The organism is Enterobacter sp. V89_11 (assembly GCF_029967775.1).
In the GTDB taxonomy this organism is placed as follows: domain Bacteria; phylum Pseudomonadota; class Gammaproteobacteria; order Enterobacterales; family Enterobacteriaceae; genus Enterobacter; species Enterobacter ludwigii.
The window spans coordinates 1-55,732 of sequence record NZ_JASCAN010000020.1 but is presented as its reverse complement, the minus strand read 5'-3'; the positions used below and the strand labels follow the sequence as shown (position 1 = coordinate 55,732).

Here is a 55,732-nt window from a genome sequence, read left to right as displayed (position 1 = left end):
GGCTGGTGAGTTTCGACCGCCGAAAAATTCGCATTCGTTTTGTTTTACAGCTGATTGTCATTGAAATAGCCCTGGCGTTCTTTTTCCTGCATGCCGAAAGCGGGCTGTTCATTATTAAATATGTCTCGGGATTCTTTGAGTCACTGCTGAAATTCGCGGCTGAAGGCACCAATTTCGTCTTTGGCGGGATGGGTGAAAAAGGACTGGCGTTCATTTTCCTCGGCGTACTCTGCCCGATTATTTTTATCTCCGCACTGATTGGTATTCTTCAGCACTGGCGAATTCTGCCGATTTTTATTCGGGTGATCGGGACACTGCTGTCAAAACTGAATGGCATGGGTAAGCTGGAATCGTTCAACGCGGTGAGCTCGCTGATCCTCGGACAGTCTGAAAACTTTATTGCCTACAAGGGTGTACTGGGCGACCTCTCCTCTCGTCGTCTCTTCACCATGGCGGCCACGGCCATGTCGACGGTATCTCTGTCGATTGTCGGTGCCTATATGACCATGCTCGACGCCAAATTTGTCGTTGCCGCACTCATCCTGAACATGTTCAGCACCTTTATTATTCTCTCCATTATCAACCCGGCGCGCCCGGAAGCAGAGCCGGACATCAAGCTTGAAAAGCTGCACGAGTCCCAGAGCTTCTTCGAAATGCTTGGCGAGTATATTCTGGCCGGTTTTAAAGTGGCGATGATTATTCTGGCGATGCTGATTGGCTTTATTGCCCTTATTAGCGCCGTTAACGCCCTCTTCTCCAGCGTATTTGGTATGAGCTTCCAGCAGATCCTGGGCTATGTATTTTACCCGCTGGCATGGCTGGTTGGTATTCCGCTGAGCGACGCGTTGTATGCCGGCAGTATTATGGCAACCAAGCTGGTCGCAAATGAATTTGTGGCAATGATTGAGCTGCAAAAAATTGCGCATCAGATGTCACCACGCGGACTGGGCATTTTGTCCGTTTTCCTGGTGTCGTTCGCTAACTTTGCCTCTATCGGCATTGTGGCCGGGGCGATCAAAGGCCTGAACGAGCAACAGGGGAACGTGGTATCGCGTTTTGGCTTACGTCTGGTATATGGCGCGACGCTGGTCAGTTTGCTGTCCGCCAGCTTTGCAGGACTGGTGCTGTAAGCGATAACGGCGGGTTCTCCCGCCGTTTTTCATTAAAACTGCACGCACACCGGCTGATCGACTCGCATCACCGACTCCTGCGCGAAGCGTGATTTATAAATACCGCGCAACGCTTCAATATTCTTCTCGCTCTGCGCATCTTTACCGTGGATCAGCATAAGCGCCTTGCTCGGTTCACGCGCCACTTTCCCGTCGTTACCCAGCCACTGCCCACGCGCATCAAAGACCGTCAGGCCATCGCGAAAACGCGGCGTCACGTCCTGGTCAACGAACTGCTGCCACTCGCCGGTGGTGATTTGCGCCCCTGCGGGACGGTTTAGCCCGAAATAGAGCGTGGTTTGCTGCATCTGGTTATCCGCTTTGCAGGTCTCCATCGCCGCGTGTTGCGACGGCACACTGCAGCCCGCCAGCATCAATAATGCCGCTGCCATTACCCCTGTTTTGATTGTCATGCTTCGCTATCCTCATTGTTATAAGCACAGCGATATCATCGTAAATTGCGGATTTTGGCAAGAAAAAAGCCGGGTAGCGCTCACGCTTACCCGGCCTGACTATCAGCGAAAAAGATTACTCAGCCTGCAGCTTAGACGGCGGTGCAGTGTGATAGTGTGCGTCTGCTTCAGCAAAACGTTTCTGCATTGAGGCAGAAGGCGCTTTACCCAGCAGGCTGAACACCACAATGCCGATACTGCCGAAGATGAAGCCCGGGATAATTTCGTACAGACCGAGCCAGGCGAACTGCTTCCAGACGATAACGGTAAGCGCACCGATAATCATCCCCGCCAGCGCGCCGTTGCGGGTCATGCGCGACCACAGCACCGAGAAGAGCACCACCGGACCAAACGCCGCACCAAAGCCCGCCCACGCGTAGCTTACCAGGCCCAGCACGCGGTTCTCAGGATTTGCCGCCAGCGCAATGGCAATTAAGGCCACCACCAGCACCATGAAACGCCCCACCCATACCAGCTCTTTCTGGCTCGCATCTTTACGCAGGAACGCTTTGTAGAGGTCTTCGGTGATTGCACTTGAGCAGACCAGCAGCTGGCAGCTCAGGGTGGACATCACGGCCGCCAGGATCGCGGAGAGCAGAATACCGGCAATCCACGGGTTGAACAGAATGCCCGCCAGTTCGATGAACACACGCTCGGCGTTCTGGTTTACTGCACCTGCCTGCGCCGGGTTATTGTTGAAGTAAGCGATGCCGAAGAAACCAACCGCACAGGCACCCGCCAGACAGAGGATCATCCACGTCATACTGATACGACGGGCATGAACAATCGTGTGGTGAGAGTCAGCGGCCATGAAGCGCGCCAGAATGTGCGGCTGACCGAAGTAGCCCAGACCCCAGCCCATCAGAGAAACGATGGCGACAAAGTTCAGCCCTTTCAGCATGTCGACGTTTTCAATGCTCTTCTGCTTAATCACTTCCAGCGAATCAGCAAAGCCGCCGACGGTGAAGATGACAATGACTGGCGTCAGGATCAGAGCGAAGATCATCAGGCTCGCCTGCACGGTGTCAGTCCAGCTTACGGCCAGGAAACCGCCCACGAAGGTATAGAGAATGGTTGCCGCAGCACCGGCCCACAGCGCCGTTTCATAGCTCATGCCGAAGGTGCTTTCGAACAGGCGCGCACCGGCCACAATGCCAGAGGCACAATAGATGGTGAAGAACACGAGGATAACCAGCGCAGAGATAATGCGCAGCACACGGCTGTTATCTTCAAAGCGTCCGGTGAAGTAATCCGGCAGGGTCAACGCATTGTTGTTGGCTTCGGTATGCACGCGCAGACGGCCTGCCACCAGCTTCCAGTTGATCCATGCCCCGACGGTCAGGCCAATGGCGATCCAGCTTTCAGAAATACCGGAGATGAAAATCGCCCCCGGCAGCCCCATCAGCAGCCAGCCGCTCATGTCGGACGCGCCCGCAGAGAGTGCGGTAACCATCGGCCCTAAGCTACGCCCGCCCAGAATGTAGTCGTCAAAGTTCTTTGTTGAACGCCATGCCAAAAACCCTATCAGGATCATGCCAAATATATAAACGAGAAATGTCACCAGCATCGGTGTGCTAATTGCCATTTAAATTCTCCAAAATGTCGAGCGACAACCGTCCGGGTTGCCTTGTTATGTCATCACCGGAACGTAGTGATGTGTGTATGTGTTTCTGTTGGCCGCGCGTATCCTGCCGTAAGCAGTGCTCGCACACAAACGATTTAACACTGCATTTACATCAAATTCATCCCTGGTTTTATACGTCTTTCGTATAGGTTGCACTCGCTCACGCTTTTACGGGTTGCACCTTTTAAAAGTGTTAAGTCCCGCATAAAAACAGGCCTCTCATCCAGAAGCCAGCACTTTTTTCCAGCTAACCATCTCTTAACAATCCATTCATTTCCTGGGTTGCAAACCAGGTCACATTTAACACGGTTGCACAAAGTTGCAACATGGTGGATATTTCACGCTATCGATAGCACACGACGACAGAACAACAGGAGCTTTGGCATGGGTATGACCACCATGGGGGTTAAGCTGGATGACGCAACCCGCGAACGGATTAAGACCGCAGCAACCCGCATTGACCGCACGCCGCACTGGCTAATCAAGCAGGCGATTTTTAACTACCTCGAAAGACTCGAAAGCGATGAGGGGCTGCCAGAGCTGCCCGCGCTGCTGGCGGGTGCAGCCAATGAAAGTGATGAGGTTTCCGCCGCTGCTGACGAAAACCATCAGCCGTTCCTTGAATTCGCCGAGCAGATCCTGCCTCAGTCGGTCAGCCGCGCCGCCATTACCGGTGCTTACCGTCGTGCCGAAACCGACGCCGTACCGATGCTGCTGGAGCAGGCCCGTCTGCCAGAAGCCATTGCCTCTCAGGCGCACAGCCTGGCGTATCAGCTTGCCGACAAACTGCGTAACCAGAAAAATGCCACCGGCCGCGCCGGAATGGTACAGGGTCTGCTGCAGGAGTTTTCCCTCTCCTCTCAGGAGGGCGTAGCGCTGATGTGTCTGGCGGAAGCGCTGTTGCGTATTCCTGACAAAGCCACCCGTGACGCACTGATCCGCGACAAAATCAGCAACGGTAACTGGCAGTCACACATTGGCCGCAGCCCGTCGCTGTTCGTCAACGCGGCGACCTGGGGCCTGCTGTTTACCGGCCGACTGGTCTCGACCCATAACGAAGCCAACCTCTCCCGCTCCCTGAACCGCATCATCGGCAAGAGCGGTGAACCGCTGATCCGCAAAGGCGTGGATATGGCGATGCGCCTGATGGGCGAGCAGTTTGTTACCGGCGAAACCATCGCGGAAGCGCTGGCCAACGCCCGTAAGCTCGAAGATAAAGGTTTCCGCTACTCTTACGACATGCTGGGTGAAGCGGCGCTGACCGCCGCCGACGCGCAGGCTTATATGGTCTCTTACCAGCAGGCGATTCACGCCATTGGTAAAGCGTCAAACGGTCGCGGTATTTATGAAGGCCCGGGGATCTCCATCAAGCTCTCGGCCCTGCATCCGCGCTACAGCCGTGCGCAGTACGACCGGGTGATGGAAGAGCTCTATCCGCGCCTGAAATCCCTGACCCTGCTGGCGCGCCAGTACGACATCGGTATCAACATCGATGCCGAAGAGGCCGACCGCCTGGAGATCTCCCTCGATCTGCTGGAAAAACTGTGCTTCGAGCCGGAGCTGGCAGGCTGGAACGGAATTGGTTTCGTTATCCAGGCGTATCAGAAACGTTGTCCGTTCGTGATTGATTACCTGATTGACCTGGCAAGCCGCAGCCGCCGTCGCCTGATGATCCGCCTGGTGAAAGGCGCCTACTGGGACAGCGAGATTAAACGCGCCCAGATGGAAGGTCTGGAAGGCTATCCGGTCTATACCCGCAAGGTTTACACCGATGTCTCATACCTTGCCTGCGCGAAAAAACTGCTCGGCGTGCCGAACCTGATTTACCCGCAGTTTGCCACCCATAACGCCCACACCCTGGCGGCCATCTACAGCCTGGCCGGACAGAACTACTATCCGGGTCAGTATGAGTTCCAGTGCCTGCACGGCATGGGTGAACCGCTGTACGAGCAGGTCACCGGTAAAGTGGCGGATGGCAAACTGAACCGTCCGTGCCGTATTTATGCCCCGGTGGGCACCCATGAAACCCTGCTGGCGTACCTGGTGCGTCGTCTGCTGGAGAACGGGGCGAACACCTCCTTCGTTAACCGTATCGCCGATACCACCCTGCCGCTTGACGAGCTGGTTGCCGATCCGGTGCAGGCGGTTGAGAAGATGGCGGCCCAGGAAGGTCAGATTGGCCTGCCGCATCCGAAGATCCCGCTGCCGCGTGAACTGTACGGCAAAGGTCGCGTGAACTCCGCGGGCCTGGACCTGGCGAACGAACACCGTCTGGCCTCCCTCTCCTCCGCCCTGCTCAACAGCGCGCTGCAGAAATGGCAGGCCAAACCGATTCTGGAGCAGTCCGTCGCTGATGGCGAAATGCAGCCCGTGATTAACCCGGCGGAGCCAAAAGATATCGTCGGCTACGTGCGGGAAGCAACCGAAGCAGAAGTGGATCAGGCGCTGGACAGCGCGGTGAATAACGCGCCAATCTGGTTCGCGACACCGCCGCAAGAGCGTGGCGCCATTCTGGAACGTGCTGCGGTGCTGATGGAAGACCAGATGCAGTCGCTCATCGGGATCCTGGTGCGCGAAGCAGGTAAAACCTTCAGCAACGCCATTGCCGAAGTTCGTGAAGCGGTCGACTTCCTGCACTACTACGCAGGCCAGGTTCGTGATGATTTCGATAACGAAACCCACCGTCCTCTCGGTCCGGTGGTGTGTATCAGTCCGTGGAACTTCCCGCTGGCGATCTTCACCGGCCAGATTGCCGCCGCACTTGCCGCAGGCAACAGCGTGCTGGCAAAACCGGCGGAGCAGACCCCGCTGATTGCCGCTCAGGGTATTAACATTCTGCTGGAAGCGGGCGTGCCTGCGGGTGTCATACAGCTGTTGCCGGGCCGCGGTGAAACGGTCGGGGCGAAACTGACCGCCGATAACCGTGTGCGCGGCGTGATGTTTACCGGCTCAACTGAAGTGGCCTCCCTGCTGCAGCGCAACATCGCCACCCGTCTTGATGCACAGGGGCGTCCAACGCCGCTCATCGCTGAAACCGGCGGCATGAACGCCATGATCGTCGACTCCTCCGCGCTCACCGAGCAGGTGGTGGTCGATGTTCTCGCCTCCGCCTTCGACAGCGCGGGCCAGCGCTGTTCCGCCCTGCGCGTGCTGTGTCTGCAGGATGACGTGGCAGACCACACGCTGAAGATGCTGCGCGGCGCGATGGGCGAATGCCGTATGGGTAACCCGGGCCGTCTCACGACCGATATCGGGCCGGTTATCGACGCGGAAGCCAAAGCAAATATCGAAAACCACATTCAGACCATGCGCGCCAAAGGCCGTCCGGTCTTCCAGGCCGTGCGTGAAAACAACGAGGATGCCCGCGAGTGGCAGACCGGCACCTTTGTGCCGCCAACGCTGATTGAACTGGCCAGCTTCGACGAGCTGAAAAAAGAGGTCTTTGGCCCGGTATTGCACGTGGTGCGCTACAACCGTAACAACCTCAACGAGCTGATTGAACAGATTAACGCCTCCGGCTATGGCCTGACCCTCGGCGTGCATACCCGCATCGATGAGACCATCGCTCAGGTGACCGGCAGCGCTAAAGTAGGCAACCTGTACGTCAACCGTAACATGGTCGGCGCGGTAGTGGGCGTACAGCCGTTCGGCGGAGAAGGTCTGTCAGGTACCGGTCCAAAAGCCGGTGGTCCACTCTACCTGTACCGTCTGCTGGCAAACCGTCCGGACAATGCGCTCGGCGTGACGCTGGCACGTCAGGATGCCGAACGTCCGGTGGACGCGCAGCTGAAGGCCGTGCTGACACAGCCGCTGGAGGCGCTCATCACGTGGGCAGAAACACGCCCGGAACTGCGCGCTGTCGCACAGCAGTATGGCGAACTGGCGCAGGCGGGAACGCAGCGCCTGCTGCCGGGGCCAACCGGTGAGCGCAACACCTGGACGCTGATGCCGCGCGAGCGTGTGCTGTGCGTGGCGGACAACGAGCAGGATGCGCTGGTTCAGCTGGCCGCTGCTGCTGCAACCGGTTGTGAAGTGCTGTGGCCGGAAGATGCACTGCATCGTGACCTGGCGAAACAGCTGCCGAAAGCGGTCTCTGCCCGCATTCATTTTGCGAAGCCCGATGCCCTGCTGACTCAGCCGTTTGATGCCGTTATCTATCACGGTGATTCCGACCAGTTGCGCGAACTGTGCGAGCAGGTGGCGGCCCGCAGCGGTGCGATTGTTTCGGTACAGGGCTTTGCCCGCGGCGAAACCAACCTGCTGCTGGAACGTCTGTACGTGGAGCGCTCGCTCAGCGTGAACACCGCGGCGGCGGGCGGTAACGCGAGCCTGATGACAATCGGTTAATCGTGTAAAATATCCCCGGTGGCACTACGCTTACCGGGGTGACAAAATAACCCAGGGCCGGATAAGCACAGCGCATCCGGCTTTTTTACATGGAGGGGATGATGAAAAGATATCTGATCGCGGGGGCTGCATTGCTGCTGAGCGCGAACGCGCTGGCAGAAGAATGCGCAAATGCGACCACCCAGCTTGAAATGAACACCTGTACGGCGCAGCAGTACCAGGCAGCCGATAAAAAACTGAATCAGACGTATCAGGCTGCCATCAAACGCGCAGAAGCCCCACAGCGTGAGCTTCTGAAAAAGGCACAGCAGGCGTGGATTGCCCTGCGCGATGCCGACTGCAACTTTATCGGGTCGGGTACTGAGGGAGGCAGCGTTCAGCCGATGATCATCAGCCAGTGCCTGAACGAAAAAACCGTTGAGCGTGAAGCGTTTCTTGCCTCACTGATGCAGTGTGAAGAGGGCGATTTAAGCTGCCCTCTTCCGCCGGGAAACTAACGCACGCGGATCCCTTCAATGATCATCTGCTGAACGTTTTCCAGCGTGCTGTGGAAAAACGCCTCATCCTGGAGCGTTTTACCGGTCACCGCTTCAACCTGGGCCGCAAAGTCAGCGTAATGCTGAGTGGAGGCCCAAATCATAAAGATCAGATGATGCGGGTCAACTGGAGCCAGCTTCCCGCCCGCCACCCATCCGGCAATAATGGCCGATTTCTCGTCAACCAGCTGTTTTAAATCCCCGGTCAGTTCCGCCTGCAACAGCGGTGCGCCCTGCAGCATCTCCAGGCAGAACAGCCGTGACGCCTGCGGATAATCACGCGACACCTCCAGCTTCAGGCGAATGTACTCCCTGATCGCCACCAGCGGGGCAAGCTCTTCGCGAAACGCCTTAAGCGGCGCCAGCCAGATATCGAGGATCTGCTGCATCACCGCAATGTAAAGCGCCTCTTTCGACGGGTAGTAGTAGAGCAGATTCGTTTTCGACACCCCGGCCTGTTCCGCCACCTGCTCCAGGCGCGTGCCATGAATACCAAACTGCGAAAAGGTCTCCAGCGCCGCACTCAGGATGGCCTGCTTCTTCGCACTGACCGCCTGCGAACGTTTACCGGGTGTTTTCACTGCACCTTGTGTCATTCCCGCTCTCCATATTTTGCGTTGCCATCAGCATAGCAAAACCCCTCACCGACCACGACACTCTGCACTCCGATCGCGCATGAATGCCTGTTTTCTGTGCAATGTTTTTGACCATTTAGTCCACATTTGCATATCTCAATTAACCAACCATTGATTAACACATTAATAACAAAGCCATTTTCAAAACTGGCATTGCCTTTGCAAAACCCTCTTTACCTGCAACGTCGTAAAGAGAGGTTCGTGATGAAAATTGGCGTATTTGTACCTATCGGCAACAACGGCTGGCTAATCTCGACCACCGCCCCGCAATACATGCCTACTTTTGAGCTGAATAAAGCTATCGTGCAGAAGGCGGAGCACTACCATTTCGATTTTGCGCTTTCGATGATCAAACTGCGGGGTTTCGGCGGCAAAACCGAATTCTGGGATCACAACCTGGAGTCCTTCACCCTGATGGCCGGGCTGGCAGCCGTCACCTCGCGCATTCAGATCTACGCGACGGCCGCCACCCTCACCCTGCCGCCGGCGATCGTTGCCAGAATGGCCTCCACCATCGACTCCATCTCCGGTGGTCGCTTTGGCGTTAACCTGGTTACGGGCTGGCAAAAACCTGAATATGAGCAGATGGGGATCTGGCCGGGCGACGAGTATTTCTCCCGCCGCTACGACTACCTGACCGAGTATGTGCAGGTGCTGCGCGACCTCTGGGGCACCGGCAAAAGCGACTTCAAAGGTGACTACTTCACCATGAACGACTGCCGCGTCAGCCCGCAGCCTTCCGCCCCGATGAAAGTGATCTGCGCCGGGCAGAGCGACGCAGGAATGGAATTCTCCGCTAAATACGCCGACTTCAACTTCTGCTTTGGCAAAGGCGTGAATACCCCAGCCGCCTTCGCCCCGACCGCGGCACGCATGAAAGAGGCGGCGGACAAAACCGGTCGCGATGTGGGTTCCTATGTCCTGTTTATGGTCATTGCCGACGAAACCGACGACGCCGCCCGCGCGAAATGGGAACGGTATAAGGCGGGCGCGGACGATGAAGCGCTGAGCTGGCTCACCGAACAGAGCCAGAAAGATACCCGTTCCGGCTCGGACACCAACGTCCGTCAGATGGCCGACCCGACCTCAGCGGTCAACATCAACATGGGCACGCTGGTCGGTTCCTATGCCAGCGTCGCCAGAATGCTCGATGAAGTGGCCGCCGTGCCCGGAGCGGAAGGCGTGCTGCTGACCTTCGATGAGTTCCTGACCGGTGTGGAAACATTCGGCGAGCGCATTCAGCCGCTGATGCAGTGCCGCGCCCACATTCCTGCCATCACAAAGGAGGTCGCGTAATGACCACGCTTGCAGCACGTCCGGAAGCCATCACCTTTGCGCCGCACCAAAGCGCCCTGATTGTGGTGGATATGCAAAACGCCTATGCCAGCCAGGGCGGCTATCTGGATCTGGCGGGATTTGACGTCTCCGCCACCCGACCGGTGATTGAGAACATTAAAACCGCAGTCAACGCAGCCCGCGCGGCTGGCATGCTGATCGTCTGGTTCCAGAACGGCTGGGACGATCAATATGTGGAGGCCGGTGGCCCGGGCTCTCCCAATTTCCATAAATCGAACGCCCTGAAAACCATGCGCAAACGGCCCGAACTGCAGGGCACACTGCTGGCGAAAGGCAGCTGGGATTACCAGCTGGTGGATGAGCTGGTGCCAGAGGCAGGCGATATCGTGCTGCCCAAACCGCGCTACAGCGGCTTTTTCAACACCCCGCTCGACAGCCTGCTGCGCAGCCGGGGGATCCGTCATCTGGTCTTTACCGGCATCGCTACCAACGTCTGCGTGGAATCCACCCTGCGCGACGGCTTCTTCCTGGAATATTTTGGCGTGGTGCTGGAAGACGCCACCCATCAGGCCGGGCCGGCGTTTGCGCAGCAAGCGGCCCTGTTCAACATCGAAACCTTTTTTGGCTGGGTCAGCAACGTCGCGGATTTTTGCGACGCCCTGAATCCACCGTTAGCCCGTATTGCCTGAGGAACAAGACCATGCCGAAATCCGTGATTATTCCGCCAGGAACCAGTACCCCGATTGCCCCGTTCGTGCCCGGCACGCTGGCCGATGGTGTGGTGTATGTATCCGGCACGCTGCCGTTTGATCAGCACAATAACGTGGTCTACCCCAACGACCCAAAGGCGCAAACCCGCCACGTGCTGGAGACGATCAAAAAAGTGATCGAAACAGCGGGTGGCACAATGGAGGATGTGACGTTCAACAGTATCTTTATCACCGACTGGAAAAACTACGCCGCGATTAACGACATTTACGCCGAATTCTTTCCCGGTGATAAACCGGCCCGGTTCTGCATTCAGTGTGGGCTGGTGAAGCCAGATGCGCTGGTTGAAATCGCGACCGTTGCACACATCGCAAAGTGAGGCGGCCATGAAGCTCTCTGTCTCACCTCCCCCTTACGACGGCGCGCCCACGGTTGTCCTGATTGCCGGGCTTGGCGGGGGCGGCAGCTACTGGCTACCGCAGCTTGCCGTCCTGGAGCAAGAGTACCAGGTGGTGTGCTACGACCAGCGCGGGACGGGCAATAATCCCGACGTGCTGCCGGAAGCCTACAGCCTGGCGATGATGGCCGACGAGCTGGCCCGGGCGCTGAATGCCGCCGGGATCGTTCGTTACTGCGTCGTGGGTCATGCGCTGGGAGCGCTGATCGGCCTACAGCTGGCGCTCGACCACCCCGATGCCCTCAGCGCGCTGGTGTGCGTGAACGGCTGGCTCACTCTGAATGCTCATACCCGACGCTGTTTCCAGATCCGCGAACGCCTGCTTCATGCAGGCGGCGCACAGGCGTGGGTAGAGGCACAGCCGCTGTTTCTTTACCCGGCCGACTGGATGGCCGCCCGCGCGCCGCGCCTGGAGGCCGAAGAGGCCCTGGCACTGGCCCACTTCCAGGGCAAAAACAACCTGCTGCACAGGCTGAATGCCCTGAAGAAAGCGGACTTCAGTCGCCACGCCTCACGCATTCACTGCCCGGTACACCTCATCTGCTCCGCCGACGATCTGCTCATCCCTGCGGTCTGTTCCACTGAGCTGCAGGCGGCTATCCCCGGCAGCCACAAGGTGGTGATGCGCCAGGGCGGGCACGCCTGCAACGTCACCGAGCCAGAAACCTTTAATACGCTGCTGCTGAACGGGCTTGCCAGCCTGCTGCACAGCCCTGAACCCGCTTTATAAGGAGCCCTGATGAGCGAAGCGATTACCCCTGGCGCGCTGGCATCACTGTTTACCGGCGCACGCACCCATAACGGCTGGCAGGCGATCCCCGTCAGCGACGAGACGCTGCGCGAGATCTACGACCTGATGAAATGGGGTCCCACGTCCGCCAACTGCTCGCCCGCGCGGATTGTGTTTGTACGAAGCGCAGAGGGAAAAGAAAAACTGCGTCCGGCGCTTTCCAGCGGCAACCTGGAGAAAACCCTCACCGCCCCGGTCACGGCGATTGTCGCCTGGGATAGTGAATTTTATGAACGCCTTCCCGCCCTGTTCCCCCACGGGGATGCGCGGAGCTGGTTTACCTCAAGCCCGGCGCTTGCCGAAGAGACCGCCTTTCGCAACAGCGCGATGCAGGCGGCTTACCTGATTTTCGCCTGTCGGGCGCTGGGGCTCGATACGGGCCCGATGTCAGGCTTTGATCGCCAAAAAGTCGACGACGCGTTTTTCACCGGCACGTCGCTGAAAAGTAATCTGCTTATCAATATTGGCTATGGCGATACCAGCAAACTCTACGGCCGTTTGCCGCGTCTGGCCTTTGAAGACGCATGCGCACTGGCATAAGGAGCCATCATGATGACACCCGATAAACAAACCTTCCGTGATGCCATGGCCTGCGTCGGTGCGGCGGTCAATATCATCACCACCGACGGTCCTGCCGGGATGGCGGGTTTCACCGCCAGCGCGGTGTGCAGCGTAACGGATTCGCCGCCCACGCTGCTGGTATGCCTGAACCGTGGCGCATCCGTCTGGCCGACCTTCAGTGAAAACCGCACCCTGTGCGTCAATACCCTGAGCGCCGGACAAGAGCCGCTATCAAACCTGTTTGGGGGGAAAACCCCGATGGACGAGCGCTTCGCCGCCGCGCGCTGGGAGACCGGCGAAACGGGGTGCCCGCGTCTGGAGGAGGCGCTGGCCTCGTTTGACTGCCGTATCAGCCAGGTGGTGAGCGTGGGCACGCACGACATCCTGTTTTGCGACATCGTTTCGATTATTCGCCACCCCGCGCCGCAAGGGCTGGTGTGGTTTGACCGCGGCTATCACGCGCTTATGCGACCCGCCTGTTAACCCTCCTTAAGGAGTCAGCTCATGGCAATGTTCGGTTTTCCCCACTGGCAGTTGAAATCGACCTCTACGGAACCTGGCGTGGTCGCGCCGGATGAAAGGCTCCCGCTCGGGCCAACCTTAGTGATGGGGGTTCAGCACGCGGTCGCGATGTTCGGCGCAACGGTGCTGATGCCCATGCTGATGGGGCTTGATCCCAATCTGTCCATTCTGATGTCGGGTATCGGTACCCTGCTGTTCTTTTTCATCACCGGCGGGCGCGTGCCCAGCTATCTTGGTTCCAGCGCTGCGTTTGTCGGCGTGGTCATCGCCACCACCGGCTTTAACGGTCAGGGCATCAACCCGAATCTGAGCGTCGCGCTCGGCGGCATTATCGCCTGCGGGCTGGTCTACACGCTGATTGGCCTGGTGGTCATGAAGGTCGGGACGCGCTGGATAGAGCGGATGATGCCTCCCGTCGTCACCGGGGCTGTGGTAATGGCAATTGGTCTGAACCTTGCGCCAATAGCCGTCAGAAGTGTTTCCGGTTCGCCCTTTGAAAGCTGGATGGCGGTGATCACGGTACTCTGCATTGGCCTGGTGGCGGTGTTTACGCGGGGGATGATCCAGCGACTGTTGATCCTGGTGGGGTTAATCGTTGCCTGTCTGGTGTACGCTCTGCTGGCAAACGTCTTCGGTCTGGGCAAGCCGGTTGATTTTACGCTGCTGCATAACGCCGCCTGGTTCGGCCTGCCGCAGGTGACGTCTCCGGTCTTTAACACGCAGGCGATGATGTTAATCGCGCCGGTTGCGGTGATCCTGGTGGCAGAAAACTTAGGCCATCTGAAAGCCGTTGCGGGTATGACCGGGCGCAGCATGGACCCTTACATGGGCCGCGCCTTTGTCGGCGACGGTCTGGCTACCATGCTCTCCGGCTCGGTCGGCGGCAGCGGCGTAACGACCTACGCTGAAAATATTGGCGTGATGGCAGTGACCAAAGTTTACTCCACCCTGGTCTTCGTGGCGGCTGCGGTGATGGCGATGCTCCTCGGGTTCTCACCGAAATTCGGCGCGCTGATCCACATCATTCCCGCGCCGGTGATTGGTGGGGCATCGATTGTGGTATTTGGTCTGATTGCCGTTGCCGGGGCACGCATCTGGGTGCAGCATCGTGTCGATCTGAGCCAGAACAGCAACCTGATTATGGTGGCGGTCACGCTGGTGCTGGGGGCGGGAGATTTTGCCCTGACGCTGGGCGGATTCACCCTTGGTGGGATTGGCACCGCAACCTTTGGCGCAATCCTGCTTAACGCCCTGCTGAGCCGCCGGGAAGCGGCCGCACCGCAGGGCGACGTGGTACATCAGGACTCTTGATTTATCGCAGCGCTGTCACGCTCTGGCAGCGCTTTTTTCTTCCGTTTCAGCTTCAGCTCACTCACCAGCACGCCGGCGACAATAAACGCCGCACCCACCAGCGCCAGCAGCGGTAAACGCTCTCCGGCGATACGCCCAAAAATGCCCGCCCATACCGGTTCGCCGGTATAGATAACCGTCGCACGCGTCGGGGAAACGCTGCGCTGCGCCCAGTTCATGGTGACCTGAATAATGGCGCTAAAGATGCCCAGCCCCAGCGCCACCACAACCAGCCCGGTGGACATCGGCGGAACAGACTCCCCTGCCGGCACCATGGTGGCAAAAGCCACCAGCGACGCGGTCGCCAGCTGAACCACGGTGACGCGCTTGACGTCCACTTTGCCAGCCCAGGCGCTGATCAGAATAATTTCCGCGGCAATCGCGATAGCGCCCACCAGCGTAATGATTTCGCCCGGCCCCAGCGCCAGCAGGTTGTTTTCCGGCCCAGCAAGGAAGATAAGGCCAACAAACGCCAGCACGATCCCCGTGCAGGACATCAGACCCGGTATTCTCCCCAGACAGAGCCATTGCAGTAACGGCACCAGCGGCACATACATGGCGGTAATAAACGCCGATTTGCTGCTGGTGATGGTCTGCAATCCCCACGTCTGCAGACTGTAGCCCATGGCAATCGCAACCCCAATGGCCACCCCGGCCTTCAGTTCTTTAAGCGTCAGCCCACGCAAGGTTTTAAGCGAGAGTAATCCCACGGCAATCGCCGCCGTCGCAAAGCGCAGGCCGACAAAAAAGAACGGACCGCTCAGCGTAACCGCATACTGGACGGCGAGAAAGGTTCCGCCCCAGAACATGGTGATCAGAATGAGAAGGGCTTCCTGAGGTTTGACGGAGAATGTGAAACGGGAGAGAGACATGCGGCACCAGCAAATAAGCATCAATCCTCTAGTGTGCGATGCCTTTGGTTACAGTTCAATGTTGCAGAAATAAAAAACCGCCGGGAGATCCCGGCGGCAGGGTATCAGCCCGGCGTATTACTTATTACTGCCATGACTGTTTTTGCCCCCTTTTTTGCCAGCTTCTGATGCGCGCTGAGGGTCATTTTTGAAATTCCCCCCGCTAGACTGGCCACCTTTACGACCTGCTTCTGATGCTCTTTCACGATCTTCAGCGAAATTACCTGAACCACCACGATGGTTTGCCATCTCTAACCTCCAGAGTGTGAAACATTAGACATCATATTGCATTCAGTAAAAGAGGATTCTTTCACCGCGCGGCTGAAGGACAGTGCCTTTATCTGTGCCGCGTGAAATTAAGCTTAGTGGAATGCGGCTATCCGGCAAGTCAGAGGTAATATTCTGCAACATGATCTCAGCCATTCGGGTGAGATTACGCGACGGGCATTTATAAGCCTTTCTTATCATTTTAAAAATCCGCAGCGGGAAAGTTGTTTCATTTTGCTACAAAGCGCTTTTGTATCCATATTGTTATAAATCAAAGAAATGCCGTTCATTTTTGCAGTCTGGCTGTGATGACTTATCTTTAAATGAACGCAGCGATCCGCTGTCAGAAAACACAAACGAGGAGTGATGCAAAATGGCAAAAGTTCTGGTGCTCTATTATTCCATGTATGGACACATTGAAACCATGGCTCACGCGGTAGCAGAAGGTGCAAACAGAGTGGACGGCGTAGAAGTTGTGGTGAAACGCGTACCGGAAACGATGCAGGCTGAGGCGTTCGCCAAAGCCGGGGGGAAAACACAAAATGCCCCGGTTGCCACCCCGCAGGAACTGGCTGATTACGATGCCATTATTTTCGGCACCCCTACCCGATTTGGCAATATGTCAGGCCAGATGCGGACCTTCCTCGATCAAACCGGAGGACTTTGGGCATCCGGAGCGTTATACGGCAAACTCGCCAGCGTCTTCAGCTCCACCGGGACCGGCGGCGGTCAGGAGCAGACGATTACGTCAACCTGGACTACCCTTGCTCATCATGGGATGGTGATTGTGCCGATTGGCTACGGCGCGCAGGAACTGTTTGATATTTCCCAGGTTCGTGGCGGGACACCGTACGGCGCCACCACCATTGCCGGTGGCGATGGCTCCCGACAGCCGAGCAACGAAGAGCTCACTATCGCCCGCTATCAGGGTGAGTATGTCGCAGGCCTCGCCAAAAAACTGAACGGCTAACTCAACAGGAGGACAAGTATGCCAACTCAAGAATCCAAAGCCCACCGCGTGGGTGAATGGGCAAGTTTACGCAACACCTCTCCGGAGATCGCCGAAGCCATTTTTGAAGTCGCGAACTATGACGAAAAGCTGGCAGAGCAGATTTGGGAAGAAGGCAGCGATGAAGTGCTGGAACGTGCCTTCGGGAAAACGGACAAAGACGCGCTCTTCTGGGGTGAGCAAACCATCGAACGTAAAAACGTCTGAACGTTTCCCCCCGCCTGAGCGGGGGGTTTTACCTATTTCGCCGCGTTATTCATCACCGCATTGAATTTATCGATTGGGCAAAAACCGTTCGCATCAACCGGACACCCCTTCAGCTCCAGCGTCACACGCTGTGCCGGCGCATCCAGTGACAGTACGCTGGCGTTACGCAACTGGTCGGCGCTCTGATAGACATACTCAATCTTCATGAGCTCCTGGTTGGCGTTTTTATCATGCCAGCGCTGGAAAACAATTTTCCCGCCAATTGGCGTCCGCTCGTGCTGGTCATGCAGCTGGTACGGTTTGAAATCCAGCGCCGTAAGCAGCGACGCGATATTGGAATCATGCCCCACCAGCAGGGTGATTTTCGGCGCTTTCGCCTGCCCGGTGACGAGGGCCTGGTCGATATACTTCACCAGCGGTTTGGCCACGTTTTGCGCCACCTCGGTGGAGGTAAACAGCGAGTCCTGATAGCCATTTTTCAGCTGCGACAACACGCGCCACTGTTGATCGGTTTTAATTTCACCCCAGGCAACCTGGTCTGCCGGGAAGCCTTCGTAATACTGCAGCGTGAAGGCATCCACCAGCGAGTTACCGACTTTTAACGGCCCCGATACGCCAGGTTCTTTTTCATAGTCAGCGCTGAAGGTATCTTTCGCCTCCGCCAGCGAGCACACGTTCTTCTCTTTACAGGACGGTGAATCGGCGTAATTCGTCATCTGCTCCAGCAGCTTGTAGCTCTCGCCAAGCTGCATTTTCTGCCGCTCAGTTTCCATCGCCTTCAGCGCTTTTTCACGGAATTCAGGTGAGTTATCCGTAATCACTGGGTTAAAGGTCGGATCCATGGTGCCCATTTTTTCCTGATGATGCACAGGCACATCGCACCCCGGGAAGGCGCCGGTGATAAAGAACTGCGCGGTGGCGACAGTGCGCTGCAGGCTGTTGGCATAGGCATATACGCTATCCGCGGCCGGGCACTCGCCGGTTTTCACCATCCCCTGCTGTGCCAGCCACTCGCGCATATAGTGGCCCATGTAGACTTCAAGCACGCCACCTTTGGTGGTGAGCTGACCGCCTGGCACCTCCCATTCTGGCCACTGCTTCGGTGTGGATTGCTCGAGCACGCTGCCATTATTGGCGAGCGGCGCGCGCAAATTATGGCGACTCATGATTAAAACTTGTTCCAGCTGATACCCTTCCGGCGTCTCTTGCGCCTGCACGCCAGATGTCACTGCAATGGAACCGGCGATTGCCAGCGCGAGTAGTGCTTTTCTCATCCCTAATTCCTCACTCGTTTTAAAATGTCGCAGTGAGTGTGACAGATTCGTGACAATTTTCCGGGAAGCGTTTCGCAAACTGAGGATTACTTTTCAAGGCGATCGCCGTATTCGCTCATCCAGTCGGCCAGCGGGGAGAGCGCGCTCTGGAGGGTTAACCCCAGCGCGGTTATCTGATACTCCACCCGCGGTGGGATCTCCGGGTAGATAGTGCGCGACACCAGCCCGCGCTGCTCAAACAGGCGCAACTGCTTCGTGAGCTCTTTTTGCGTGATGGGGGCGGCGGCGCGCAGCAGATCGCCAAACCGGACCGGTGCATTGAGCATAATCAGGCGATAGAGCACCGGGATCGCCCACTTACCGGAAATCAGGTTTACAAACTGCGTCATCGGGCAGAGATAAACCTCAGATTTTTTTTCACAGGGTATAGTGAGTGATTCCGCCATAGCACACCTCTTGCCTCATTAGTATCCAAATGGTACCTAGTTTCCTTTCGATACTAACGTTTCTATAGTGCTTTCTCCAGAGTCATTTCAGGAGAAGCACATGGGTCGTTTAGCAGGTAAATATACGCTGATTACCGGCGGCACTTCCGGTATTGGTCTCGCTACCGCGCAGGAATTTATTGCCGAAGGGGCGCACGTTGCTGTCACCGGACGTAACCCGGATACCCTTGCCGAAGCACAACGCATTCTGGGCGATAATGCCTGGGTTATTCCGACCGATGCGGGTGACATCGCCGCGCAAAAAGCGCTGGCGGACACGCTCACCTCTCGCTGGTCGCGTCTTGATGCCGTGTTTATTAACGCCGGCGATGTGACGCACGGGCTGCTTGAAGAGTGGCAGGAAGACGCCTGGGATCGCCTGATGGGCATCAACCTTAAAGGACCGTTCTTTTTGATTCAGGCCCTGCTGCCGCTGCTCAATAATCCCTCCTCTGTGATCCTGTGCGGGTCCGTGAGCGCCCGCATCGGGCTGCCTGCCAGCAGCGTTTATGCCGCCAGCAAGGCGGGATTACTGTCGCTGGCACGCACGCTGTCAGGGGAGTTGTTGCCGCGCGGTATTCGCGTCAACGGCCTGAGCCCGGGTCCGGTAGAAACACCGGCATTTAATAAAACGGGGTTAAGCGAGGAAGCGCTCAAGGCGATGCTGGGGGATATCACCAAACTTGTGCCGCTGGGCAGAATGGGCACGCCGACGGAGCTGGCGAAAGCCGCGCTCTATCTTGCCTCTGACGAATCGCGCTATATGGTGGGAACGGAACTGCTGGTCGACGGCGGAATGGGAAACCTGTAGGTCAAAAGGCGCTGATGCCGGTGACGATGCCGACATACAGCGCCGCCCATACGACGGCTGAAATCAGGCTTACCGCGTACACCTTCGCCGCGTTCAGTCTGAGCATGCCCGCTGCCAGCGGGACGATATAACGCAGCACCGCCAGGAAACGCGCGGTAAAGAGCACCAGCACGCCGTTTTTCTGCAGCTGATGTTGTACCCGCAAAAATTTCTCGGCGTGCCGGGAGGTGAAGCGCGTGACCAGCCGCGTGTGGCCCATCAACTGGCCGATATGATAATTCAATACCGACCCTGTTGCGGCACCCGCCGCGACAGCCAGCCACGTCAGTCCCGGATGCAGGCTGGTCTGGCTGACGGTGATCCCTGCCAGCAGCATCACCGAGGCCGGTGGAAGCACGGAGGAAACCAGTACCGTAGACTTGCTCAGCGCGATGACGAAAAGCAGCGCGAACAGATGCGTCGGATAGAGCGCAAAATGATTCAGCAGATTGTCAAACCACGTCATATTCCACCCCGCAGCGTTCGTGATGCTGACCATTAGAAACGAACAACCTTAAATGGGGTATCAACCGCTCAGACCTCCAGCAGGAAGGCATTAACGACACGCGAAAATGTCAGCGCCATTTAGAAACACAGAGGTGTGGAATTATACTCTCTTGAGCAATAACCACCGTCATTGATGAATAATCGATGTCATTAATACGCGGGATTAAATTATTGTTCTAAACGTTTCTTAAACGTCTTTTAAATTCCACAGCGCGATTTTTAAAGTGGCGTATTATCCCTCTCGTTTTACAACGATCTCGTTATGGCGAGGCTCCTGTACAAATACACGTTATCGCTCTGGTGGGTTCGAGAGAACCGGCACAGGGTAAAACAGGCACTGTCGAATCAAGGCTTTGTCAGTATAACTTCCCTTACGGGATACGGTGTACAGTGCTGAACCCAGGACGTGGGGATCTCCTCTTCGACATGCCCTGTCTTGCTCGCCCCTGAGAGATTTTATTATTCAAAGGGAATTCACTATGTCTTACGCTATTCACAATCAAAACCTGGCATTCAATGACAGCGCAATCGCGCAATATATGAATACCGATTTTATCGTCCTCGATATTTCATTATGCGTGGCGCTGGCACGCGAGCAATTTTTCGAAAAATTAAAAGACGATGATATTCCATCGCATATTTTCCTCGAAGATAATGGTCGGCTGGCGGGCATGGTTGCGGTGCGCAAACTGCTGCAGACCGCCGATACGGTACAGCCGGTGAAAACGCTGATGATTTCTCAGTTTCTGCAGGTCAAACCGGAAGACGAGCGTGCCGATGTCGCCGGGCTGCTGGCCCACGGCGAGGCGGATGTCGTGCCGGTGGTCACGCACGGTAAAGTGGTCGGCTGCCTGACCGAACGCGAAATCGCCCATCTGCTGGAAGATGATGTCACCGAAGATGCCCAGCTCCAGGGAGCAACGCTGCCGCTGGAAAAGCCGTATCTGGAAACCAGCCCCTTCAGCCTGTGGAAAAAACGCTCCGTCTGGCTGCTGCTGTTGTTTGTCGCTGAAGCCTATACCAGCTCGGTTATTCAGCACTTCGAAGAGGCGCTGGAATCCGCCATTGCCCTGGCCTTTTTTATTCCGCTGCTGATAGGAACCGGTGGGAACAGCGGGACGCAGATCACCTCCACGCTGGTGCGTGCAATGGCGCTGGGTGAAGTGCGCCTGCGCGACGTTGGCCGCGTGTTACGAAAGGAGATGACCACCTCGCTGATGATTGCCGCCACGCTTGGTCTTGCCGGGTGTGTTCGCGCCTGGATGATGGGTATCGGGCTGGAAATTACCCTTATCGTCAGCCTGACGCTGGTCTGCATTACGCTGTGGAGTGCGATTGTCTCGTCAGTTATTCCGATGGTACTGAAGCGCTGCGGCATTGACCCGGCCGTCGTTTCCGCGCCCTTTATCGCGACGCTTATCGACGGAACCGGTCTGATTATCTACTTCAAGATTGCGCAGTACACGCTGGGGCTGGAATAAGAGAGCAGCACCTCACCCACCGGGTTGAGGTGCTCACCGTTTTACATATCGCCAAGCTGATGTGCGATATCACGAAGCTGTTGCGCCAGCGCCTGCAGGTTTTTGCCCTTCTCACCTTTCGGCCCGGTCGACTGCCGCACCACCAGCCGGGCAGGCAAAATGGATGACATGCGCACGGCATTGTCTTCGCCACTGTCAAGAATGCGGCGCACCGCCTCCTTCCCCTGCAGATCCAGGTCCAGCGATACCGTGGTCAATGCCGGATAGAAGAATGAGCTTTCGTAGGTGTCATCGTAGCCAATCACCGATTTTTCACCCGGAATGGAAATCTGATGCTGATGGAAAGCACTTAATACCCCCAGCGCCATCTGGTCGTTGGCCACCAGCACGGCAGAAAATTGCGGCGTCTCGCGCAGCATCTGCAGCGCACCCGCGTAACCGCTCTGCGCATCCCAGTTCCCGCGGATCACCGAGGCCGGCTCCAGACCGTAACCTTTCAGGGTTTCAATCCAGCTTTTCAGCCTGAGCTGCGCCGAGACAGAAGACGCTGGCCCCGCCAGCAACGCGATTTCCCGGTGCCCCAGTTCGTAGAGATATTTGACGCTGGCACGGGTGCCATCTGCCGGGTTAAACGAAACGTTAAACACGGAACTGTAAGGGTCAACGTCGAGGAACAGACAGACGATATCGTCGTTGTCCGTCGCGATTTTCTGCGCCTGCTCTGCTTCCAGCGGGACGTTGATGATCACCTTACTGACGAGCTGAGATTTCAGTTCATTGATCGAATCCTGGATGCTGTGGTTGACGTTCTCATCAATCATGGAGATCAACACCTGATACCCTTCCACATTTGCATAGCGTTTTACCGCCGCGGCGACCTGTGACGGCGCATGCAAAGCCAGCGAAATCGTCACCAGTCCGACGGTCTGGGTCTGCTTTCCGACCAGCTGCTGCGCCAGGCGGTTCGGGACATACCGCAATAACTCTATGGATTTCTCCACCTTGCGACGCGTGGCTTCGGATACATTGGCAGATTTATTCAGTACCCTGGACACGGTCTGATAGGAGACGCCCGCATGGCGTGCGACGTCCTCTAACGTTGCGCTTTTCGACTTCATGGTCCGGTTCCTTATGTTGTTATGCGCTGATTGTATCAGGGGCGATATAAAAAAACGCCCACTGGGCACTTTCGGCTGCCATAACACCATCAAAAAGTATTACGTTCACAATACTACATTTCTGGTCACACCTCATCAATCGTAACAAAATTGGCTATTTTATTTGCACTTAATCACAGATTAACGATCGCGTAATTGCCAGAAAAAAGGTTTAGGCATTTTATGACAGCGGATTTGTGAACGTATTACAAAACAATAAGAGGGTAACAATGAACACGACGATCCGCTCTGTATCTGTTGCGTTGGCTGCCGCGTTAGCGTCTCCTTCGCTGTTTGCAGCGTCTTCAGTACCAATTGATTTTCATGGGTATCTTCGCTCCGGTGTGGGCGTCTCACGGGATGGTGGGATGGAGGAGTGGCAAAAAAATAAAATTGGCCGTCTGGGTAACGAGGCCGATACCTACGGCGAGCTGGAGCTGGGCTCAGAGGTGTACAAAAAGAACGATGTCAGCTTCTACCTCGACAGCATGGTGAGCATGGTCTCTGACGGCTCTAACGACAATGAAACCACCTTCGGAGACGATGCGCAGTTCGGGTTGCGTCAGCTGAATCTGCAGATCAAGGGGCTGATCCCCGGCGATCCGAACGCGGTGATCTGGGGCGGTAAGCGCTACTACCAGCGCCATGACCTGCACATCATTGACACCAAATACTGGAACATCTCAGGCGCGGGTGCCGGTATCGAAAACTACACGCTCGGACCGGGTGCGGTGTCCGTGGCCTGGATCCGTGGCGATGCCAACGACGTGGACTACCGCGTGGACGGCGATAGCGACGTTAATATCAACTACATCGACCTTCGCTATGCGGGCTGGAAGCCGTGGGCGGGTGCATGGACTGAAGTGGGCATTGATTACGCCATGCCAAACCCCACCAATAAGCAGAAAGAGTACGGTGGGCTGTATGAGGCCGACAACGGCGTCATGGTCACCGGTGAGATCAGCCAGGACATGTTAGGCGGCTACAACAAGCTGGTGCTGCAGTATGCGAACAAAGGCCTGGCGCAGAACATGGTGTCCCAGGGCGGCGGCTGGTATGACATGTGGAACTACGTGAACGACGCCAGCGGCTACCGTGTGATTAACACCGGCTTAATTCCGATTACGGACAAGCTCTCCTTCAACCACGTGCTGACCTGGGGCTCGGCGGATGACACCACGCAATTCACCGATAAATCGCGCCTTGTCTCTCTGGTGGGTCGCGCGCAGTACCAGTTCACCGAATACGTGCGTCTGATTGGTGAAGTGGGCGGTTTCTACCAGAAAGATACCTACACCGACGGTTCCAGCTACAAGCAGAGCGGAGAGAAGTACACCCTCGCACTCGGACTGGCGGATGGGCCTGATTTTATGTCGCGTCCGGAACTGCGCGTCTTCGCCTCTTACCTGAATGACTCCGAGAAAGGACAATCCTTCGAAGACGGCACCGCAAATAATACCTGGAACGTTGGCGTGCAGGTGGAAGCCTGGTGGTAATGTTTATTTCCTGATATGCGTTAATCGTTATTGTATCTCCAACAACTGGCAGTCTATTCTCCTCGTTTGGGATAGCCATTATTTTGGCTATCCCTTTTTTATTATTAATGATTAAAATGCGCATCTAATAATTGCCGCAAGGTATCAGACTGGCGGCCAAATATCGCATGCACCTGCTGGCCGATAATAATCACGCCCAGCGCCCCCTCCTGTTGTAACGCCTGCGTATCCACCTTATTTAAATCTTTTACCGTGACGCGCAGACGGGTAATACAGGCTTCAACATGTTCGATATTATCGTCGCCGCCGAATGCAGGAATTAAACGCAGAGTTATTTCACTGTCCATAATACGCCTCTCTGTTATGCAAATAAAAAAATGCCTGCTCATAGAGCAGGCGCCTTCAGATTGATTAGCCAGGGTTGTACAACGCGACGCCCTCAGCGACTACGCTTTACGCCTGAGTACCCGACAATCCCACGGCAGCAGAGCGGTATCACCCGTGGCGGCGGCATCGGTCATGCAGTCGGTATACCCCTGCGGCAGCGTAATGAGCTGCTGCTGGGCGGTGTAGTTCTGCACAAACACCCACGTGGTTTCGCCGTCCGTGCGGGCCGTTGCCACTACACCCGGTGGGAAATCGCATTCCATGGCCCGCGGCAGCGCCAGTTCGTCAATAATCCCGGCGAAGAAATCACGCTGGAACGGCAGATCGTTGCGCGACGCCACATGCCACGCTTTCCCCTTACCGAAACGGTTCACCGTCACGGCAGGCCGACCGGCGTAGAAATCATCCCGGTAGGTCGCCAGCGGCTGAGCGTTTTCGACATGGATCAGTTCGCACAGATGACGAACCTGATACGGGCCCTGCAGGCCAGCCGCATTACCCGCCAGCCCCTGTATCAGATTACGTTCTCCCTCACCGAGACAGTCGATCTCTTCAGCCCAGATCCCGAGCAGTTTACGCAGCGGCCCCGGGAACCCACCGAGATGACAAAGATCGCTTTCATCCACGATGCCGCTCCAGTAGGTGGTCACCAGATGGCCGCCCCCGGCGACAAACGCTTCTGCGCGTTCGGCGAAGCCTTCCCGCACCATATAAAGCATCGGCGCAATCACCAGCGCGTACTGGCTGAGATCGCCATCGGCATCAATCACATCCACCGCGATGCCTTTTTCCCAGAATGGACGGTAGTGTTCGTTAACGGTTTTTTCGTACTCCATCCCCATGTTGCGCGGCCCTTCGGCATCGTCCAGCGCCCAGCGATTTTGCTGGTCGAAGATAATCGCTACCCGTGCCTGCGTGCGACACCCGACCACCCCCGGCAGGCGCTCAAGCATTTCGCCCAGACGCGTCACTTCGCGCCCGACACGCGTATCAAGATGCCCCACGTGGTCGATAACCGCCCCGTGGAATTTCTCCACCGAACCGCGGCTTTTACGCCACTGGAAGTACTGCACCGCATCGGCCCCGTGTGCCACCGCCTGCATTGACGAGAGAATATGCATCCCCGGCTTTTTCAGCTTGCTGGTCGGCTGCCAGTTGGTGGTGCTCGGCGTGGACTCCATCAGCACAAAAGGTTTTCCGCCTTTCAGGCTGCGCATCATGTCGTGGTACATGGCGGTATAGCAGGCGAGCTGGGTTTCGTCTTTCTCCTTGTGCCACATCGGGTAGCTGTCCCAGGAGATAAAGTCGATCGCTTTCGCAAGCTGCCAGTAGTCGTAATCGTAGAAGTACTCCATGAAGTTGGTCGTCACCGGCAACGCTGCGTTGACGGCTTTTAGCGGCGCAACCTCATGGCGGCAGAAATCTGTTACCTGCGCCGTATTAAAGCGGCGCCAGTCGAGGTTCAGACCGTGAATGGACACCTCGCCCTGCGGCGCAGGGGACTCAATCTGCGACCAGTCGCTATAGGTGTGGCTCCAGAAGGTGCTCCACCATGCGTGATTCAGCACATCCAGGGTTTTGTAGCGCGCTTTCAGCCAGTCACGAAAGCGCTCCTGGCACAGTTCGCAGTGGCACTCACCGCCGTACTCATTGGAGATATGCCAGCCCAGCACCGCCGGGTGCTGTGAATAACGCTCAGCCAGTAATGTATTCATTTTCAATGTCTTCTCACGGTACACCGGGGAAGACATACAGTGGTTATGACGTCCACCGTGCAGCGCAGGCACGCGGTTACGCCCTACGCGCAGCACCTGCGGGTATTTTTGCGACATCCATGCCGGTCGCGCACCGCTCGGCGTGGCGAGGAAAATATGGATCCCCGCTGAATATAATTTATCAATGACGTTATCCAGCCAGACAAAATCATATTCCCCTTCACGCGGTTCGAGCTTCGCCCAACTAAATATGCCCACCGACATGACATTACATTTCGCCTGCTGCATCATGGCAATATCTTTTTCAATAATACCGGGGTAATTCTCCCATTGCTCCGGGTTATAGTCGGCGCCATGCAATAACGCAGCGACCTTCGAACTTAAAGGCGCAAATTTATTCATATTAAAAACGTCCTGAAGTGAAACAGAATACTATTTAAATACCGTTATCGACGGCAGCACTTTGCCATGACAATCAAATAACGCCTGGTTTTCGCGGGCATTTCCCTCTTTCCAGTCATCATGGATATATTTCATGCCGGTTTTGGTGGCCCATGTGGTGCCCGGTACGGCAATCCAGGTCGGCTCCCAGTAGAACAGACCCTTACCGCGACGATCGGGAACGTCAATCACGGCCTGCATTAAATCGTGGATATAATCGTACTGACCCTGCACGGTGCCGGGGTAGCCACCGTCCTTCTCTTCTTTGGCCTGGAAACTGTTTTCTGCGTTATCGCAGTTCTCCAGCGTATAGCCATAGGCCGCTTCCACCACAATCACGTCTTTGTTATAGCGTTTGCTGATGTCATCCATATTGGCTTTGAGCGCGCCGATCGGGCCATTCCAGTAGGTGTACATCGACAGGCCGATAATATCGAACGGCACATCGCGCTTCGTGATCTCATCAAACCACCAGCGGAAGGTGTCATTTTTAGTGCCTTCGGCCAGGTGCAGCATAATTTTCACCTGCTCGCCGTCGGTCAGGTTCTCTTTCATCCCACTGATTGCGGCGTTGAGTAACCCGGCTACGCGGTCAAACTCGCCGCCACCCTGCCCCCAGCTTTTGCCTTCCGGCCAGAGCAGCCCGCCATTGATTTCATTACCAATCTGGACCATGTCCGGCAGCACGCCCTCTTTTTTAAAGCGGGCAATGGTGTCGCGCGTATAGTCATGGATTGCCGTTTTAAGCTGCGGGTAATCCATCTTCTCCCAGGCTTTAGGTTTGAACTGTTTGCCCGGGTCGGTCCAGAAATCGCTGTAGTGGAAATCGAGCAGGAGTTTTATGCCCTGGGCCTTCACGCGCTTCGCCAGCGCCAGCGTGTTTTCCAGATTGTTACTGCCGCCCCCGTAGGTATTTCCGTTGGCATCCTGCGGATCCACCCACAAACGCAGGCGCACATAGTTCACGCCGTTGGCTTTCAGAATGGCAATCGCATCCTGCTGCTGGCCGTTCTGGTTATAAAATGTTGCGCCATGCTGTTCCGCCTCGAGCAGCGTCGAGATGTCCGCCCCCTTAATAAAGTCTGCCGGCATGGCGTTAAAAGGACGCGTTTTTACCCCGTCCGCGGCAAACGCACTCGCGGCAAGACCGCAAGAAAGACAAACAGCAAGCAAAGCGGGTTTGAGTCTTTTCATGGTTATCCCTTAGTACTCCCGGAGGTCAGACCGGAGACGAAGTATTTTTGTAAGGCCAGATAGAGGATCGCGACCGGCACCGCAATCAGCACCGCGCCTGCCGCGTAGGTGGTGTAACTGGCACCCATTTTTTGCGCCACCAGGTTATAAAGCCCGATGGGTAAGGTGTATTTGTCCGGGGTGCGCAAAATGGTGCTGGAGAGAATGAAATCCCCCAGCGGCCCGGTGAAGGAGAACAGCGCCACCACCGCCACAATGGGTTTGGAAAGCGGCATGATGATCTCGATGAAGATGCGGAAGTTACTGGCTCCGTCCATGCGCGCGGACTCATCCAGATCCTTAGGAATGGCGTCCAGGTAGCCCTTCATCAGATAGGTGTTCATTGGGATCATGCCGCCAACGTAAATCAGCACCAGCGCCAGATGGCTGTTGATTAAGCCCAACAGCTGCGAGAGCACGAAGATGGCAATCAGCGCCGAGAACTGCGGGATCATCTGCAGCAGCAGGAAGAGCATCAGTCCGTTCTGCCGCCCCTTAAAGCGAAAACGCGAGAAGGCATAGGCGGTAAAGCTAACGCTGATTAAGGTCAACACCATGGTCAGGAAGCTGATTTTCATCGAGTTCCAGTACCACGTAATATAGTTCACCTGACCATTAAACAGGTCGGCGTAATGCTGGAACGACAGGTTCTGCGGAATAACAGAGGAGCTTAACAGGCTGTTGCCCGCGTTGAGTGAGGCGCCCACCGTCCACACCAGCGGGTAAATGATGATGACCGACACCAGCACAATAACCAGCCAGGAGAGTGAAAGGCGGACCCATTTCTCACGTTTAATACTTTGTGATTTAGCCATTGTTACGTCCCTTACGCCATGTCGTCATTTTTGAAAGATTTGGTGGCGCGGAACTGCCATAACGCCAGGCCGACGACAAAAACAGACAGCAGGATGGTGATGGTCGCCGCAATGGCATATTGCGAAGATGACATCGTCAGTTTGTAGATCCACGACACCAGAATGTCGGTGCCGCCCGCATTTGACCCCACCACCGCCGGCCCGCCGTTATTGAACAGATAGATGATGTTGAAATTATTGAAGTTAAAGGTGTATTGCGTAATCAGGATCGGCGCAATGGCGTAGAGCACCAGCGGCAGCGTAATGGTCCGCAGCCGGGTCCAGCTGCTGGCGCCGTCCATGGTAGCCGCTTCATACAGGTCATCAGGAATGGCCTGCAGCACGCCGGTGGTCATGGCGAAAACAAACGGGAAACCAAGCCAGGTTTGCATCATGATCAGCGCCGTTTTGGTCCAGAACGGATCGGTCATCCAGGCTTTAGGCGCAATCCCAAAAAAGGCCAGAATGGCGTTGTTAATCACCCCGAACGAGTCATTAAACATCCCGGCGAAAACCAGGATGGTGACAAAGCCCGGCACCGCCCACGGCAAAATAAAGATGGTGCGGATCAGCGGCTTAAAGCGTAAATCTTTCTGGTTCACCAGAATCGCCAGCAGTACGCCCACCGTACACTGCAGCGTAGTGGCGAGCAGCGTCCAGACCACCGTCCACTGCAGCACGTCGAAGAAGGTGGAACGCCAGATAGAGAGCGTAAAGATATTGATGAAGTTCTTAAACCCGACCCAGTCAACCAGCTTAGCCGGCGGCGTGTGGTAGAGGTTGTAGTTGGTAAAGGCGATGGCAAACCCGAACAAAATGGGAAACACCACCACAAACACCAGCAGGATAAAGCCCGGGGTGATCATCAGATACGGGAAGCCGTCGCTCAATAGCATCTGATATTGTTTACGCACGCTGTTAAGCTGCAACCCTTCGTCACGTTTCAGGCCATTGACCCACGCGTCACGCATCGACAGGTAATACACCATCACGCCGAACGCAGCGATTAACACGCTGATGATCCCCTCCGCCAGCAGGAAGATGGAGTTGTCGCGTGGCACCTCCTCACCCAGCGTCACCAGTCCCCACAGCCCTTCGCGCAGAAAATCAGCAAATACGCCGATAAAACTGGCAAGCAGCACCAGGAAGATGACCCCTTTCAGCCACTGACGGTGGTAAAACTGACCGAAGCCGGGAATGACCGCCAGCAGCAGGCTGGTCCAGGCGTGACGCCCGGCCACGCGCGGTTTGGCAAAATGTTCCGGGATGATACTCACAAACAACTCCTTTCAAAAAACGGGAGAGACACCCTCCCGTTCTGCGACGTCAGAAAACTACTGGTTGCTGGCCTGCATGGCTTCGATTTGCATCTGAACCTGTTTTTCTGCGCTGTCGAGCGCGGCTTTCGGATCCTGTTTACCGGTCAGGCTCAGCTCGAGGGCCGCGTTCGCCGGAGCCCAGACTTCACCCATTTCCGGAATGCCCGGCATCGCTGTCGCCCGTGCGGCCTGCACGGCAACCGCGCTGGCTTTCTCGTCGTTCTTAATGAGCGGATCGTCAATCATCGCGGTCAGCGGCGGAATTTCTCGCGTCGCGATATAGCGCGTTTTGACGTACTGCGGCTGGTTGATAAATTCGATAAATTTCTGCGCCATGGCTTTGTCTTTGCTCCAGGTAGAGACGACATAGCCCTTCACGCCCAGGAATGAACTCATTGGCTTACCGTCCGGCAGCGTCGGCAGCGGCGCAACGCCGTAGTTAATGCCCGCCGCTTCATACGGCTGGAACGCCCACGGACCGTTGATGACGGCTGCCGCTTTTTTCTCGGTAAACAGAGAATCGATCGCATTCAGACCGTTATCACCAATGATCCCCGCCGGGAATACGTCATCGGCATAGAATTTTTTCAGGTAGGTGACCGCGTCTACCGCGCCCGGCTTGTTCAGGCCCACGTCGCTGGCGTTATAACCGCCTTTATCGTTTTTACCGAAGATGTACCCGCCCATCGGGGAGATAGCCCCCCAGCTGTAGTAAATCTGGTCGAACTTGGCGAGCAGGCCGTACTGGTTTTTGGCGCGCTGCTGTTTAGAAAAGTCATACCAGTCCTGAAGTGAGTTGAGCGGCTTCGCGATCAGGTCTTTGTTGTAAATCAGCACCAGCGTCTCAACCGCTTTCGGCACACCGTAAAGGGTGTTATCCATTTTGAAGGCATTGATGGACGCAGGCGTGTACTGTTCGGTCTGCTTCGCCTCCAGATTCAGGGGGGTCAGCAGCCCTTGCACAACCGCCCCGCCCAGTTGATCATTGGGAATGACCAGCACGTCCGGGCCAATTCCTGCCGGGCCGTCGAGGCGCAGTTTTTCCAGCTGCTGCGCGTAAGGCATCTCCTGCAGGTTAACCTTAACGTCGTACTGCTTTTCGAAATCGGCGACCGCGTCTTTAATGCCGGACGACTTTTTGATGTCTTCCCAGACGTTAAGCTGCGTGGTGGCATAAGCCTGCACCGCGAGCGTAGAGAGGATCAGAGCAGCCAGTATGTTCTTTTTCATTATCAACCTCATGTGAAGGTATAACAATTTTATGGTTGTTATTGCATTTCACCGCCATACACCTTCGCCAGAAAACCGACTAACACTGGCGTACAACGTATAACATCAAATGCCTTTGGTTTGGTATACGCTACCCTTCACATCATGATAACTCTACAAAAAACTGTAAGTTGTGTGATCGTCATAACATTAATGGAATATCGGTATAGGGTGCGTGAATACTGGAAGTTATAGTCAGAGCAGACAAATTGCACCGTCCAGCCATGTAGCAAATAATTGTTATACGTAATACATACGCGGCGGTTTACTCGGGGAATACAGATGTCGAACATACAATTGAGGAATGTCACCAAACGCTTTGGCGACACCGTAACCTTGCACAACGTGAATCTTGAGATTGAAGACGGTGAGTTTGCCGTCTTTGTCGGTCCTTCCGGCTGCGGTAAATCGACAATGCTGCGCATGATTGCCGGACTGGAGGACATTAGCGAAGGGGAAGTGTTGATTGGTGACGAGGTGATGAACGACGTTGCCCCCTCCCACCGCGGCGTGGCGATGGTGTTTCAGTCCTATGCGCTCTACCCACATATGACGGTGGCCGAAAACATGGGCTACGGCCTGAAGGTCAATAAGGTGCCGAAAGATCAGATCCGCCATCAGGTCGAGATGGTGGCCAAAACGCTGCAGCTTTCCCATCTTCTGGATCGCAAACCTAAGCAGCTTTCCGGCGGCCAGCGCCAGCGTGTGGCCATTGGCCGCGCCATCGTACGTAATCCGCGGGTCTTTATGTTCGACGAACCGCTCTCCAACCTGGATGCCGAGCTGCGCGTGGAGATGCGTCTGCACCTTGCCCGTCTGCACCAGGAACTGAAAACCACCATGGTGTATGTCACCCACGACCAGATAGAAGCGATGACCCTGGCTGATAAAATTGTGGTGATGAACTACGGAAAGGTTGAGCAGATGGGCGCGCCGATGGAACTCTACTACAAACCGGCGAACAAGTTCGTGGCCGGGTTTATCGGCTCGCCGAAGATGAATTTCCTGCCGGCAACGGTAGAGGCCTGGCAACCGGGTGAGCTGACGGTGAGATTATCCCAGCAGAAGACACTCACACTGGCCCTGACCACCACACCGTTGAACACAGGCAGCCCGGTGACGCTGGGCATCCGTCCGGAACATTTAACCACCGATCTCCGCCACGGCACGCGGCTGACGTTTAACTGTGAAGTGGTTGAGCGTCTGGGCAACAACACCTACCTCTTTGGTCAGTGCTACGGCCATGACAATGTGAAGATTTTGCTGCCGGGCGATGTGAAATTCGCACCGTGGCAGCAAATTGATGTGGCTTTTGATGATCGCCACTGCATGGTGTTTAACGAGCAGGATGTGCGGGTGAGTGCCGACATCGATGAAGCGGTACGCTCGGTCGCTTAACCCGCCAGACGCATCACCGCACGCGTAAAGGCATCAACCGCCAGCGCGACATCCTCAGCCATCACCGATTCCGCCGGATGGTGGCTGACGCCTCCCTTACACCGCACAAACAACATCCCTACCGGCCAGCGCTCCGCCAGGGCGATGGTGTCATGACCGGCACCGCTCGGCAGCGATAATGTCTTCCCCTGCACCGATTCTACAGCCTCCGCCAGCAGCGCCTGCAGACGTGTATCGCATGGCGTGGCGGCGATTCGGTAAAATTCGTCGGCTGCAAAATGTATTCCGCGACGGGCCGCTATCGCCTGCGCCTGCGTCAGCAGTGCAGTAAGCAGAAGGTCAAGCGGCGCATCCTGCGGGCCGCGAATATCTAACGAGAGCGCGACCTCGCCGGGGATGACGTTTACCGCACCAGGCAGACAGCGCAACTCACCCACCGTGGCCACCAGGTTGCCGCCATACTGACGGGTGGTGTTTTCAATCAGCACCATCCATTCGGCGGCGGCGGCCAGCGCGTCCTTACGATGCGCCATCGGCACGGTCCCGGCGTGGCCGGCCTCACCGGTGAAGCGGCAGTTCAGACGACGCGCGCCGTTAATGGCTTCAACCACGCCCAGCGCCAGACCGGCCTGTTCCAGACACGGTCCTTGTTCAATATGCAGCTCCAGACAGGCGCTGAAATCATCCGGGCGTCGGGCGGCCATCGCGACACGGCTGGGATCTAACCCTGCCTGTACCATCGCCTGCGCCACGCTGATACCTCTGGGATCGCACGTGTCGAGCCAGCCCACAGGCCAGGTGCCCGTCAGGGCGCGGCTGCCCAACAGCGTGATACCAAAGCGGGTACCCTCTTCATCGCAAAAGCCGACAATCTCAACGGCCTGCGCCAGCCGTTTTCCCTGCTGGTGCAGGCTGTCAACGACTTCAATGGCCGCCAGCACCCCCAGCATCCCGTCGTAGCGTCCGGCATTGCGCACGGTATCCAGATGCGAGCCAAGCAATACCGCCGGTGCGCCCTCCTGCTCGCCTTCATAACGTCCGCAGATATTCCCCACGCTGTCCTGCCAGACGGTCATGCCCGCCTGGTTCATCCACTGCCCGACCAGCTGGTTAGCCTGCAGATGCTGGGCAGAGAGGTACACGCGGGTAAGGGAATCCTGGGTTTCGCTGATGGCGGCCAGCGCATCGGCGCGGGCCATCACACGTTCTGCCGCCTGCTGGCGTGTCGCGTGATTCATAGCGCCGTCTCAGTGCGGTAATGATCCCACGCGGCCTGCATCGCGGCACCCTGCGTAGTGGAAAACTTCAGGTAGTTCAGTACCGACTCCAGCGCACTCAGGGTGGTCATCACGCAGTCTTTACGCGCGTTATAGCCCATGGTGCCAATACGCCACACTTTGCCGTGCAGCGGACCAAACGAAGTACCGATTTCAATGCCGAAATCCTCCAGCATCAGTTTACGCACCTGGTCACCGTTTACGCCCTGAGGGATAAGCACGCCCAGCACGTTGTTCATCTTGTGCCTGAGGTCGCCGAAGGTCTCGAGCCCCATCGCCTGAATACCTTTCAGCAGCGCATCCCCGTGCAGCTTGTGGCGGGCGATACCGTTATCCAGCCCTTCCTGCAGAATGAGGCGGGCACATTCGCGGGCGCCAAACAGCGCGGTGGTCGCTTCGGTGTGGTGGTTCAGACGCTCGGGTCCCCAGTAATCCATCACCATGCCGAGGTCGAAATAGTTGGAGTAAATCATCTCTTCGTCGCCGTCGCGATGGGCATCGGTACGGATCCCCTCTTCGATGCATTTGCGGCGACGGATTGCCTCTTCCATCCGCGGGCTCAGGGTAACAGGCGAGGTGCCGGACGGACCGCCAAGACATTTCTGCATCCCCGCCGAGACCGCATCCAGTCCCCAGGCATCGGTCTCCAGGGCGTTGCCGCCGAGCGACGCGGTAGCATCGGTATAAAACAGGACATCGTAACGACGGCAGATTGCCCCGAGTTCCGCAAGCGGCTGCAGCATGGTGGTGGACGTATCCCCCTGCACGGTTAACAGCAGGCGCGGACGCACGCGTTTAATGGCATCTTCCACCCGATCCGGTGTGAACACCTCACCCCACGGTACCTCAATGGTGTGGACCTCTGCGCGGCAGCGGCGGGCAATTTCGCACAGCAGATGGCCGAAGCGACCAAAAACGGGCACCAGCACTTTGTCCCCCGGACGAATGGCCGATACCAGAATCGCTTCAATCCCCGCACGGGAGGTGCCGTCCACCAGCATCGTCCAGCGGTTTTCCGTGCGGAACACGCCGCGGTAGAGTGCCATGACGTCGTTCATGTAGTGGGTCATCGCCGGATCGTACTGGCCGATAAGCTGGCTCGACATGGCTCGCAGCACGCGCGGATCGGCGTTGATCGGCCCCGGCCCCATCAGCAGACGTTGTGGCGGATTGATTTGCGGAAATTGAGCGATATCCATTTTTAGTCCTTAGTTAATTGAGGCCGCGCACGGAGGAGATAAACTGTTTAAGCTCAGTGGTCTGTGGGTTAGCGAACAGCGTTTTGCTGTCGCCCTGCTCCCAGACGCGCCCCTGATGCATAAACACCACGCGGTCGCCCACTTCGCGGGCAAAATTCATTTCATGGGTCACCAGGATCAGCGTCATCCCCTCAGCGGCCAGTTGTTCCAGCACCTTGAGCACTTCGCCTACCAGTTCCGGATCGAGCGCGGAAGTTATCTCGTCACAGAGTAAAACTTTAGGCGACATCGCCAGAGCACGGGCAATCGCCACGCGCTGCTGCTGGCCGCCGGAGAGGCTTGATGGGTAGTAATCCAGACGGTCACCCAGCCCGACTTTCTCCAGCATGCGCTGCGCCAGTGCCTGACATTCTGCTGCGCTTTTCTTCAGCACCCGACGTGGCGCGAGCATCACGTTTTCCATCGCCGTCATGTGCGGGAAAAGGTTGAAGTTCTGAAATACCATGCCGACCGAGCGACTGATTTCACGCGCCTGGGAATCCCGGTCGGTAATGGTCATGCCGCCGAGCTTGATGCTGCCGTCCTGATACCCTTCGAGGCCGTTAATGCAGCGCAACAGCGTGCTTTTACCCGAACCGCTGCGCCCGATAATTGAAATAACCTGGCCCATGTCGATGTCCAGATCCACGCCCTTGAGCACGTGGTTATCGCCGTAGTACTTCTGCACCTGATTAATGGTGATGAGAGGCATTGAATTTAGTCTCCAGATAACGGCTGTAGCGCGACAGCGGATAACACAGAATGAAGTAGCCGAGCGCCACCAGCGCAAAGACTTTAAACGGCTGATAGGTCACGTTGGTCAGCATCGTCCCGGCCTTGGTCAGCTCGATAAAACCGATAATGGATGCCAGCGCGGTCCCCTTAACCACCTGCACGGCGAACCCCACCGTTGGGGCGATGGCGATGCGTAACGCCTGGGGAGCCACCACGCGAAACAGCGTCTGGCCGAAGGTCAGCCCCAGACAGCGCGACGCCTCCCACTGCCCTTTCGGCAGCGCACGAATACTGCCAAACCAGATATCAAGCAAAAAGGCGCTGGTGTAGAACGTCAGGGCCAGCGACGCAGCGGTCCACGGCGAAACATCGATACCCAACAGCGCCACGCCGAAGAAGGCCAGGAATAGTTGCATCAGCAGCGGCGTGCCCTGAAACAGTTCGATATAGCCGCGGATAAGACGTTTTACCGTACGCCCACCCGTGAGGCGCAACAGCAACAGCGGCAGCGTTACCGCCGCCCCGCCGACAAACGCCACCAGCGATAGCAGCACCGTCCAGCGTCCGGCGAGCAGCAGATTGCGAATAATGTCCCAGTCGGTAAAGGTGGTCATCATGCCTGTACCCCCAGCCACTTCCGTCCTGCCGCCATCATTAGCTGGCGCAGGGTAATTGACAGCACCAGGTAAATTCCGGTGGTCACCAGATAGACCTCAAAGCTCAGGAACGTTCTTGACTGAATCAGGTTGGCGGCAAAAGTCAGCTCTTCATAGGAGACCTGCGACACCACCGACGAACCGAGCATAACGATAATGCACTGGCTGACCAGCGCCGGATAAATACGCTGCAGTGCCGGTGGCAGCACCACGCGTATAAACGTTTGCAGGCGGGTAAGCCCCAGCACGCGGCCGGCCTCCCACTGTCCTTTGGGCGTAACCTGAATACCGGCACGGACAATCTCCGTGCTGTACGCGCCCAGGTTAACGACCATTGCCAGCAGCGCCGCTTCGCCTGCCGTCATCTTCAGCCCCAGATTCGGCAGACCGAACACAATGAAAAACAGCTGCACGACAAAGGGCGTGTTGCGGATAATCTCCACGTAGCCGCCCCAGATCCGGCTGAACCACGTCGTCCGGCCGCTGCGAATCGCCGCCCCGAAAATACCGATCGCCAGCCCGCCGAGGGTTGCCATCACCGTCAGCTGAATGGTGACCCACAGCCCTGCCAGCAGCGCCGGCCAGTACGGCCAGAGCGCAGAGAAATGGAGTTGCTCTGTCATCGCCTTACACGCCCAGGCTTGCCGGCAACGGCGCTTTCAGCCACTGCTCAGAGAGGCTATTCAGGGTGCCGTCTTTAATTCCCTGCTCGATCACCGCATCAACTTTCGCTTTCAGCGCCGGTTCGTTTTTTTTCAGCCCGATAAAGCACGGCGAGTCCTTCAGCATAAAGCTCGGAACCGGGGCTTTGGCGGCGTTCTGGCGGGAAATCGCCGCCACGACCAGATTACCTGTCGCCACGTACTGGACCTGACCGGACAGGTAAGCCGACAACGTGGTGTTATTGTCTTCGTAGCGTTTGACGTCTGCATCTTTCGGCGCAAGGCTGGTCAGCACCATGTCCTCCACCGCGCCGCGCGTCACGCCAATGGTTTTTCCACTCAGTTGAGCAGCATCTTTCAGCTCAGCCCCTTTCGGGCCGAACACGCCGAGGAAGAACGGCGCATAGGCACGGCTAAAATCGATCACCTTTTCACGCTCGGCGTTTTTACCGAGGCTTGAGATCACCAGATCCACCTTATCGGTTTGCAGATACGGCACGCGGTTGGCACTGGTCACCGGCACCAGCTGCAGCTTGAGCTTCATCTGTTTTGCCAGATAGCGCGCCATGTCAATGTCGTAGCCCTGCGGCTGGAGATCGGTCCCGACCGAACCAAACGGAGGAAAATCCTGCGGGACGGCGATACGAAGAGTGCCGCGTTTCTCAATATCCTGAAGCTGGTCAGCTTTTGCTGGCAGGTTTGCAAACAGACAGACGGCCCCGGTCAGTGCAATCAATAACTTTTTCATGGTGCTTCCCCGTAACGTTAACATGAAACAAAAGATTCTTTGAATTGGATTTTGCAACTAATGTGCCAGATGAAGCGAAACGGGAAATTTTCTCTGAAGGCCTGATAAAACGAGAGCGGGGCGGAAAAGACCTCCCTTTTCCGCCCCGCTCTGCTGCACTATTTTAATGCAAAGCACCAGCCTGATGCCCCATTATCGCTGTTCCAGTTCGTCCAGCTGCTGATACAGGGAGGCGATATCGTGGATCCGGGGACGGCCTTTATCGAGGATTTCATGCAGGAAGGCGTTAGCCAGCAGGTTGATCAGACTGTTGACCGACGAGTAGCTGTCGTACGCCGAGACGCTGTCCAGCGGGGCGCAGAGCTGCCAGCTGGTCAGCGGAAACAGGCTGTGCGCCTGCGGCTCACACATCAGCAGAACCGGAATACCGCTGTGCTGAAGCTGCTGCAACAGCGGCCGAACGATCCGCGGGCGACGGCGAAACGCCATCATAATCACCAGATCGTCGGGCGTGAGATCGACCAGTTCCTCGCTCAGACTCTGCCCCGGCTGCGGCAGCAGCAGCACCTGCCCGCGCGCCTGCAACAGCTGCTGGCGCAGGTGCAGCGCCGCCGGATAGGCGTTGCGCATCCCGATAATCACAATCCGCCGTGCCTTCACCATTGAGGCCATGGCCTCGGCAAACTGCTGAGCATCCAGAGCGTTGACCCACTGGGTGAGGTTTGCCATCTCCTGCTTATAATGCCGCGCCAGCAGAGTGTTGCCCTGCACCGCATCGCGGTTATCGGTCAGCGGCATGCCGCTCTGGCGCAGCGTGCGCAGTTCGTCGCGCATCTCTTTATACTTCTCATAGCCCAGACGCTTAAACAGACGGCTCACCGTGGCTTTCGACACCCCGCTCAGCTGCGCCAGCTCGGCGCTGTTATAACTAATGAGGTCGTCGAAATGATCAAAAATAAAATCAGCCACCCGTTGCTCCTGCGGTGACAACGACGCGTATTGCGCTTTCAGACGTTCATCAAGCTGTTCCATAAAGCCTCTGTAACTTTTGTTTCACCTCACTATACCTTTCATTAAGCATGCCAGCTTCTTAAAACGTTATGTTACGACTGACGTGAAACTTTTCATTCATAACTGGAACAGCTTTTGCAGCACCTTGTGACTTTTGGGTTATGAGGACTCTCCATGCAAAGTAATGTCTCCGTACACGGAATGGCCGTGGCGCCCCACCATCTTGCCAGCCAGAGCGCCCTGGCCATTCTGCGCGAAGGCGGTAGCGCGATTGAAGCAATGGTCGCCGCCGCCGCAACCATTGCCGTGGTTTACCCGCACATGAACGGTCTCGGTGGGGACGGTTTCTGGCTTATCGTGCCGCCTGACGGCGAACCGGTTGCCATTGACGCCAGCGGCACAGCAGGCTCACTGGCGACGCTTGCCGCCTATGACGATGTCTCTCAGATCCCCCATCGCGGGCCTCGCGCGGCGCTGACCGTGGCGGGAACGGTGAGCGGCTGGGACGAAGCGCTGAAGGTTTCGCGCACGCTGACGGGCACCGCTCTTCCCCTGAATCGCCTGCTGGCAGACGCCATTGACTATGCCCGAAACGGCACGCCGGTGACCGCGTCTCAGGCCGCCGCCACGGCCAGTAAGCTGGATGAACTGAAGGACCTGCCCGGCTTCGCGGAGACCTGGCTGACGGACGGCAAACCGCCGCAGGTCGGCAGCCGGTTTTATCAACCGGCGCTGGCCTCCACGCTCTCCCACCTCGCAGATGACGGTCTGGACAGTTTTTATCGCGGCCCGCTGGCGGAGCATCTGGCCCGGGGCATGGCAACGCTGGGGCTGCCCATCACCCTGGCTGACCTAAACGCGCATGTCGCCCGGCGCACCACGCCGCTGAAATTACAGCATCAGCAGGGCGAAGTGTGGAACCTTGCGCCGCCAACGCAGGGGCTGGTGTCGCTGGCGATCCTCGGGATAACCGACCGCCTGTCCATGGCCGATGCTGACGAAGCGACCACCGTTCACCGCATTGTAGAGGCCACCAAACTGGCGTTTGGTCTGCGCGATGCCCATATCACCGACCCGCGCGAGCTGAAAACCGATATCCAGGGTCTGCTGGATCCTGCCGCACTGGCCGCCCTCGCCGACCAGGTCGATGATAACCAGGCCGCACCGTGGGGCTGCGGCAAAGGCCCTGGTGATACGGTCTGGATGGGGGTGATGGATAACAGCGGTCTTGCCGTGTCGTTTATCCAGAGCATTTATCACGAGTTCGGCAGCGGCGTGGTCCTGCCTGATACCGGCATCGTCTGGCAAAACCGGGGAGCCTCATTCAGCCTCAATCCCCGTCACCTGCTGGCGCTTGCGCCAGGAAAACAACCGTTCCACACCCTGAACCCGGCAGCCGCGCGTCTGCATGACGGACGCGTCATGGTCTACGGCTCGATGGGCGGTGACGGCCAGCCGCAAACCCAGGCCACCCTGTTTACCCGCTATGTGGTGCAGGGGGTACCACTGCAAGAGAGCATCGCCCGCCCGCGCTGGTTACTGGGGCGCACCTGGGGACAGACATCCGACACCCTGAAGGTGGAAGGCCGCTTTACGCCGCAGACCGTCACGCGCCTGCAGGCGCTGGGCCACGACGTGGAGTGCTTCCCGGCCTTCAGCGAAGCCATGGGCCACGCGGGTGCGATTGTTCGCCATCCTAACGGGCTGTTTGAAGGGGCATTTGACCCGCGCAGCAACGGCGCCGCCGCCGGATTTTAAGGAGAGACTGATGAATACCACACAACCTGACTGGCATGCCTATCTGGCGCAAATGGAGTCCGTGCTGGGCGTTGAGCTGGATGACGCCAGCCGGGCAGAACTCCATGTGCAGTTCTGCCGTATCGCGGCGATGGCCGCCCCGCTGATGGCGCTGCCGCTTGATGACCGTCTGGAGATCGCAGGAGTATACAAAGCATGACGCTACACGAGATGAGTATCAGTGAGATCCAGCAGGCGCTGAGTGCAGGCGACCTGAGCGCCCATGACATCGCCCGCCAGACCCTGGAAGCCATTACGCGCATCAATCCCCATATCAACGCCTGGACCACCGTCACGGAAGAACGCATGCTGGCCGAAGCCGAGAATATCGACACCCTGCGTCGGGAGAAACGCCCCCTGCCGCCGCTGGCAGGTATTCCCTACGCGGTGAAAAACCTGTTCGACGTCGCCGGGCATACGACCCTTGCCGGTGCAGAGCTGTTCAGCCAGCGCCCCCCCGCCACCGCTGACAGCTTTGCGGTACGCCAGCTGCGCAGTGCCGGAGGCTTATTGTCGGGGATGGTCAACATGGATGCCTACGCCTACGGCTTTACGACGGAAAACAGTTACTACGGCGCAACGCGTAACCCGCACGATGTGACGCGCATTGCCGGAGGATCGTCCGGCGGCTCTGCCGCCGCGGTCGCTGCCGGACTGGTCCATTTTTCGCTCGGTACCGACACCAACGGGTCGATTCGCGTACCGGCCTCCCTGTGCGGAATATACGGTCTTAAGCCCACTTTTGGTCGTCTGTCACGCGCCGGCAGCCATCCGTTTGTCGCCAGTCTGGATCACATCGGGCCGTTTGCCCGTCGCGTGAGCGATCTGGCGTCGGTGTACGATGCACTGCAGGGTCGGGATACCAGCGACGGATTTCAGGCGGAGAGCTCCCGGGAGCAGACCCGGCCCCTGCTCGACCGCGGTCTGGATGGTTTGCGCTGCGCGGTGCTCGACGGCTATTTCAGTACCTGGTGCGACAGCGACATGCGGGACGCCGTGGCGCGGGTGGCAAAAGCCCTCGACGTGCAGGAAACGCTGCAGTTCCCCGATGCCGAGCTGGCCCGCTCCGCGGCGTTTATCATCAGCGCCTCGGAAGGCGGAAATCAGTACCTGCCCGCGCTTCGCCGCGAGCCCGGGCGTTTTGAACCCCATTCGCGCGAACGACTGCTGGCCGGCGCGATGATCCCTTCTGCCTGGTATATTCAGGCCCAGCGTTTTCGCACGCAGGCCCGACAGGCGTTTAAAGCGTTGTTTGCGCAGGCCGACGTGCTGATCGCCCCGGCCACGCCGCGCAGTGCAACGCGGATTGGCGAAGAGATTATGGAGATCAACGGCCAGCCGTTACCGGTTCGCGCCAGCATGGGCATGCTGACGCAGCCGATTTCGTTTTTAGGTTTACCCGTTACCACCGTCCCGCTGCGCACCGCTCAGGGCAGACCTGTTGGCCTGCAGTTGATCGCCGCGCCGTTTAACGAGCAAGCCTGCCTGCGCGTGGCGCGGGTGCTGGAAGCAAGCGGAATAACTGATGCCCGGCCGGCGGAGATGACACCATGATAAATCACGATGACATTAACCTTCCGTGGGTCGTTGCAGAAGTGACCGCAGCCTTTTACCGCTATGAAGACGCGCTGGTAAGCAACAACATTCCGGTGCTGGATGAGCTGTTCTGGCACGACAAAAACACGGTGCGTCTCGGTGCGGGCGAAAACCTGTACGGCATTGAGGAAATCCGCGCCTTTCGGGCGGCGCGCCCGTCCGCGGGCCTGCAAAGGACGTTGCGCCATACGGTAATCACCACCTTCGGAGAGGATTACGCCGTGTGTAGCACCGAATTCACCCGCGAAGGAACGGAGCGGATTGGCCGCCAGCAGCAGACATGGGTACGCTTCCCGTACGGCTGGCGAATTGTGGCGGCGCAGGTGAGCGTGATGGCGTAATGTTAATAACCCTGCCCGATGGCGCTTTTCCCATCAGATAAGCAGCAGGCCGGGACAGGCGTCACCGCCGCCCGGCACACTGCTGGACCGTTATTGTTGGAACGGGTGCACTTCACGCCAGTGATCGGCTATCTGCTGGCGGGTACAGACCCATACCCGATCGTGCTGCGCAAGGTAATCGAGGAACCGCTGCAAAGCACGAAAACGCCCCGGACGCCCCAGCAGGCGGCAATGCATGCCGATGGACATCATCTTCGGCGCACGTTCCCCTTCTTCGTACAACACGTCAAAGCTGTCTTTCAGGTAGGTATAAAACTGCTCGGCGGTGTTGAACCCCTGCGCGGTCGCGAAGCGCATGTCGTTGGCATCCAGCGTATACGGCACAATCAGGTGGGGTTTGCGCGTGCCGTCGCTGCACGCCACTTGCGTCCAGAACGGTAAATCGTCGCCATAGTAGTCGCTGTCATAGTCAAAGCCCCCATGCTCCACTACCAGCTGGCGGGTGTTTGGGCTGTCACGCCCGGTGTACCAGCCGGCAGGCGGTTTGCCAAACAGGTCAGTCAGGACATGCACCGCCTTGTGCAGGTGCTCGCGCTCCTGGTTGATATCCATACTTTGATAGTGGATCCAGCGCCAGCCGTGGCTAACCACGTCATAATCAGCCGCTTTGATGGCGTCAACGATATCGGGATGTCGCGCCAGCGCCATTGCCACGCCAAAGACCGTCAGCGGCAGGCCACGCTTGCAGAATTCGTTATGGATCCGCCAGAACCCAGCGCGGCTGCCGTATTCATAGAGGGAGTCCATCGACATGTGTCTGTCCGGATAACTGGCCGCACCGATGATGTCCGAGAGGAATTGTTCTGAGCCGGCATCACCGTGCAGAACGTGGTTTTCCGCCCCTTCTTCGTAATTGAGTACAAACTGCACGGCGATGCGCGCCTGGTTCGGCCACTGCGCGTGCGGCGGCTTGCCTGCATAGCCGCGTAAGTCCCGCGGATAATCTTCGTTAAAAAGCGCCATTATCACCCCCTCAATTAAAATGGATTCAGTGCCTGAAAGTGTCCGCTCAACGCTTTTTTCTCCGGGAAAGCCAGGTCCCCGTGCTTGCTGGTTGACAGCCCCAGCGCCACCAGCGACTCGACCATTTTCACCGCCGCACTGACGCCGTCGATCACCGGCACGTGCAGCTCGCGCGTCAGCTCCTGCGCCAGCGTCGCCATTCCACCGCAGCCGAGCACAATCGCGCCGCAGCCATCTTCTTTCAGCGCCTGGATGCAGCGCGCGCGCACCTTCTCCTGAGCCAGGCCGCTACCGTCTTCCAGTGCCAGCACCGGCAGATCGATGGCATGCAGGGCTGCACAGTGGTCCTGGAAACCATACTGGTGCAAAAGATGGCGGGCGATAATCCGCGTGCGAGGCAGCGTAGTCACAACGGAAAAGCGTGTTGCCACCAGCGTGGCCATATGCATCGCAGCTTCTGCGATACCGATGACCGGCCCCTGCGCCAGCTCGCGCGCCGCCAGCAGGCCGGGGTCACCAAAGCAGGCAATCACGTGTCCATCCACGCCCTGTTGCCGTCCGCGTTTTATCTGTTCGAGAACGCCCACGGCGGCGATGGCCTCATCAAAATGACCTTCTATCGAGGGCACACCTGCGCTCGGGCAGACGGCGAGGATCTCCGTTCCCGGTGCTGCTACCGCGCGGGCTGCGGTGCCGATGGTTTCCGTCATCGCGAGGCTGGTGTTGGGGTTAATCACTTGTATACAAACAGACGACATTACGACTCCTTGTGGCTGGCGAACAGCCGGGCAAAATCAGGCAGGCACTCACCGGCCCGTTCGAAACAGAGACTGGCGACAATATGTTCAAAATGGTGCATTAAGGCCTCACTCAGGGGCTGGAGCGCCTTCTGGCGCAAGAGTTCCACCAGTTGCTCGTGGTCATTGCAGCGGCAGCCCTGACGCCACGGCGCGCCCCAGGCTGCGATCACCAGCGACGACCGCTGGCTCAGTCCGGTCACCATCTCTGTCAGCACCTGATTGCCTGAAATGGCCTGAAGCTGAATATGGAAATTGGCGGAGTGGCGGATTGCGGCGGGGCCGTCATACGCTTCGTGCGCCTGCTGCTCCTGGCGAATAATCCCTTCCAGTGCAGCCAGATGCGGCGGCTGACAGTGGTCCAGCACGTCCGGCAGGTTAGCCACCTCAAGCAGAGCGCGCGTGCGGAAGATCTGCTGCGCTTCTTCTACCGTCGGGCTGGCCACGTGTGCACCACGTTTGGGCGTTAAGGTGACCATTTGCACAGCGGCGAGTCGTTGCAGCACCTTGCGAATACCGGTGCGGCTCACGCCGAAGACCTCAGCCAGCGCCTCTTCAGGCAATTTACTTCCCGGGAGCAACTGATGTTCGACTATCGCGGTCATCAGCGCCTGAAAGATAGATTCATCTTTGTCATGCAGGTCTGGCGCGGTCTGCAGGCTGTTTATGTTGTTCATTAACCACTCCGATTTTTACTTTTCGCTATCGAATCGTATACATAAAAATAAAATATTGCATACAAGATTTATTATTTTGGCCTGGATCCTGCAACACCGTCTGCACTCCCACTTAACGGGTTTTCATTCACAGGAGCAGGTTTCATGCCAAACAGACAAAACGCGCAGCACGGTACGGCCGCTGATTCCGGTGCGGTTTACAGCCCACGGCTTTGCAATGAGGATCTGGCACCGACGCGTGACCAGAACTGGAGCTGGTACAACATCTTTTCTTTCTGGATGTCGGACGTCCACAGCATGGGGGGTTATGTTGTTGCCGCGAGCTTCTTTACACTCGGGCTGGCAAGCTGGCAGGTCTTGCTCTGCCTGCTGATAGGGATTTGCATTGTGCAGTTGTGCGCCAACCTGGTGGCGAAACCGAGTCAAATGGCAGGCGTACCCTACGCGGTGATTTGCCGTCAGGCATTTGGCGTTTTCGGGGCCAATATTCCGGCGGTGATCCGCGGGCTGATTGCTTTCGCATGGTACGGCATTCAGACCTACCTGGCCGCCAACGCGCTGATGCTGGTGGCGCTTAAGTTCTGGCCTTCACTCGCGACGCTCACCACCGGTTCGTTCCTGGGCCTGTCGCATCTTGGCTGGATCTGTTTCGCTATCATGTGGGTGCTGCAGGCGATGGTCTTCTGGCACGGCATGAGCGCCATTAAGCGCTTTATTGATATCGCCGGTCCGGCGGTCTACGTAGTGATGCTGGCGCTGGCGGGATGGATTGTATACAAGACCGGTTTTGACGGCATCTCCTTTACCCTCGCCAGCAAATCCCTGAGCGCCGGTGAGCAGACCTGGCAGATGATCACCGCCACGGCGCTGGTGGTCTCTTACTTCTCCGGCCCGCTGCTCAATTTTGGTGACTTCTCCCGCTACGGTAAAAGCATGGGAGAGATCCGCCGCGGTAACCGTTGGGGTCTGCCGTTTAACTTCCTGCTGTTCTCCATCGTTACCGTGGTGATTGTGTCGGGTACGCAATCGCTGTTTGGCCGCATGATCACTGACCCGATTGAAACCGTCAGCCGTGTGGGCAACGATCTGGCGGTGGCCATTGGCTTGCTGACCATGATCACCGCCACCATCGGGATCAACATCGTGGCGAACTTCGTCTCCCCGGCGTTTGATTTCTCTAACTGTTCACCGCAAAAAATCAGCTTCCGCACCGGGGGGATGATCGCCGCCGTCGGCTCTATCCTGTTAACCCCGTGGAACCTGTTTAACTCGCCGGAGCTTATCCACTACACTCTGGACGTGCTCGGGGCGTTTATTGGCCCGCTGTTCGGGATTCTGATTGCCGATTTTTACCTGATTAAGCGCGGCAAGGTCTCCGTAGACGATCTGTTTGATGACACGCCAAAAGGCAAATACTGGTATCGCAACGGTTTCAACCCGAAAGCCATCGGCGCGCTGGTGCCATCCGTTGCCGTTGGACTGGTGATAAGCTTTATTCCCTCCCTGCATGAAGTGGCAAATTTTAGCTGGTTTATCGGTGTCTTCCTGGGCGGGGTCACCTACCGCTGGCTGGCGCGGGAAGAGCGTGAAGCGGCAGACGCCTCGTCGTTCAGCCCCCGCGTGGCGACGCAAAAAGAGTAACCCTTCCTCCGGGCCGCAGTTCCTCTGCGGCCTTTTTCATTCTGGCACCGTTTTTGCTCAGTCTCATCACCCCGCTACGCAAACACTAAGGCAGGAATCATGATGGACTACCAGACTGCGATCCGCGGTGCATTTTTTGATATTGCCCGGGTCTGCGACAGTGCAGACGTTATCGCCCAACAGGCGCGCTACCTTGAAGACGGGCTGTTGTTCATCCATGACGGCAAAATTCTGGCGCAGATGGCCTGGCAGGAGGGCGAGCAGTATCTTGATCCCTATAAAGGGTACACCGACCTGCGCGGCAAACTGCTGCTCCCGGGTTTTGTCGATACCCACGTCCATTACCCGCAGACGGAGATGATTGGCGCTTTTGGTGAGCAGCTGCTGGAGTGGCTGACCACGTACACGTTCCCGGTAGAAAGCCAGTTTGCCGATGAGGCCTATGCGAAAGAGATTGCGGCGTTTTTCATCAACCAACTGGTCAGCCACGGCACCACCACCGCGCTGGTGTATTGTACGCTGCATCCTGAATCGGTCGAGGCGCTGTTCACCGAGGCCCTGCGCCTTAACATGCGCCTTATCGCCGGGAAGGTGATGATGGACCGCCACACGCCTGCCTACCTGAGTGAAACCGCGAAAGAGAGCTACCGGCAGACGCGCGAGTTGATCCAGCGCTGGCACCACCGTGGACGGTTGGGCTACGCCATTACGCCACGCTTTGCCCCGACCTCCTCACCGGAACTGCTGGCCGCGGTCAGCCTGCTCAGAGAGGAGTTTCCCGACACCTGGATGCAGACCCATCTGAGCGAAAACCCAAATGAAGTGGCCTGGGTAAGCGATCTGTGGCCGGAACATGAACGTTATCTGGATGTGTATCATCATTACGGGCTGACCGGCGAACGCAGCGTGTTTGCCCATGGGATCCACCTCCATGAGAGTGAATGGCGCTGTCTGCACGATACCGGCTCGGCGGTGGCATTTTGCCCCACCTCGAACCTGTTTCTTGGCAGCGGACTGTTCCGCTTACCCGCCTGCTGGCAACACCAGGTGCGTATGGGCATTGGCACCGATGTGGGTGCCGGAACCACCTTCAGCATGCTGCGCACCCTCGGGGAGGCGTACAAGGTGGGTCAGCTGCAGAGCTACCGCCTGCGCGCCAGCGAAGCGTTTTATCACGCCACGCTGGGCGGTGCTCACGCCCTGAGGCTGGACGATAAGATTGGCAATTTCGCCCCCGGCAAAGAGGCCGATTTTATCGTCATCGACCCGGCCGTTACGCCGCTACAGCGCCTGCGTAACCGGCGCTGTCAGGACATTTATGAGCAGCTGTTTGTGCTGATGACCCTGGGCGACGAGCGCAATATTAGCGAGACCTGGGTCAACGGTGTGCAGGTGTGGTCAACTGCCGCGGTAGGTTGACCACCCGCCCGGCGCAATCACAAACGGCAGGTGGAAGTGCTCGTCTGCCGTTTCTCCCGTCACAAAATCGATCTGTGCGCAGGGGTAAAGCGTGTCGCGGCCGGTTTCGGTGAACCAAGCCCCAATCTCGGCCACCAGCCGGTAACGTCCTGCTGACAGGAAAGGGATAAACGCGGTGATACGCCCCTGGGCGTTAGTGAAAGCAGTGGCCAATACGACGCCGTCCTGCTCAAGACAAACCCTTACGCCCTGCGCCGGTTTTCCCGTCGAAATATCAAGAATATGTGTGCTTAACGTACTCATTCGTCAATGACTCCTTCCAGCCGAAGCAGCGTAATTTCCCACAGCTGTTCCAGTGCGGCCTGTACCTCCTGCGCATCGCTGTTTTCCAGCCGGGCGTTCAGGGCGCGTAAAATCTCCTCACCGCTACGGCCTTTCGCGCGGATTAAAAACACGCGTCCAAAACGGGCCTCGTAGCGAGCGTTCCCTTCCTGCAGTGCCTGTGCCAGCTGCCTGTCGCGGTTGTCGACGGCACCCTGCTCCTGGCGCGAAAGCATCGCCTCCGCCTGGGCTCCCGTCGGTTTCTCACCAATTCGCGGGTGCGCATTCAGGGCCTGCGTAAGCGCCGTTTCATCCCAGGTTTGTGCCAGCGCCCGGGCGGCGTCGAACAGTGCTTTGCGGTGTAAATAGGGCCGCCCCTGCACCAGCGCATCGGCCCAGTCGGGCAACGCCACGCAGGGCTGCAACCGCGCGAGCGCCTCTTCGTGGCTCAGTTGATTAAAAGTTTGCAATGCAATCATACTCGCTCCCGTCATATCGTCGTTTTCTCGCTTTGCACAAACTACGCCACTCTTGCCATCCCCCATGAAACAGTCGATTCCGGATCGCACAACAGGAAATTATTGATTCATAAAAAGGCATTCTCACCGCGTTTGCGCACCTTAGCAGTGCAAAACCACCCCATACAACGCGCTTTTCGCCACTCTGCAGCCTGGTACGCAAATTGCTCTTCCCTTTTTACACCCTGCAAAAGGAGAGAAGCATGAGAGCAATCGTTATTGGCGCGGGCATTGGCGGCCTGAGCGCCGCTGTAGCGCTGAAGAAGGCGGGAATCGACTGTACCGTGTTTGAGGCCGTGAAAGAGATGAAGCCCGTCGGTGCGGCAATCTCCATCTGGCCCAATGGGGTGAAATGCATGCAGCACCTCGGGATGGGCGACATCATCGAGACCTACGGCGGCCCCATGCGCTTTATGGCCTATAAGGATCACCGGCGCGGCGATACCCTCACCCGCTTTAGCCTTGCCCCGCTGGTCGAGCGCACGGGCGGTCGCCCCTGCCCCGTGTCGCGTACGGAACTGCAGCGCGAAATGCTGAACTTCTGGGGGCACGAGAACGTTCAGTTCGGCAAACGCGTTGAAAGCGTCCGTGAGGACGCGGCTGGCGTCACCGTCACCTTCACCGACGGTACTACCGCGACGGGGGATTTCCTGATTGCCGCCGATGGCAGTCACTCCGCGGTTCGCCCGTACGTGCTGGGCTATACGCCCGAGCGCCGCTACGCCGGTTACGTCAACTGGAACGGGCTGGTGAAGATTGATGAAGAGATTGCCCCTGCGCACCAGTGGACCACCTTCGTCGGCGAGGGCAAGCGCGTTTCGCTGATGCCCGTCGCCGGCGGGCGCTTCTATTTCTTTTTTGATGTTCCGCTCCCCCTCGGGCTGGCGGAAGATCGCACTACCCTTCGCGCCGATCTCACGGGCTACTTCCGCGGCTGGGCGCCACCGGTGCAGAAGCTCATCGCCGTGCTGGATCCCGGGACCACCAACCGTATCGAAATCCACGACATTGAACCGTTCGACACCCTGGTGCGCGGCAACGTGGCGCTTCTTGGCGATGCCGCGCACAGCACCACGCCGGATATCGGCCAGGGCGGATGCGCGGCGATGGAGGACGCCGTGGTGCTGGGTGACTGCCTGCGCGAGAACCACAACATCGCACTGGCGTTGCGGCAGTACGAAGCGCTGCGCTGTGACCGGGTCCGCGACCTGGTGCTTAAGGCCCGTAAACGCTGTGATATCACGCATGGCAAAGACATGGCATTGACCCGGGCCTGGTACCAGGAGCTCAAAGAGGAGACCGGAGAGCGCATCATTAACGGTCTGTGCGACACCATTCAGGCCGGGCCTTTAGGCTGAACGCGAGAGGGACAACCATGAAAATACAACCGACTCCACCCGCCCATTGTACGTTTGAGCCAGAGGACTGGCTGCGTCTGGCAAAATGCTGGCATCCGGTTGCTCGCGCCTGCGACATCGGCGCGGCACCGGTCAAAGCCACCCTGCTCGACGAACAACTGGTTATCTACCGCGTCAAAGACCAGGTTGTGGTCGCCCGGGACGTTTGCCCGCACCGCGGCGTACCGCTGACGCTGGGCTTTCACGATGAACACGGGATTATCTGCCCTTATCATGGCTTACGCTTTGGTGAAGATGGACGCTGCAACCGCATTCCGTCCAGCCCTGACCAGCCGGTTCCCGCGAAGCTTAACCTGATTAACTATGCCGTGGAGGAGCGCTTTGGGTTGATCTGGACCTGCCTGGCGTTTGATCCGGATAACCCAATGCCGCTGCCCACCATGCCGCACTGGGATAACGACGGATTTCAGCAGATCAACTGCCCGGCGTTTGAGGTGAATGGCTTCGCCGGCCGTCAGGTGGAAGGGTTTCTGGACGTGGCGCATTTTGCCTGGATCCACACTGACACCTTTGCTGACCCCAATAATCCGCTGGTTCCCCATTATCAGCCCCAGGAGACGCCGTTTGGCTTTGTTGCCGATTACTGGAGCTCGGTGAGCAACTACCCCGCCAGCTCCGATGTCCAGGCCCCGGAAGGCTTCCAGTGGCTGCGTCATTTTGAAATGCATTTACCGTTTACCGCCACGCTGACGATCCATTTTCCGGGGGAAGCCAGGCTGGAAATCATGAATGCCGCCTCGCCCGTCTCTTCACGGGTAACCCGCATGTTCGCCCCTATCGCGCGCAACTTTGACCTGCATATTCCGGTAGAGGAAGTGCACGCCTTCAATTTGCGTATTTTTGAAGAAGACCGCCTGATGGTTGAGACGCAGCGCCCGGAAAGCCTGCCGCTGGATCTGACTCTGGAAGCCCACATCCCTGCGGATAAAAGCTCGATTGCCTACCGCCGGGGGCTGAAAAAGATGGGCTTCGGCGAGTTTTTCCTGGTGTGACGGAGGAACGTGATGAGCGAAATATTAAGCGTTATTGTCGACGGTCTCTGGCGTGAGGGGGATAAGAGTCTCGCCGTCAGGCTGGTGTCAGAATGCGGTGAAGCCCTGCCGGGCTGGCAGCCCGGGGCGCACATTGACGTGCATCTGCCCTGCGGGCTGGTTCGCCAGTATTCGCTGACCGGGGCAAGCGACAGCGAGAGCTATCTTATTTGCGTAGGACGTGAAACCGCCTCGCGCGGCGGGTCACGCTATGTTCACGAGACGCTACGTCCGGGGCAGAAACTGTTTATCTCCTCACCGCGCAATCTGTTTGCGCTGCACGAGGCTGAACGCTTCTTGCTGCTGGCGGCAGGGATAGGCATAACGCCCTTGTATGCGATGGCCCGGCAGCTGGAGGCTTCCGGCACCCCGTTTACGCTGCACTATTACGTTAAAGAGCATGGCAACGCGGCGTTTGCACGTGAACTCATGCAATTTAAACACGGCGAGTGTGTCATCCATACCATCAGCCCGCGCACTGCGCTGGCTGAGCACATGCCCACGCCAGCGCCCGGTTTCCACGCCTGGGTCTGCGGGCCGGCAGGCTTTATGGAGAAAGTGTATCAGGTCGCCCTCACGAGAGGCTGGGCGGAGAGCAATCTTCACAGCGAAGCATTCCAGCCCGTTATGCCCGCCGACTGTAATGAAACGGGCGAGATTTTTACAGTCAAGCTGGCATCAACCGGCGAGCGCTGGCCAGTGCCGGCGGACAAAACTATCGCGCAGGTGCTGCTGGAAAACGGCGTGGCGGTACCGCTCTCCTGTGAAATGGGGATTTGCGGCGCCTGTCTGACGCCGGTTATCGACGGCGTAGTGGATCACCGGGATAGCGTGCAGTCGGAGGCGGAGAAAAGCGCGGCAGACCAGCAGGTGGCGCTGTGCTGCTCGCGAAGCCATTCAGGGGAACTGGTGATTGGGTTGTAGAACGAAAACACCCTGCGATATTGCTATCGCAGGGTGTTTAAATTTGGCGGGATCCACGGATAGTCAAAACAAATGGCATACAGGGTTTCGGAGAAAAAAGCATGTCCATAATCACCGATATCACCCCAAAAAACAGCAGACCAGACGATAAAACGATCCCTCATGGCAGCATAACTGGCCTGACACGTCATCATCTTAAAAGGGGGAAATATCCGTGAAACTTCCCGTCATAATGACGAGTTTTAAAGTATCTTAACGATGGATTTACTCTGATGCATTCCGTTTTATTTCAGCATATTGGGCTGCCAGTTGTTTCAGATGCATCTCCAACTGAGATCTCGCAGCTGCAGGTAAAGGTACACCAGGAGGATTTTCGGACAAGATACGCAGTTGCTCTTCAGCCGGAATGGACTGGTTAAAAGACTGCCGGACGGAAAATACAACGGACTTCAGTTCACTGACCGTCATGTATTTGCCTTTCTGCTCATCAAGCCCGTTCAGCCGGTCACTCAATTTTTGTAGCGTTGACATTCCCTTATACCAGCCATTGAGCTGTTCTACCGGTAATGCGGCAGCATTAAGGTGTTGCTGCCACTGTTGTATCAGGGGTTTTGCTTGCTCCGGCCACAGCACCTGAGCCTGTTCTGTAAGTTTTCGGCTGTAAGTAATACTCCAGTCAGGAGGCAATTTATCCAGTCGGGCAAGCTGCTGCTGTGTTTGTTCTATCATTGTTTGTGATGACGGAGATTGCTGACGCAACATATCCAGTTTTTCAGGCGCGAGAGGTGCAGGTAACGGAGCCAGTGAGGCAGCAAGCTGAGTCTGTAGCGGGTCTGGCCGGTGAAGAAATTGCCAGCTCCACACTGCGCCCGTACTTATTATCAGCATGGTACACATTCCGGCAGCGAAGGATTTCCACTTTTTTACCTGAGTGGGCATTGCCGTCAGTACTTCCACATTTGCGTGGTGTTCTGGCTGTGCAACGAATACCCACTTCACTGGGCTGTCTGGCGCTGGGGTCTCTTCAGAGAGACTACCGGTATGGGAGCCTGTTGATATGACTGCACCATTCTTTACGGTGGCAGGCAGGACAATCCCAGAGTGAATATTCGACCCGGTACCGGTTGTATCGTTGCTGTTTTCCAGCCGGACAGCACTGTTGTGCATCAGGGAACGCAACGTATCGAGCTGGCTCAGATGCTTAAGCTCCAGACGTTGAAGCACCTCCCCCAGACTGCCAAGCAGTTGCTCAGCCCGATACAGTTGTCTGAGGTCGCTGTAATTGAGCGGGAGCGAGCGCATCCGCTGCTGAAGACGCTGGTTCAGACTGCTGAGGATTTCCATGCGGGCATGTACCGGCTGCGGCCACAGTGTGCCCCACTGATGGCTTATCAGCGCATCCAGTATCGCCAGGCCTTCATTGAGGCCGAATAAGCCGGCCAGTTGCGTCCGTGCCAGCGTGTACCAGGCCGCCGTCTGTAACTCCACACCGTTTTGCTCAAACAGTGAAAGGCAGAGTTTTTCGACATAATGCCAGTTCACATCCGGACGGGCCGGATGTGTCAGTTTACTCAGTTCATCACGCAGGGTGGCATAATCCGCTAGCGTGCGCGGATCGCCACCGGTTTTGATTTTTCGTGGATTGATGTCATTCATGGCTGAATATCCAAATGAAGGTTGCGGTGCTGTACTTCCTGTTTATGCAGCTTCACCACAAGTCTGCTGGTACTGCCAGGTTAATAGCTATGAAAGAAGCGCTAAAACCAGACAAAAAGAAGTACTTTGATCAAAAGGTTGTACTGTGCGCAGCAACATCCCCGGGGGATTAAAGGTCCAGTCACTGAAATGACCTGCCCGTATGAACAGGCGCCCCAGAGAGATCACGCAGCCTTCTGCATGAAGGGTCACTTCCACGCATCCGGTCACGCCCTGGCCGTACAAAAATACTGGTGTCAATTTCACAGACTGGTCATCTACACACAGAAAGATATCGGTAATCTCAAGAGCCCCGTACTCCACCAGCAGATCCGTAACGGATGTATTCAGCGTCCCCTCGTTCAATCCGGTACCCTCCAGCCACGCGTCCATTTGCTCCTGAAGCTGCGCATTCGCTGGCAAAAATCTGCAATATCGGCCTGACTCTTACTGTGTGTTGGAACTGATGAAAGCTGCCTGGCCTTACATACGAATTGCGGTATCGAGATACTGCTGTTGCTTCAGGTGCCTCAGCATCACGCGTCCTTCGGGCATAAACTCGGTGCCGTAACGTACGAGGCCAATGCCCTTAAGCTCAGCATCAATGGCATAACGCAACTCTCCTGGCACGTGCTGTTCAAGTAAAGTTACATTGAGGGACTGCAAACGGGGTTCATACTTGAGCAGGACACCGGCCAGCGTATCGATCAGCTCGTGGGCTGTACCCGGCATGCCTTGCAGAATTTTGGTCATGTCCGGCAAACCATAATCTGGTAAATGGGATATGGTCCCGGCTCGGGCGTTCAAAATACGCTGGATGTTATCCAGTACAGATAAAATGACCTGGTCTTCTTCGTTTACAACTTCAAGGGGAAGATCCCCTGTAAAGTTGCCGGTAAGAATTTCATATAAAGAGGGCGTTTTTTGATTCATAATATAGCAAATTATTTTAAATGATAGAGGTTTAGATTCTAAGGGATGTGAATTACCTTATGTTTCTTTTAAGGATTTTTTTTGCAAAATAATTATTGAACAAGCAGGTAATGAGGAACAAAATATCAATATTACTCGAAGTGGATTTGTTCCATACCAAGAATAAAGCATAAAGATAATAACCAGGCCAAAGATTACTGAAGAGTGCTTTGGTTTTATAGATGTTGCCAGAAATGTAATGGATTCGGTCTCCGGCTCCGGGCTGGTGTCATCACCTGCGTCACGATAAGGCGCTGAGTAGCGGTAATACTTTCCGGTGGTGACCGCGTCGTTACGCACGCTGACCGTCGCATCCATCAGTGTGGAGGCTGTCCGGTAGTTGTAATCCCGCGTTGCTACCGTGCCGGTGGCAAGGGTGTGCCAGGTTCGTACATCCCAGACCGACTCTGCCGCACCGTCAAACAGACCCGACGGCTCGCTGTAGGGCAGGCGCACATCAAACTGGTAGTTAATCGGCCAGTATGTACGTATCCAGACCGCGCACGTCGTCCATCACCGTACGCCAGT

Annotated in this window: 54 protein-coding genes, 2 pseudogenes and 1 riboswitch (1 of these 57 cut by a window edge); of the genes and pseudogenes, 25 read left to right on the top strand and 31 right to left on the bottom strand. The window is 57.1% G+C overall.

All coding sequences use genetic code 11. The features are described 5' to 3' along the window. Positions 1-1,130: the 3' portion of a nucleoside transporter C-terminal domain-containing protein gene (locus QLG09_RS15700; protein WP_282489049.1), read on the top strand. 55 nt of this gene lie to the left of the window's left edge; only the last 1,130 of its 1,185 coding nucleotides appear in the window; the start codon falls outside the window, past its left edge; the stop codon is at positions 1,128-1,130. Between the two features lie 32 nt (positions 1,131-1,162). Here QLG09_RS15700 and QLG09_RS15695 read toward each other — a convergent pair whose 3' ends face one another. Further along, the gene (locus QLG09_RS15695) at positions 1,163-1,582 is read right to left on the bottom strand and encodes a DUF3574 domain-containing protein (RefSeq protein WP_014169506.1); all 420 of its coding nucleotides are present in this window, start codon (positions 1,580-1,582) and stop codon (positions 1,163-1,165) included. Between the two features lie 115 nt (positions 1,583-1,697). Continuing rightward, positions 1,698-3,206 carry a sodium/proline symporter PutP gene (putP, locus tag QLG09_RS15690; RefSeq protein ID WP_020884712.1) on the bottom strand — a complete coding sequence of 503 codons (1,509 nt, stop codon included), beginning with the start codon at positions 3,204-3,206 and terminating at the stop codon, positions 1,698-1,700. A 423-nt stretch (positions 3,207-3,629) separates the two neighbouring features. On the opposite strand from putP, the gene putA reads away from it, so the two are divergent. Then, a complete protein-coding gene (putA, locus tag QLG09_RS15685; RefSeq protein WP_049023414.1) occupies positions 3,630-7,592 on the top strand; it encodes a trifunctional transcriptional regulator/proline dehydrogenase/L-glutamate gamma-semialdehyde dehydrogenase in 3,963 nt (1,320 codons plus the stop codon). A gap of 101 nt (positions 7,593-7,693) precedes the next feature. Then, complete coding sequence (locus QLG09_RS15680; RefSeq protein ID WP_020884714.1) at positions 7,694-8,089, top strand: lysozyme inhibitor LprI family protein; 396 nt, start codon at positions 7,694-7,696, stop codon at positions 8,087-8,089. On the opposite strand, the gene rutR is transcribed toward QLG09_RS15680, so the two are convergent. Beyond that, positions 8,086-8,724, bottom strand: a complete 639-nt coding sequence (gene rutR, locus QLG09_RS15675) for an HTH-type transcriptional regulator RutR (protein ID WP_014169502.1) — start codon at positions 8,722-8,724, stop codon at positions 8,086-8,088. The genes QLG09_RS15680 and rutR overlap by 4 nt on opposite strands. A 243-nt stretch (positions 8,725-8,967) precedes the next feature. Here rutR and rutA point away from each other — a divergent pair, with 243 nt between their 5' ends. The 7 genes from rutA to rutG are packed head-to-tail and all read left to right on the top strand — an operon-like array spanning position 8,968 to position 14,408. Beyond that, positions 8,968-10,059, top strand: coding sequence for a pyrimidine utilization protein A (gene rutA / locus QLG09_RS15670; RefSeq protein ID WP_025204484.1), 1,092 nt, complete (start codon positions 8,968-8,970; stop codon positions 10,057-10,059). Continuing rightward, positions 10,059-10,748, top strand: a complete 690-nt coding sequence (gene rutB, locus QLG09_RS15665; RefSeq protein WP_020884717.1) for a pyrimidine utilization protein B — start codon at positions 10,059-10,061, stop codon at positions 10,746-10,748. The genes rutA and rutB overlap by 1 nt, the downstream gene beginning before the upstream one ends. An 11-nt stretch (positions 10,749-10,759) precedes the next feature. Continuing rightward, the gene (gene rutC / locus QLG09_RS15660; protein WP_020884718.1) at positions 10,760-11,146 is read left to right on the top strand and encodes a pyrimidine utilization protein C; all 387 of its coding nucleotides are present in this window, start codon (positions 10,760-10,762) and stop codon (positions 11,144-11,146) included. Between the two features lie 7 nt (positions 11,147-11,153). Further along, positions 11,154-11,954, top strand: a complete 801-nt coding sequence (rutD, locus tag QLG09_RS15655; RefSeq protein WP_020884719.1) for a pyrimidine utilization protein D — start codon at positions 11,154-11,156, stop codon at positions 11,952-11,954. Positions 11,955-11,963: 9 nt separating this feature from the next. Next, a complete protein-coding gene (locus QLG09_RS15650) occupies positions 11,964-12,554 on the top strand; it encodes a malonic semialdehyde reductase (RefSeq protein ID WP_025204485.1) in 591 nt (196 codons plus the stop codon). A 9-nt stretch (positions 12,555-12,563) separates the two neighbouring features. Further along, positions 12,564-13,058 carry an NADH-dependent FMN reductase RutF gene (gene rutF / locus QLG09_RS15645; RefSeq protein WP_014169496.1) on the top strand — a complete coding sequence of 165 codons (495 nt, stop codon included), beginning with the start codon at positions 12,564-12,566 and terminating at the stop codon, positions 13,056-13,058. Positions 13,059-13,079: 21 nt separating this feature from the next. Continuing rightward, on the top strand, positions 13,080-14,408 hold the full coding sequence (gene rutG, locus QLG09_RS15640; protein ID WP_049023413.1) for a pyrimidine utilization transport protein G: 1,329 nt from the start codon (positions 13,080-13,082) through the stop codon (positions 14,406-14,408). Here the strand turns inward: rutG and QLG09_RS15635 are convergent. Then, entirely contained in the window at positions 14,396-15,319 is a 924-nt protein-coding gene (locus QLG09_RS15635; protein WP_049023412.1) for a DMT family transporter, read from the bottom strand. The two genes, rutG and QLG09_RS15635, sit on opposite strands and share 13 nt — an antisense overlap. A 117-nt stretch (positions 15,320-15,436) precedes the next feature. Further along, positions 15,437-15,607 (bottom strand): general stress protein, encoded by a 171-nt coding sequence (locus tag QLG09_RS15630; RefSeq protein ID WP_001273664.1) that lies wholly within the window; start codon positions 15,605-15,607, stop codon positions 15,437-15,439. 391 nt (positions 15,608-15,998) lie between these two features. Between QLG09_RS15630 and wrbA the strand changes: the two genes are divergently transcribed. Further along, a complete protein-coding gene (gene wrbA / locus QLG09_RS15625) occupies positions 15,999-16,595 on the top strand; it encodes an NAD(P)H:quinone oxidoreductase (RefSeq protein WP_014169491.1) in 597 nt (198 codons plus the stop codon). An 18-nt stretch (positions 16,596-16,613) separates the two neighbouring features. Further along, a complete protein-coding gene (locus QLG09_RS15620) occupies positions 16,614-16,841 on the top strand; it encodes a YccJ family protein (RefSeq protein ID WP_014169490.1) in 228 nt (75 codons plus the stop codon). A gap of 32 nt (positions 16,842-16,873) precedes the next feature. On the opposite strand, the gene agp is transcribed toward QLG09_RS15620, so the two are convergent. Together agp and QLG09_RS15610 are read right to left on the bottom strand one after the other, a co-directional pair. After that, positions 16,874-18,115: a bifunctional glucose-1-phosphatase/inositol phosphatase gene (agp, locus tag QLG09_RS15615; protein WP_049023411.1), complete on the bottom strand. Its 1,242-nt coding sequence runs from the start codon at positions 18,113-18,115 to the stop codon at positions 16,874-16,876. 86 nt (positions 18,116-18,201) lie between these two features. Further along, the gene (locus tag QLG09_RS15610; RefSeq protein WP_020884724.1) at positions 18,202-18,561 is read right to left on the bottom strand and encodes a helix-turn-helix domain-containing protein; all 360 of its coding nucleotides are present in this window, start codon (positions 18,559-18,561) and stop codon (positions 18,202-18,204) included. Positions 18,562-18,661: 100 nt separating this feature from the next. Between QLG09_RS15610 and QLG09_RS15605 the strand changes: the two genes are divergently transcribed. After that, positions 18,662-19,411 carry an SDR family oxidoreductase gene (locus QLG09_RS15605; RefSeq protein WP_049023410.1) on the top strand — a complete coding sequence of 250 codons (750 nt, stop codon included), beginning with the start codon at positions 18,662-18,664 and terminating at the stop codon, positions 19,409-19,411. Position 19,412: 1 nt separating this feature from the next. On the opposite strand, the gene QLG09_RS15600 is transcribed toward QLG09_RS15605, so the two are convergent. Then, the gene (locus tag QLG09_RS15600; RefSeq protein ID WP_025204489.1) at positions 19,413-19,916 is read right to left on the bottom strand and encodes a DedA family protein; all 504 of its coding nucleotides are present in this window, start codon (positions 19,914-19,916) and stop codon (positions 19,413-19,415) included. A gap of 290 nt (positions 19,917-20,206) precedes the next feature. Next, positions 20,207-20,376, top strand: a riboswitch (M-box (ykoK) riboswitch). A 60-nt stretch (positions 20,377-20,436) separates the two neighbouring features. Here QLG09_RS15600 and QLG09_RS15595 point away from each other — a divergent pair. After that, positions 20,437-21,438, top strand: coding sequence for a magnesium transporter (locus QLG09_RS15595; protein ID WP_020884727.1), 1,002 nt, complete (start codon positions 20,437-20,439; stop codon positions 21,436-21,438). A gap of 41 nt (positions 21,439-21,479) precedes the next feature. On the opposite strand, the gene QLG09_RS15590 is transcribed toward QLG09_RS15595, so the two are convergent. Then, a complete protein-coding gene (locus QLG09_RS15590; protein WP_047744297.1) occupies positions 21,480-22,556 on the bottom strand; it encodes a LacI family DNA-binding transcriptional regulator in 1,077 nt (358 codons plus the stop codon). Positions 22,557-22,825: 269 nt separating this feature from the next. On the opposite strand from QLG09_RS15590, the gene QLG09_RS15585 reads away from it, so the two are divergent. Further along, positions 22,826-24,091, top strand: coding sequence for a maltoporin (locus QLG09_RS15585; RefSeq protein WP_025204490.1), 1,266 nt, complete (start codon positions 22,826-22,828; stop codon positions 24,089-24,091). A gap of 104 nt (positions 24,092-24,195) precedes the next feature. Here the strand turns inward: QLG09_RS15585 and QLG09_RS15580 are convergent, their stop codons facing one another. The 6 genes from QLG09_RS15580 to QLG09_RS15555 form a co-directional block, all read right to left on the bottom strand. Then, on the bottom strand, positions 24,196-24,438 hold the full coding sequence (locus tag QLG09_RS15580) for a PTS transporter subunit EIIB (RefSeq protein WP_282489051.1): 243 nt from the start codon (positions 24,436-24,438) through the stop codon (positions 24,196-24,198). A gap of 99 nt (positions 24,439-24,537) precedes the next feature. Continuing rightward, positions 24,538-26,595: a beta-galactosidase gene (locus QLG09_RS15575; RefSeq protein ID WP_282489045.1), complete on the bottom strand. Its 2,058-nt coding sequence runs from the start codon at positions 26,593-26,595 to the stop codon at positions 24,538-24,540. 30 nt (positions 26,596-26,625) lie between these two features. After that, complete coding sequence (locus tag QLG09_RS15570; RefSeq protein WP_040017106.1) at positions 26,626-27,828, bottom strand: arabinogalactan endo-beta-1,4-galactanase; 1,203 nt, start codon at positions 27,826-27,828, stop codon at positions 26,626-26,628. A gap of 2 nt (positions 27,829-27,830) precedes the next feature. Further along, positions 27,831-28,682 (bottom strand): sugar ABC transporter permease, encoded by an 852-nt coding sequence (locus QLG09_RS15565; protein ID WP_049023408.1) that lies wholly within the window; start codon positions 28,680-28,682, stop codon positions 27,831-27,833. An 11-nt stretch (positions 28,683-28,693) separates the two neighbouring features. Next, positions 28,694-29,998 (bottom strand): sugar ABC transporter permease, encoded by a 1,305-nt coding sequence (locus QLG09_RS15560; RefSeq protein ID WP_020884733.1) that lies wholly within the window; start codon positions 29,996-29,998, stop codon positions 28,694-28,696. A 57-nt stretch (positions 29,999-30,055) separates the two neighbouring features. Beyond that, positions 30,056-31,270, bottom strand: coding sequence for an extracellular solute-binding protein (locus QLG09_RS15555; RefSeq protein ID WP_020884734.1), 1,215 nt, complete (start codon positions 31,268-31,270; stop codon positions 30,056-30,058). Between the two features lie 321 nt (positions 31,271-31,591). Here QLG09_RS15555 and QLG09_RS15550 point away from each other — a divergent pair, with 321 nt between their 5' ends. Then, positions 31,592-32,707, top strand: coding sequence for an ABC transporter ATP-binding protein (locus QLG09_RS15550; RefSeq protein ID WP_032677840.1), 1,116 nt, complete (start codon positions 31,592-31,594; stop codon positions 32,705-32,707). Here the strand turns inward: QLG09_RS15550 and hpxK are convergent. The 7 genes from hpxK to hpxU all read right to left on the bottom strand — a co-directional run bounded on the left by hpxK (position 32,704) and on the right by hpxU (position 39,055). Then, the gene (gene hpxK, locus QLG09_RS15545; RefSeq protein WP_032677839.1) at positions 32,704-33,945 is read right to left on the bottom strand and encodes an allantoate amidohydrolase; all 1,242 of its coding nucleotides are present in this window, start codon (positions 33,943-33,945) and stop codon (positions 32,704-32,706) included. The genes QLG09_RS15550 and hpxK overlap by 4 nt on opposite strands. Continuing rightward, positions 33,942-35,183, bottom strand: coding sequence for an alanine--glyoxylate aminotransferase family protein (locus tag QLG09_RS15540; RefSeq protein WP_014169474.1), 1,242 nt, complete (start codon positions 35,181-35,183; stop codon positions 33,942-33,944). The genes hpxK and QLG09_RS15540 overlap by 4 nt, the downstream gene beginning before the upstream one ends. Before the next feature lie 13 nt (positions 35,184-35,196). After that, entirely contained in the window at positions 35,197-35,934 is a 738-nt protein-coding gene (locus tag QLG09_RS15535; protein WP_032677837.1) for an amino acid ABC transporter ATP-binding protein, read from the bottom strand. Then, positions 35,915-36,571 carry an amino acid ABC transporter permease gene (locus QLG09_RS15530; protein ID WP_049023415.1) on the bottom strand — a complete coding sequence of 219 codons (657 nt, stop codon included), beginning with the start codon at positions 36,569-36,571 and terminating at the stop codon, positions 35,915-35,917. The genes QLG09_RS15535 and QLG09_RS15530 overlap by 20 nt, the downstream gene beginning before the upstream one ends. Further along, on the bottom strand, positions 36,571-37,236 hold the full coding sequence (locus QLG09_RS15525; protein ID WP_014169471.1) for an amino acid ABC transporter permease: 666 nt from the start codon (positions 37,234-37,236) through the stop codon (positions 36,571-36,573). The genes QLG09_RS15530 and QLG09_RS15525 overlap by 1 nt, the downstream gene beginning before the upstream one ends. A 4-nt stretch (positions 37,237-37,240) precedes the next feature. After that, positions 37,241-38,023, bottom strand: a complete 783-nt coding sequence (locus QLG09_RS15520; RefSeq protein WP_020884739.1) for a transporter substrate-binding domain-containing protein — start codon at positions 38,021-38,023, stop codon at positions 37,241-37,243. Between the two features lie 192 nt (positions 38,024-38,215). Continuing rightward, a complete protein-coding gene (hpxU, locus tag QLG09_RS15515) occupies positions 38,216-39,055 on the bottom strand; it encodes a MurR/RpiR family transcriptional regulator HpxU (protein ID WP_020884740.1) in 840 nt (279 codons plus the stop codon). 153 nt (positions 39,056-39,208) lie between these two features. Here hpxU and hpxW point away from each other — a divergent pair, with 153 nt between their 5' ends. From hpxW to hpxZ, 4 genes are read left to right on the top strand one after another with little or no spacing between them, the layout of a single operon-like run. Beyond that, positions 39,209-40,792 carry an oxamate amidohydrolase gene (hpxW, locus tag QLG09_RS15510; protein ID WP_228175685.1) on the top strand — a complete coding sequence of 528 codons (1,584 nt, stop codon included), beginning with the start codon at positions 39,209-39,211 and terminating at the stop codon, positions 40,790-40,792. 10 nt (positions 40,793-40,802) lie between these two features. Continuing rightward, the gene (gene hpxX, locus QLG09_RS15505) at positions 40,803-40,991 is read left to right on the top strand and encodes an oxalurate catabolism protein HpxX (RefSeq protein WP_086532707.1); all 189 of its coding nucleotides are present in this window, start codon (positions 40,803-40,805) and stop codon (positions 40,989-40,991) included. Then, positions 40,988-42,385: an AtzE family amidohydrolase gene (locus QLG09_RS15500; protein WP_282489043.1), complete on the top strand. Its 1,398-nt coding sequence runs from the start codon at positions 40,988-40,990 to the stop codon at positions 42,383-42,385. The genes hpxX and QLG09_RS15500 overlap by 4 nt, the downstream gene beginning before the upstream one ends. After that, positions 42,382-42,768 (top strand): oxalurate catabolism protein HpxZ, encoded by a 387-nt coding sequence (gene hpxZ / locus QLG09_RS15495; RefSeq protein ID WP_032677834.1) that lies wholly within the window; start codon positions 42,382-42,384, stop codon positions 42,766-42,768. The genes QLG09_RS15500 and hpxZ overlap by 4 nt, the downstream gene beginning before the upstream one ends. A 90-nt stretch (positions 42,769-42,858) precedes the next feature. On the opposite strand, the gene puuE is transcribed toward hpxZ, so the two are convergent. The 3 genes and pseudogenes from puuE to QLG09_RS15480 all read right to left on the bottom strand — a co-directional run bounded on the left by puuE (position 42,859) and on the right by QLG09_RS15480 (position 45,265). Further along, a complete protein-coding gene (puuE, locus tag QLG09_RS15490) occupies positions 42,859-43,791 on the bottom strand; it encodes an allantoinase PuuE (RefSeq protein WP_020884745.1) in 933 nt (310 codons plus the stop codon). Positions 43,792-43,806: 15 nt separating this feature from the next. Continuing rightward, positions 43,807-44,549: pseudogene (locus QLG09_RS15485) on the bottom strand (aspartate/glutamate racemase family protein); the annotation flags it as partial. Beyond that, the gene (locus QLG09_RS15480) at positions 44,549-45,265 is read right to left on the bottom strand and encodes a GntR family transcriptional regulator (RefSeq protein WP_134179242.1); all 717 of its coding nucleotides are present in this window, start codon (positions 45,263-45,265) and stop codon (positions 44,549-44,551) included. The pseudogene QLG09_RS15485 and the gene QLG09_RS15480, both read right to left, overlap by 1 nt. A 144-nt stretch (positions 45,266-45,409) precedes the next feature. On the opposite strand from QLG09_RS15480, the gene QLG09_RS15475 reads away from it, so the two are divergent. Further along, the gene (locus QLG09_RS15475) at positions 45,410-46,906 is read left to right on the top strand and encodes an NCS1 family nucleobase:cation symporter-1 (RefSeq protein WP_014169461.1); all 1,497 of its coding nucleotides are present in this window, start codon (positions 45,410-45,412) and stop codon (positions 46,904-46,906) included. A gap of 99 nt (positions 46,907-47,005) precedes the next feature. After that, complete coding sequence (gene guaD / locus QLG09_RS15470) at positions 47,006-48,325, top strand: guanine deaminase (protein ID WP_282489042.1); 1,320 nt, start codon at positions 47,006-47,008, stop codon at positions 48,323-48,325. Here the strand turns inward: guaD and uraH are convergent. Together uraH and uraD are read right to left on the bottom strand one after the other, a co-directional pair. Then, positions 48,305-48,628, bottom strand: a complete 324-nt coding sequence (uraH, locus tag QLG09_RS15465) for a hydroxyisourate hydrolase (RefSeq protein WP_113656759.1) — start codon at positions 48,626-48,628, stop codon at positions 48,305-48,307. The two genes, guaD and uraH, sit on opposite strands and share 21 nt — an antisense overlap. Then, complete coding sequence (uraD, locus tag QLG09_RS15460) at positions 48,625-49,125, bottom strand: 2-oxo-4-hydroxy-4-carboxy-5-ureidoimidazoline decarboxylase (protein ID WP_134179244.1); 501 nt, start codon at positions 49,123-49,125, stop codon at positions 48,625-48,627. Before uraD ends, uraH begins: the two co-directional genes overlap by 4 nt. Before the next feature lie 242 nt (positions 49,126-49,367). Between uraD and hpxO the strand changes: the two genes are divergently transcribed. The 3 genes from hpxO to QLG09_RS15445 are packed head-to-tail and all read left to right on the top strand — an operon-like array spanning position 49,368 to position 52,537. Further along, positions 49,368-50,522 carry an FAD-dependent urate hydroxylase HpxO gene (gene hpxO / locus QLG09_RS15455; protein ID WP_134179245.1) on the top strand — a complete coding sequence of 385 codons (1,155 nt, stop codon included), beginning with the start codon at positions 49,368-49,370 and terminating at the stop codon, positions 50,520-50,522. A 17-nt stretch (positions 50,523-50,539) separates the two neighbouring features. Further along, a complete protein-coding gene (gene hpxD, locus QLG09_RS15450) occupies positions 50,540-51,574 on the top strand; it encodes a molybdenum cofactor-independent xanthine hydroxylase subunit HpxD (RefSeq protein ID WP_282489041.1) in 1,035 nt (344 codons plus the stop codon). A 12-nt stretch (positions 51,575-51,586) separates the two neighbouring features. Next, the gene (locus QLG09_RS15445; protein ID WP_282489040.1) at positions 51,587-52,537 is read left to right on the top strand and encodes a PDR/VanB family oxidoreductase; all 951 of its coding nucleotides are present in this window, start codon (positions 51,587-51,589) and stop codon (positions 52,535-52,537) included. A 264-nt stretch (positions 52,538-52,801) separates the two neighbouring features. Here QLG09_RS15445 and QLG09_RS15440 read toward each other — a convergent pair whose 3' ends face one another. The 4 genes and pseudogenes from QLG09_RS15440 to QLG09_RS15425 form a co-directional block, all read right to left on the bottom strand. Continuing rightward, positions 52,802-54,193 (bottom strand): VasL domain-containing protein, encoded by a 1,392-nt coding sequence (locus tag QLG09_RS15440; protein WP_282489039.1) that lies wholly within the window; start codon positions 54,191-54,193, stop codon positions 52,802-52,804. A gap of 87 nt (positions 54,194-54,280) precedes the next feature. After that, entirely contained in the window at positions 54,281-54,625 is a 345-nt protein-coding gene (locus QLG09_RS15435) for a hypothetical protein (RefSeq protein WP_108648482.1), read from the bottom strand. A 90-nt stretch (positions 54,626-54,715) separates the two neighbouring features. Further along, entirely contained in the window at positions 54,716-55,165 is a 450-nt protein-coding gene (gene tssE / locus QLG09_RS15430; protein WP_020884756.1) for a type VI secretion system baseplate subunit TssE, read from the bottom strand. Positions 55,166-55,405: 240 nt separating this feature from the next. Further along, positions 55,406-55,732 (bottom strand): annotated as a pseudogene (locus QLG09_RS15425) (type VI secretion system tip protein VgrG); the annotation flags it as partial.

Excerpts from the sequence above, each read along its gene's own strand:
- hpxO (WP_134179245.1), top strand. The coding sequence starts at position 49,368 with ATGAGAGCAATCGTTATTGGCGCGGGCATTGGCGGCCTGAGCGCCGCT.
- QLG09_RS15440 (WP_282489039.1), bottom strand. The coding sequence starts at position 54,193 with ATGAATGACATCAATCCACGAAAAATCAAAACCGGTGGCGATCCGCGC.
- QLG09_RS15595 (WP_020884727.1), top strand. The coding sequence starts at position 20,437 with ATGTCTTACGCTATTCACAATCAAAACCTGGCATTCAATGACAGCGCA.
- hpxW (WP_228175685.1), top strand. The coding sequence starts at position 39,209 with ATGCAAAGTAATGTCTCCGTACACGGAATGGCCGTGGCGCCCCACCAT.
- puuE (WP_020884745.1), bottom strand. The coding sequence starts at position 43,791 with ATGGCGCTTTTTAACGAAGATTATCCGCGGGACTTACGCGGCTATGCA.
- hpxZ (WP_032677834.1), top strand. The coding sequence starts at position 42,382 with ATGATAAATCACGATGACATTAACCTTCCGTGGGTCGTTGCAGAAGTG.
- QLG09_RS15475 (WP_014169461.1), top strand. The coding sequence starts at position 45,410 with ATGCCAAACAGACAAAACGCGCAGCACGGTACGGCCGCTGATTCCGGT.
- hpxX (WP_086532707.1), top strand. The coding sequence starts at position 40,803 with ATGAATACCACACAACCTGACTGGCATGCCTATCTGGCGCAAATGGAG.
- QLG09_RS15555 (WP_020884734.1), bottom strand. The coding sequence starts at position 31,270 with ATGAAAAAGAACATACTGGCTGCTCTGATCCTCTCTACGCTCGCGGTG.
- QLG09_RS15550 (WP_032677840.1), top strand. The coding sequence starts at position 31,592 with ATGTCGAACATACAATTGAGGAATGTCACCAAACGCTTTGGCGACACC.
- QLG09_RS15480 (WP_134179242.1), bottom strand. The coding sequence starts at position 45,265 with ATGAACAACATAAACAGCCTGCAGACCGCGCCAGACCTGCATGACAAA.
- QLG09_RS15530 (WP_049023415.1), bottom strand. The coding sequence starts at position 36,571 with ATGACCACCTTTACCGACTGGGACATTATTCGCAATCTGCTGCTCGCC.
- rutC (WP_020884718.1), top strand. The coding sequence starts at position 10,760 with ATGCCGAAATCCGTGATTATTCCGCCAGGAACCAGTACCCCGATTGCC.
- QLG09_RS15620 (WP_014169490.1), top strand. The coding sequence starts at position 16,614 with ATGCCAACTCAAGAATCCAAAGCCCACCGCGTGGGTGAATGGGCAAGT.
- putP (WP_020884712.1), bottom strand. The coding sequence starts at position 3,206 with ATGGCAATTAGCACACCGATGCTGGTGACATTTCTCGTTTATATATTT.
- QLG09_RS15520 (WP_020884739.1), bottom strand. The coding sequence starts at position 38,023 with ATGAAAAAGTTATTGATTGCACTGACCGGGGCCGTCTGTCTGTTTGCA.
- QLG09_RS15435 (WP_108648482.1), bottom strand. The coding sequence starts at position 54,625 with ATGGACGCGTGGCTGGAGGGTACCGGATTGAACGAGGGGACGCTGAAT.
- QLG09_RS15600 (WP_025204489.1), bottom strand. The coding sequence starts at position 19,916 with ATGACGTGGTTTGACAATCTGCTGAATCATTTTGCGCTCTATCCGACG.
- QLG09_RS15500 (WP_282489043.1), top strand. The coding sequence starts at position 40,988 with ATGACGCTACACGAGATGAGTATCAGTGAGATCCAGCAGGCGCTGAGT.
- QLG09_RS15630 (WP_001273664.1), bottom strand. The coding sequence starts at position 15,607 with ATGGCAAACCATCGTGGTGGTTCAGGTAATTTCGCTGAAGATCGTGAA.
- rutR (WP_014169502.1), bottom strand. The coding sequence starts at position 8,724 with ATGACACAAGGTGCAGTGAAAACACCCGGTAAACGTTCGCAGGCGGTC.
- QLG09_RS15650 (WP_025204485.1), top strand. The coding sequence starts at position 11,964 with ATGAGCGAAGCGATTACCCCTGGCGCGCTGGCATCACTGTTTACCGGC.
- rutG (WP_049023413.1), top strand. The coding sequence starts at position 13,080 with ATGGCAATGTTCGGTTTTCCCCACTGGCAGTTGAAATCGACCTCTACG.
- QLG09_RS15635 (WP_049023412.1), bottom strand. The coding sequence starts at position 15,319 with ATGTCTCTCTCCCGTTTCACATTCTCCGTCAAACCTCAGGAAGCCCTT.
- guaD (WP_282489042.1), top strand. The coding sequence starts at position 47,006 with ATGATGGACTACCAGACTGCGATCCGCGGTGCATTTTTTGATATTGCC.
- QLG09_RS15565 (WP_049023408.1), bottom strand. The coding sequence starts at position 28,682 with ATGGCTAAATCACAAAGTATTAAACGTGAGAAATGGGTCCGCCTTTCA.
- rutB (WP_020884717.1), top strand. The coding sequence starts at position 10,059 with ATGACCACGCTTGCAGCACGTCCGGAAGCCATCACCTTTGCGCCGCAC.
- QLG09_RS15570 (WP_040017106.1), bottom strand. The coding sequence starts at position 27,828 with ATGAAAAGACTCAAACCCGCTTTGCTTGCTGTTTGTCTTTCTTGCGGT.
- hpxD (WP_282489041.1), top strand. The coding sequence starts at position 50,540 with ATGAAAATACAACCGACTCCACCCGCCCATTGTACGTTTGAGCCAGAG.
- QLG09_RS15580 (WP_282489051.1), bottom strand. The coding sequence starts at position 24,438 with ATGGACAGTGAAATAACTCTGCGTTTAATTCCTGCATTCGGCGGCGAC.
- QLG09_RS15605 (WP_049023410.1), top strand. The coding sequence starts at position 18,662 with ATGGGTCGTTTAGCAGGTAAATATACGCTGATTACCGGCGGCACTTCC.
- QLG09_RS15575 (WP_282489045.1), bottom strand. The coding sequence starts at position 26,595 with ATGAATAAATTTGCGCCTTTAAGTTCGAAGGTCGCTGCGTTATTGCAT.
- rutF (WP_014169496.1), top strand. The coding sequence starts at position 12,564 with ATGATGACACCCGATAAACAAACCTTCCGTGATGCCATGGCCTGCGTC.
- hpxK (WP_032677839.1), bottom strand. The coding sequence starts at position 33,945 with ATGAATCACGCGACACGCCAGCAGGCGGCAGAACGTGTGATGGCCCGC.
- rutD (WP_020884719.1), top strand. The coding sequence starts at position 11,154 with ATGAAGCTCTCTGTCTCACCTCCCCCTTACGACGGCGCGCCCACGGTT.
- QLG09_RS15610 (WP_020884724.1), bottom strand. The coding sequence starts at position 18,561 with ATGGCGGAATCACTCACTATACCCTGTGAAAAAAAATCTGAGGTTTAT.
- QLG09_RS15525 (WP_014169471.1), bottom strand. The coding sequence starts at position 37,236 with ATGACAGAGCAACTCCATTTCTCTGCGCTCTGGCCGTACTGGCCGGCG.
- QLG09_RS15540 (WP_014169474.1), bottom strand. The coding sequence starts at position 35,183 with ATGGATATCGCTCAATTTCCGCAAATCAATCCGCCACAACGTCTGCTG.
- wrbA (WP_014169491.1), top strand. The coding sequence starts at position 15,999 with ATGGCAAAAGTTCTGGTGCTCTATTATTCCATGTATGGACACATTGAA.
- tssE (WP_020884756.1), bottom strand. The coding sequence starts at position 55,165 with ATGAATCAAAAAACGCCCTCTTTATATGAAATTCTTACCGGCAACTTT.
- QLG09_RS15680 (WP_020884714.1), top strand. The coding sequence starts at position 7,694 with ATGAAAAGATATCTGATCGCGGGGGCTGCATTGCTGCTGAGCGCGAAC.
- hpxU (WP_020884740.1), bottom strand. The coding sequence starts at position 39,055 with ATGGAACAGCTTGATGAACGTCTGAAAGCGCAATACGCGTCGTTGTCA.
- QLG09_RS15445 (WP_282489040.1), top strand. The coding sequence starts at position 51,587 with ATGAGCGAAATATTAAGCGTTATTGTCGACGGTCTCTGGCGTGAGGGG.
- putA (WP_049023414.1), top strand. The coding sequence starts at position 3,630 with ATGGGTATGACCACCATGGGGGTTAAGCTGGATGACGCAACCCGCGAA.
- uraH (WP_113656759.1), bottom strand. The coding sequence starts at position 48,628 with ATGAGTACGTTAAGCACACATATTCTTGATATTTCGACGGGAAAACCG.
- uraD (WP_134179244.1), bottom strand. The coding sequence starts at position 49,125 with ATGATTGCATTGCAAACTTTTAATCAACTGAGCCACGAAGAGGCGCTC.
- QLG09_RS15535 (WP_032677837.1), bottom strand. The coding sequence starts at position 35,934 with ATGCCTCTCATCACCATTAATCAGGTGCAGAAGTACTACGGCGATAAC.
- rutA (WP_025204484.1), top strand. The coding sequence starts at position 8,968 with ATGAAAATTGGCGTATTTGTACCTATCGGCAACAACGGCTGGCTAATC.
- QLG09_RS15590 (WP_047744297.1), bottom strand. The coding sequence starts at position 22,556 with ATGAAGTCGAAAAGCGCAACGTTAGAGGACGTCGCACGCCATGCGGGC.
- QLG09_RS15695 (WP_014169506.1), bottom strand. The coding sequence starts at position 1,582 with ATGACAATCAAAACAGGGGTAATGGCAGCGGCATTATTGATGCTGGCG.
- agp (WP_049023411.1), bottom strand. The coding sequence starts at position 18,115 with ATGAGAAAAGCACTACTCGCGCTGGCAATCGCCGGTTCCATTGCAGTG.
- QLG09_RS15585 (WP_025204490.1), top strand. The coding sequence starts at position 22,826 with ATGAACACGACGATCCGCTCTGTATCTGTTGCGTTGGCTGCCGCGTTA.